This window comes from Secundilactobacillus muriivasis, from assembly GCF_054785195.1.
The window spans coordinates 1-57,671 of record NZ_BAABMI010000034.1; the positions used below are offsets into that span (position 1 = coordinate 1).

The 57,671-nt window shown below is 46.3% G+C and carries 51 protein-coding genes; 46 read left to right on the plus strand and 5 right to left on the minus strand.

What is annotated here, in order from left to right:
• The first annotated feature begins 337 nt into the window (after positions 1-337).
• The 20 genes from mnmA (at position 338) to ACYVR3_RS09045 (ending at position 25,704) form a co-directional block, all read left to right on the plus strand.
• Positions 338-1,462, plus strand: coding sequence for a tRNA 2-thiouridine(34) synthase MnmA (mnmA, locus tag ACYVR3_RS08950; protein ID WP_054736668.1), 1,125 nt, complete (start codon positions 338-340; stop codon positions 1,460-1,462).
• Between the two features lie 136 nt (positions 1,463-1,598).
• The gene (locus ACYVR3_RS08955) at positions 1,599-2,279 is read left to right on the plus strand and encodes a histidine phosphatase family protein (RefSeq protein WP_461243974.1); all 681 of its coding nucleotides are present in this window, start codon (positions 1,599-1,601) and stop codon (positions 2,277-2,279) included.
• Positions 2,280-2,293: 14 nt separating this feature from the next.
• Positions 2,294-3,016 carry a tetratricopeptide repeat protein gene (locus ACYVR3_RS08960; RefSeq protein ID WP_461243975.1) on the plus strand — a complete coding sequence of 241 codons (723 nt, stop codon included), beginning with the start codon at positions 2,294-2,296 and terminating at the stop codon, positions 3,014-3,016.
• Between the two features lie 23 nt (positions 3,017-3,039).
• On the plus strand, positions 3,040-5,616 hold the full coding sequence (gene recD2 / locus ACYVR3_RS08965; protein ID WP_461243976.1) for an SF1B family DNA helicase RecD2: 2,577 nt from the start codon (positions 3,040-3,042) through the stop codon (positions 5,614-5,616).
• 170 nt (positions 5,617-5,786) lie between these two features.
• On the plus strand, positions 5,787-6,773 hold the full coding sequence (locus ACYVR3_RS08970; RefSeq protein ID WP_054736675.1) for a ribose-phosphate diphosphokinase: 987 nt from the start codon (positions 5,787-5,789) through the stop codon (positions 6,771-6,773).
• 155 nt (positions 6,774-6,928) lie between these two features.
• Positions 6,929-8,395, plus strand: a complete 1,467-nt coding sequence (locus ACYVR3_RS08975; RefSeq protein WP_461243977.1) for an amidase — start codon at positions 6,929-6,931, stop codon at positions 8,393-8,395.
• Positions 8,388-10,034, plus strand: coding sequence for a peptide ABC transporter substrate-binding protein (locus tag ACYVR3_RS08980; protein ID WP_461243978.1), 1,647 nt, complete (start codon positions 8,388-8,390; stop codon positions 10,032-10,034). Before ACYVR3_RS08975 ends, ACYVR3_RS08980 begins: the two co-directional genes overlap by 8 nt.
• Before the next feature lie 672 nt (positions 10,035-10,706).
• Positions 10,707-11,612 (plus strand): N-acetylmuramic acid 6-phosphate etherase, encoded by a 906-nt coding sequence (gene murQ, locus ACYVR3_RS08985; protein WP_461243979.1) that lies wholly within the window; start codon positions 10,707-10,709, stop codon positions 11,610-11,612.
• Positions 11,613-11,817: 205 nt separating this feature from the next.
• Positions 11,818-12,813, plus strand: a complete 996-nt coding sequence (locus ACYVR3_RS08990; RefSeq protein ID WP_054736682.1) for an aldo/keto reductase — start codon at positions 11,818-11,820, stop codon at positions 12,811-12,813.
• Between the two features lie 297 nt (positions 12,814-13,110).
• On the plus strand, positions 13,111-14,130 hold the full coding sequence (gene rbsR / locus ACYVR3_RS08995; protein ID WP_461243980.1) for a ribose utilization transcriptional repressor RbsR: 1,020 nt from the start codon (positions 13,111-13,113) through the stop codon (positions 14,128-14,130).
• Positions 14,131-14,860: 730 nt separating this feature from the next.
• Positions 14,861-16,096, plus strand: a complete 1,236-nt coding sequence (gene arcA, locus ACYVR3_RS09000) for an arginine deiminase (protein ID WP_054736688.1) — start codon at positions 14,861-14,863, stop codon at positions 16,094-16,096.
• 21 nt (positions 16,097-16,117) lie between these two features.
• Positions 16,118-17,146: an ornithine carbamoyltransferase gene (gene argF / locus ACYVR3_RS09005; protein ID WP_461243981.1), complete on the plus strand. Its 1,029-nt coding sequence runs from the start codon at positions 16,118-16,120 to the stop codon at positions 17,144-17,146.
• A gap of 175 nt (positions 17,147-17,321) precedes the next feature.
• Positions 17,322-18,320: a carbamate kinase gene (gene arcC / locus ACYVR3_RS09010; RefSeq protein WP_461243982.1), complete on the plus strand. Its 999-nt coding sequence runs from the start codon at positions 17,322-17,324 to the stop codon at positions 18,318-18,320.
• A 181-nt stretch (positions 18,321-18,501) separates the two neighbouring features.
• Positions 18,502-19,203, plus strand: coding sequence for a Crp/Fnr family transcriptional regulator (locus tag ACYVR3_RS09015; RefSeq protein ID WP_461243983.1), 702 nt, complete (start codon positions 18,502-18,504; stop codon positions 19,201-19,203).
• A gap of 97 nt (positions 19,204-19,300) precedes the next feature.
• The gene (locus ACYVR3_RS09020) at positions 19,301-20,386 is read left to right on the plus strand and encodes a mandelate racemase/muconate lactonizing enzyme family protein (RefSeq protein ID WP_054736696.1); all 1,086 of its coding nucleotides are present in this window, start codon (positions 19,301-19,303) and stop codon (positions 20,384-20,386) included.
• 14 nt (positions 20,387-20,400) lie between these two features.
• Complete coding sequence (locus tag ACYVR3_RS09025; RefSeq protein WP_461243984.1) at positions 20,401-21,291, plus strand: C40 family peptidase; 891 nt, start codon at positions 20,401-20,403, stop codon at positions 21,289-21,291.
• A complete protein-coding gene (locus ACYVR3_RS09030) occupies positions 21,288-22,034 on the plus strand; it encodes a serine hydrolase (RefSeq protein WP_461243985.1) in 747 nt (248 codons plus the stop codon). Before ACYVR3_RS09025 ends, ACYVR3_RS09030 begins: the two co-directional genes overlap by 4 nt.
• A gap of 90 nt (positions 22,035-22,124) precedes the next feature.
• Positions 22,125-23,177: a DUF1002 domain-containing protein gene (locus ACYVR3_RS09035; RefSeq protein WP_054736703.1), complete on the plus strand. Its 1,053-nt coding sequence runs from the start codon at positions 22,125-22,127 to the stop codon at positions 23,175-23,177.
• A gap of 1,180 nt (positions 23,178-24,357) precedes the next feature.
• On the plus strand, positions 24,358-25,359 hold the full coding sequence (locus ACYVR3_RS09040; RefSeq protein ID WP_461243986.1) for a C40 family peptidase: 1,002 nt from the start codon (positions 24,358-24,360) through the stop codon (positions 25,357-25,359).
• 138 nt (positions 25,360-25,497) lie between these two features.
• The gene (locus tag ACYVR3_RS09045) at positions 25,498-25,704 is read left to right on the plus strand and encodes a hypothetical protein (protein WP_054736102.1); all 207 of its coding nucleotides are present in this window, start codon (positions 25,498-25,500) and stop codon (positions 25,702-25,704) included.
• Between the two features lie 109 nt (positions 25,705-25,813).
• Here ACYVR3_RS09045 and ACYVR3_RS09050 read toward each other — a convergent pair whose 3' ends face one another.
• The 3 genes from ACYVR3_RS09050 to ACYVR3_RS09060 form a co-directional block, all read right to left on the minus strand.
• Positions 25,814-26,773, minus strand: coding sequence for a diacylglycerol/lipid kinase family protein (locus tag ACYVR3_RS09050; RefSeq protein ID WP_461243987.1), 960 nt, complete (start codon positions 26,771-26,773; stop codon positions 25,814-25,816).
• Between the two features lie 126 nt (positions 26,774-26,899).
• Positions 26,900-28,576 carry a ribonuclease J1 gene (rnjA, locus tag ACYVR3_RS09055; RefSeq protein ID WP_057151648.1) on the minus strand — a complete coding sequence of 559 codons (1,677 nt, stop codon included), beginning with the start codon at positions 28,574-28,576 and terminating at the stop codon, positions 26,900-26,902.
• A complete protein-coding gene (locus ACYVR3_RS09060) occupies positions 28,573-28,791 on the minus strand; it encodes a DNA-directed RNA polymerase subunit epsilon (protein WP_054736100.1) in 219 nt (72 codons plus the stop codon). The genes rnjA and ACYVR3_RS09060 overlap by 4 nt, the downstream gene beginning before the upstream one ends.
• A gap of 298 nt (positions 28,792-29,089) precedes the next feature.
• Here ACYVR3_RS09060 and ACYVR3_RS09065 point away from each other — a divergent pair, with 298 nt between their 5' ends.
• Positions 29,090-29,599 (plus strand): hypothetical protein, encoded by a 510-nt coding sequence (locus tag ACYVR3_RS09065; RefSeq protein ID WP_461243988.1) that lies wholly within the window; start codon positions 29,090-29,092, stop codon positions 29,597-29,599.
• 103 nt (positions 29,600-29,702) lie between these two features.
• On the opposite strand, the gene def is transcribed toward ACYVR3_RS09065, so the two are convergent.
• Entirely contained in the window at positions 29,703-30,263 is a 561-nt protein-coding gene (gene def / locus ACYVR3_RS09070) for a peptide deformylase (protein ID WP_054736095.1), read from the minus strand.
• Positions 30,264-30,555: 292 nt separating this feature from the next.
• Between def and pdhA the strand changes: the two genes are divergently transcribed.
• The 17 genes from pdhA (at position 30,556) to holA (ending at position 47,898) form a co-directional block, all read left to right on the plus strand.
• Complete coding sequence (pdhA, locus tag ACYVR3_RS09075; RefSeq protein WP_461243989.1) at positions 30,556-31,671, plus strand: pyruvate dehydrogenase (acetyl-transferring) E1 component subunit alpha; 1,116 nt, start codon at positions 30,556-30,558, stop codon at positions 31,669-31,671.
• 2 nt (positions 31,672-31,673) lie between these two features.
• On the plus strand, positions 31,674-32,651 hold the full coding sequence (locus tag ACYVR3_RS09080; RefSeq protein WP_461243990.1) for an alpha-ketoacid dehydrogenase subunit beta: 978 nt from the start codon (positions 31,674-31,676) through the stop codon (positions 32,649-32,651).
• A 33-nt stretch (positions 32,652-32,684) separates the two neighbouring features.
• Entirely contained in the window at positions 32,685-33,995 is a 1,311-nt protein-coding gene (locus ACYVR3_RS09085) for a 2-oxo acid dehydrogenase subunit E2 (RefSeq protein WP_461243991.1), read from the plus strand.
• A gap of 9 nt (positions 33,996-34,004) precedes the next feature.
• Positions 34,005-35,429, plus strand: a complete 1,425-nt coding sequence (gene lpdA, locus ACYVR3_RS09090) for a dihydrolipoyl dehydrogenase (RefSeq protein ID WP_057151652.1) — start codon at positions 34,005-34,007, stop codon at positions 35,427-35,429.
• Between the two features lie 210 nt (positions 35,430-35,639).
• On the plus strand, positions 35,640-35,933 hold the full coding sequence (locus ACYVR3_RS09095) for a UPF0223 family protein (RefSeq protein ID WP_461243992.1): 294 nt from the start codon (positions 35,640-35,642) through the stop codon (positions 35,931-35,933).
• The gene (locus tag ACYVR3_RS09100; RefSeq protein ID WP_461243993.1) at positions 35,933-36,709 is read left to right on the plus strand and encodes an inositol monophosphatase family protein; all 777 of its coding nucleotides are present in this window, start codon (positions 35,933-35,935) and stop codon (positions 36,707-36,709) included. Before ACYVR3_RS09095 ends, ACYVR3_RS09100 begins: the two co-directional genes overlap by 1 nt.
• Positions 36,710-36,851: 142 nt before the next feature.
• Entirely contained in the window at positions 36,852-38,687 is a 1,836-nt protein-coding gene (gene typA / locus ACYVR3_RS09105; RefSeq protein ID WP_054736088.1) for a translational GTPase TypA, read from the plus strand.
• Positions 38,688-39,208: 521 nt separating this feature from the next.
• Positions 39,209-40,363, plus strand: coding sequence for an FtsW/RodA/SpoVE family cell cycle protein (locus tag ACYVR3_RS09110; RefSeq protein WP_461243994.1), 1,155 nt, complete (start codon positions 39,209-39,211; stop codon positions 40,361-40,363).
• Positions 40,364-40,654: a YlbG family protein gene (locus tag ACYVR3_RS09115; protein ID WP_054736086.1), complete on the plus strand. Its 291-nt coding sequence runs from the start codon at positions 40,364-40,366 to the stop codon at positions 40,652-40,654. It abuts the gene before it with no gap.
• On the plus strand, positions 40,654-41,211 hold the full coding sequence (gene rsmD, locus ACYVR3_RS09120) for a 16S rRNA (guanine(966)-N(2))-methyltransferase RsmD (protein ID WP_461243995.1): 558 nt from the start codon (positions 40,654-40,656) through the stop codon (positions 41,209-41,211). The genes ACYVR3_RS09115 and rsmD overlap by 1 nt, the downstream gene beginning before the upstream one ends.
• A gap of 6 nt (positions 41,212-41,217) precedes the next feature.
• The gene (gene coaD / locus ACYVR3_RS09125) at positions 41,218-41,688 is read left to right on the plus strand and encodes a pantetheine-phosphate adenylyltransferase (protein ID WP_054736082.1); all 471 of its coding nucleotides are present in this window, start codon (positions 41,218-41,220) and stop codon (positions 41,686-41,688) included.
• A 16-nt stretch (positions 41,689-41,704) separates the two neighbouring features.
• A complete protein-coding gene (locus ACYVR3_RS09130; protein ID WP_461243996.1) occupies positions 41,705-42,754 on the plus strand; it encodes a SepM family pheromone-processing serine protease in 1,050 nt (349 codons plus the stop codon).
• A gap of 622 nt (positions 42,755-43,376) precedes the next feature.
• A complete protein-coding gene (locus ACYVR3_RS09135) occupies positions 43,377-44,036 on the plus strand; it encodes a helix-hairpin-helix domain-containing protein (RefSeq protein ID WP_461243997.1) in 660 nt (219 codons plus the stop codon).
• A 101-nt stretch (positions 44,037-44,137) separates the two neighbouring features.
• Positions 44,138-44,620 carry a ComE operon protein 2 gene (locus ACYVR3_RS09140; protein WP_057151653.1) on the plus strand — a complete coding sequence of 161 codons (483 nt, stop codon included), beginning with the start codon at positions 44,138-44,140 and terminating at the stop codon, positions 44,618-44,620.
• Between the two features lie 112 nt (positions 44,621-44,732).
• Positions 44,733-45,785: a ComEC/Rec2 family competence protein gene (locus ACYVR3_RS09145; RefSeq protein ID WP_461243998.1), complete on the plus strand. Its 1,053-nt coding sequence runs from the start codon at positions 44,733-44,735 to the stop codon at positions 45,783-45,785.
• Positions 45,743-46,873 carry a ComEC/Rec2 family competence protein gene (locus ACYVR3_RS09150; protein ID WP_461243999.1) on the plus strand — a complete coding sequence of 377 codons (1,131 nt, stop codon included), beginning with the start codon at positions 45,743-45,745 and terminating at the stop codon, positions 46,871-46,873. The genes ACYVR3_RS09145 and ACYVR3_RS09150 overlap by 43 nt, the downstream gene beginning before the upstream one ends.
• The gene (holA, locus tag ACYVR3_RS09155) at positions 46,870-47,898 is read left to right on the plus strand and encodes a DNA polymerase III subunit delta (RefSeq protein ID WP_461244000.1); all 1,029 of its coding nucleotides are present in this window, start codon (positions 46,870-46,872) and stop codon (positions 47,896-47,898) included. The genes ACYVR3_RS09150 and holA overlap by 4 nt, the downstream gene beginning before the upstream one ends.
• Before the next feature lie 68 nt (positions 47,899-47,966).
• Here the strand turns inward: holA and rpsT are convergent, their stop codons facing one another.
• The gene (gene rpsT / locus ACYVR3_RS09160) at positions 47,967-48,230 is read right to left on the minus strand and encodes a 30S ribosomal protein S20 (RefSeq protein ID WP_054736076.1); all 264 of its coding nucleotides are present in this window, start codon (positions 48,228-48,230) and stop codon (positions 47,967-47,969) included.
• Between the two features lie 349 nt (positions 48,231-48,579).
• Here rpsT and rpsO point away from each other — a divergent pair, with 349 nt between their 5' ends.
• The 8 genes from rpsO (at position 48,580) to ACYVR3_RS09200 (ending at position 57,435) form a co-directional block, all read left to right on the plus strand.
• Positions 48,580-48,849, plus strand: a complete 270-nt coding sequence (rpsO, locus tag ACYVR3_RS09165; RefSeq protein WP_054701144.1) for a 30S ribosomal protein S15 — start codon at positions 48,580-48,582, stop codon at positions 48,847-48,849.
• A 352-nt stretch (positions 48,850-49,201) separates the two neighbouring features.
• On the plus strand, positions 49,202-50,947 hold the full coding sequence (locus tag ACYVR3_RS09170) for a ribonuclease J (protein WP_461244001.1): 1,746 nt from the start codon (positions 49,202-49,204) through the stop codon (positions 50,945-50,947).
• 84 nt (positions 50,948-51,031) lie between these two features.
• A complete protein-coding gene (locus ACYVR3_RS09175) occupies positions 51,032-51,925 on the plus strand; it encodes a hypothetical protein (RefSeq protein WP_461244002.1) in 894 nt (297 codons plus the stop codon).
• A gap of 188 nt (positions 51,926-52,113) precedes the next feature.
• Positions 52,114-53,301 (plus strand): elongation factor Tu, encoded by a 1,188-nt coding sequence (gene tuf / locus ACYVR3_RS09180; protein WP_057151655.1) that lies wholly within the window; start codon positions 52,114-52,116, stop codon positions 53,299-53,301.
• A gap of 309 nt (positions 53,302-53,610) precedes the next feature.
• On the plus strand, positions 53,611-54,930 hold the full coding sequence (tig, locus tag ACYVR3_RS09185; RefSeq protein WP_057151656.1) for a trigger factor: 1,320 nt from the start codon (positions 53,611-53,613) through the stop codon (positions 54,928-54,930).
• A gap of 202 nt (positions 54,931-55,132) precedes the next feature.
• Complete coding sequence (clpX, locus tag ACYVR3_RS09190) at positions 55,133-56,383, plus strand: ATP-dependent Clp protease ATP-binding subunit ClpX (RefSeq protein WP_054736071.1); 1,251 nt, start codon at positions 55,133-55,135, stop codon at positions 56,381-56,383.
• A gap of 153 nt (positions 56,384-56,536) precedes the next feature.
• The gene (gene yihA, locus ACYVR3_RS09195; protein ID WP_057151657.1) at positions 56,537-57,130 is read left to right on the plus strand and encodes a ribosome biogenesis GTP-binding protein YihA/YsxC; all 594 of its coding nucleotides are present in this window, start codon (positions 56,537-56,539) and stop codon (positions 57,128-57,130) included.
• Between the two features lie 5 nt (positions 57,131-57,135).
• Positions 57,136-57,435 (plus strand): nucleoside triphosphate pyrophosphohydrolase family protein, encoded by a 300-nt coding sequence (locus ACYVR3_RS09200; RefSeq protein WP_461244006.1) that lies wholly within the window; start codon positions 57,136-57,138, stop codon positions 57,433-57,435.
• Positions 57,436-57,671 lie beyond the last annotated feature (236 nt).

Below are 57,671 nucleotides of genomic sequence, written 5' to 3' on the forward strand. Positions count from 1 at the left end.
ACCACCAATCATCGGGGACGAAGTTAAGACTCGCACGGGTTTTGGCGAGGCTTAACTTCGAGGTTTGAGACCGCCCTGTGGCTCAGACCGGCCCCACAGCAGGAACCTAGCCGTTTACCGGAATCGACAGCTCACGCAAATCACTGCACTTCACAAACTAAGACCAAAGATGCTTACGCTGGACACAAACGACAGTAACCAAACACAATACACTACCGGAATAAGGTCCAATCCTTGCAAAAAGTTAGCGCCACGTGTAAACTCATAATTACTGGATTTTTACGACCTTCAACTCGTGGATTCTCCAGAATCTAAACAGAAGTGATGGTGATTTTTAATGCAAGACAACAGCCAAACGCGTGTCGTTGTCGGCATGAGCGGCGGGGTTGACTCGTCGGTTGTCGCATTACGGTTAAAGCAGCAGGGGTACGATGTCGTTGGTGTGTTCATGAAAAACTGGGACGATACTGACGAAAACGGCGTCTGCACGGCGACCGAAGATTATAAGGATGTGGCGAAAGTAGCTGCCAAAATTGGCATTCCGTACTATTCTGTCAACTTTGAAAAGGAGTACTGGGACCGTGTCTTCACGTACTTCTTGGACGAGTACAAGAAGGGCCGGACACCTAATCCTGATGTGATCTGTAACAAAGAAATTAAGTTCAAGGCGTTCTTGGACTATGCGCTGGATCTTGGGGCGGATTACATTGCCACTGGACACTACGCCCAGTTGAACCGGGATGCAGATGGTCACATGCACTTGATGCGTTCGGTTGATACCAACAAGGACCAGACTTACTTCTTGAGTCAGTTATCAACTGAGCAACTGGATCGCGTGATGTTCCCAATTGGTGACATTACAAAGCCAGAAGTTCGTCAATTGGCTGAGGAAGCCGGCTTGGCAACGGCTCACAAGAAGGATTCCGTTGGGATCTGCTTCATTGGTGAGAAGAACTTCAAAAACTTCTTGGGTCAGTACCTGCCAGCTACGCCTGGTAAGATGATGACCGTTGATGGTGATGTGAAGGGCGAGCATGCTGGCCTGATGTACTACACGATCGGTCAGCGTCGAGGTCTTGGTATCGGTGGCGATGGTGAGGATAACGAGCCATGGTTTGTTATCGGTAAGGATTTGAAAAAGAACATCTTGTACGTGGGTAAGGGGTATCACAACGAGCACCTTTACGCAACGCACTTGGAAGCTTCTGATATTCACTGGGTCAACTCAATTGACCGCGGTCAAGACTTTCACTGCACCGCTAAGTTCCGTTACCGTCAAGTTGATACGGGCGTTACCGTTCACTTGTCAGATGACGGCCAAAAGGTCACCGTTGAATTCGACGATCCCGTTCGTGCAATTACGCCCGGACAGGCCGTTGTGTTCTACGATGGCGCAGAGTGCTTAGGGAGTGCCATTATTGACGCTGCTTACAGCCGTAGTCGTCAGTTACAGTACGTATAATTATGAGAGAGACGTGTCTTCTTTAAGGAGGCACGTCTTTTTGGATTTTTAAAATGAAAGCGGTTTGTTCGCCACGCTCCGGCTTGTAACCCCTCCGAAAAGCTGTCATAATAAACGTAACGCTTTTCAGAAACCGATGAGTAGAGAGGGAGTTAACTTGAAACTATTTTTCCTACGCCATGGCAAGACCGAATGGAACCTAGAATCACGGTATCAAGGGGCCGGTGGCGATTCACCGTTACTACCACAAAGTTATGAGGAAATTAAACAGGCTGCCGTTTACTTGAAGCAGTTCCAATTTGCGCACGTTTATGCCAGTCCAATCAAACGTGCTCGGGATACAGCCCGGACTGTTTTGGCCAATTTACCAGGCCAAATACCGCTCAGTTTAGTCAGTCGCCTAGAGGAATTTCACCTTGGTAAAATGGAAGGGATGTTGTTTGAAGAAGCTCAAGCAACTTTTCCAGAGGAGTTTCATGCGTTTCGAAACGCACCGGCTGATTACCGACCAGTGACCATTGGCGGTGAAAGTTTTCAGGAATTGATCGACCGGATGACGCCGGCAATTCAAACGATTGTTCGCGCACATGATACGGCGGATCAAAATGTGTTGATCGTCAGTCACGGTGCGGCGTTAAATGCGGAAATGAACGCTTTATTGGGCACGCCATTGGCTCATTTACGCGACCGGGGTGGGTTAAGTAATACCTCAACCACGATTTTAGAGACCACCGATCACGGTGCGAGTTTTCAACTGATCGAATGGAATAAAACGGATTATTTAAAGCGCCACTTAGACGCAACGGATACTATTTAAGAGGAGTAATCAAGATGAGTGAACAAACGCCAGATCAAGCGGCATTAAAGGCGAAACGGGACGCTAAACAACGCGAATCCGAGCAATTGATGCACCGGTTGATTCAAGAAATTGATGATGATCCAAATAACTATCACACCTACTATGATCTAGCGGCGTTGTTGGTTAACTTGAAGAGTTATAGTCAAGCCGAAGAGTTAATGATGAAGGCACTGGGATTATTTGCCGACCAGAGTCGCAAAGCTAAGGATACGTTAACCTATGGCTTAGGCAACGTCTATTACGAGGCGGGCGAATATCAAAAGGCCATTGCTCAGTTTAGTCAGGTCAAGGATGACCAACTGAAGAGCGATGCTTATTTGATGTTAGCGCAAAGCTATATGGGTAATAACGATCACAAAACAGCACTGGCGTTTGCCTTAACGGCTGGCCAAAACCACCAACAAGATCCAGTGGTCAATCAACTGATTGCGGATAATTTATTGGCACTGGGTAACTTTAAAGAAGCGGCTGATTACTACGATCGCACGTTAGCGAGCGACCCTAAAAATGGCCACGCGCAATTTGACCGGGGTATTACAGCGGTAGTGCTTGGTGATGATGCAACCGACTTTTTTGAGGCCGCTAAACGGTTAGATAAAACGTACTACGACAACGGTCAGTCACGATTGGCGGACATTCAAACGCTGTTGACCAAACAAAAAACGGGCCAAACGGACAAACCGAATGCTGACTAACTTGATGTGAAGGGATGGGCACCATGGCAAGTGAAAACCTGAGTTTATTTGAATCAGATGACGCCGCTAAAGAACCGGCCGCAATTGTTGGCAAAGTCGCTGCCACTTTTTTTGAAAGTCCAGACAGTTTTTATAAAGTTTTGCTGGTTAAAGTGCAGTCGACGAACCTTGATTGGCACGGTGATGAAATCGTGGTGACCGGGAACTTTGCTGATATTACGGAGGAGATGCCGTACCGGTTCTTTGGTCAACTCGTGGATCATCCGAAGTACGGGCAGCAGTTTCAAGCCAGTAACTACCAAAATGAAGCACCGACAACTAAGGAAGGCATCGTCGCCTATCTTTCTGGTGATGATTTTCCAGGGTTGGGGAAGCGGACGGCTGAAAAAATTGTGGCTCTTTTAGGTCTGACTGCAATTGATCAGATTATGAAGGATCCGGAAGTGTTAGATCCACTGAATCTGAAGCCGGCCGTTAAAGAAACGTTGCTGGATAACTTGTCTGCCAACAACGGAATGGAACAGATCATTATCGGGTTAAACGGGTACGGCTTCGGGAGTTCGCTCGCAAGTGCGATTTACGAACGCTACAAACAAGATACCCTGCGTGTGATTCAGGAAAATCCCTATCAATTGGTCGAAGATATTAACGGCATCAGCTTTAAGCGAGCGGATCAAATCGCTGAGCAATTGGGCATCGAGGCCTTATCGCCGCAACGGTTGCAGGCCGGTATTTTACAAGAACTTGATGAGTTGGCTATGTCCGGTGGTAACACCTATACAACGGCTAAACCGCTGCTTAATGGGACGATTGAACTGCTTCAAAGTAGCCGAAACACCATGGTCAATCCGCAACTCGTGGCGGATCAGTTACTTGAACTTGGCCGGCAGCAAAAGGTTGTGGGCGATGGTGATCGGATCTTTTTGAAAAACTTATTCGATGCCGAATGGCAAATTGCGGAGCACCTTAATCGATTAGCAAATGCGGATGCACCCAAGACGTTTAGCGATGACGTGGTTCAAAAACAAACCCGAATCGTTGAACGAAATTTAGGTATCACCTATGATGAGTCGCAAGAGGCTGCGATTCTAGCGGCGATTCAATCACCGTTATTCCTTCTGACGGGGGGACCCGGAACTGGGAAAACAACGATTATTAATGGGATCGTCAATTTGTATGCCAAGTTACACGAATTATCACTCGATATCAATCAGTATAAGGACGAACCATTTCCAATCTTATTAGCAGCACCAACTGGTCGAGCAGCCAAGCGGATGAGTGAAACGACTGGTTTACCGGCCAGTACGATTCACCGCTTGCTGGGATTGACCGGGCGTGAAAACAACGATCAGGTTATGGCGAAAGATCTGGAGGGGTCATTATTGATCGTTGATGAAATGTCGATGGTCGATGTTTTCCTGTTTAAGACCCTGCTTAAATCCGTACCAGATGGCATGCAAATTGTGCTGGTGGGTGATAAGGATCAATTGCCTTCAGTTGGTCCTGGACGTGTCTTTTTTGACCTACTTGAAAGTCAACGCGTCCAAGCGATGGAGCTGAACACCATTTACCGGCAAGGGGATGATTCATCGATCATTCCACTGGCCCACGAGATTAAACTGGGGCGGTTACCAGCGGATTTTGACCAAAATCAGGCTGATCGTTCGTTCATTCAGTGTAATGCGTACCAGATGCCGTCAGTGATCGAACAGATTATTGGTAAGGCCAAGCAAAAGGGCTTTGATGCTGAGGACGTGCAGGTTTTAGCGCCGATGTATCGCGGTCCTGCTGGGATCACTAAACTGAACACGATCATTCAAGAAATTATGAATCCTAAAACCAGTGAGAAAACCAAGGAGGTCAACTTCCGTGGCGAACTATTTCGAATTGGCGACAAGGTGTTACACCTCGTTAACAGTCCGGAAAACAACGTCTTCAACGGCGATATTGGCCAAATCGTTGGGATTACCTTAGCGAAGGACAAGGGGAATAAGGAAAAGACCGATCAGCTGACGATTGCCTTTGACCAAACAGAGGTCACTTATAGTCGTCAAGATTGGAATCGCCTGACATTGGCTTACTGTACGTCGATCCATAAGGCGCAGGGGAGTCAGTTCAAGATGGTGATTTTACCCATGGTGATGCAGTATTCACGGATGTTACAGCGTAATTTACTGTATACGGCTGTAACGCGGGCGAAAACGACCCTGATTCTCTTGGGTGAACGGCGTGCATTTGAAGAAAGTGTTCGCCGACAGTCCGTTAATCGGCAGACTGCGTTGGTTGAACGCTTAACGGCAACGATGACGACACCGGCCGAAATGGTGGTCACACCAGTTGAAGACTCGGCTTCAGCGGAGCAGGTCAGTCAACAGACTGAAACAGCTGAACCGGTAGTGCCACAGCCAACCCAAGAAGCTGAATCGTCACGATCCAAACCAGAATCGGTCCAGACAACGTCGGCTGACGATGGCCAACCGGCACCTGTTCCTGACGGGGTCTTAACCCTTGCGCTGATCAACAGCGGTCAAATCGATCCGATGATTGGGATGAAGGGTATCACGCCTAAGTCATTTATGGGTGCGCCTGAATTGAATTAACGCTAACTAGTTGGTCAATCAACTGGTCACTTTCTAGTTGAACAATTGGGTTTAAATCCCCGCTAGTGCTTGCACGCTACCTTAAAAATTGCGATAATAGCCAATGAAAAAGCAACGATCGGTTAACCGATCAAAAACATTGATGAGCCACAAAACCTTGGAGGTTAACTATGCCAAATCAAACTCAAGCAAAACACCCGTTAAAGATGTTTGCACTTAATTCCAACCGACCATTAGCGGAAAAAATCGCCGCTGCTGCTGGTGTTGAATTGGGTGCAGCAACCATCAAGCATTTTAGTGATGGTGAAATTGCCATTACGGTCGATGAAAGCATCCGGGGTGCGGATGTTTTCTTGATTCAATCGGTCTCAGATCCCGTTAACACTAATTTAATGGAATTAATGATCATGGTCGACGCTGTTCGGCGGGCTAGTGCCCACTCCGTAACCGTTGTGATTCCTTACTACGGCTACTCACGGGCTGACCGGAAGGCTCGGTCACGTGAACCTATTACGGCCAAATTGATTGCCTCGATGTTACAAAAAGACGGTGTGAACCGCGTTGTCACGTTAGACTTGCATGCGGCGCAACTACAAGGTTTCTTCGATATTCCAATGGATCATTTAGAAGCAACGCCACTGTTGGCAGGTTACTTCTACGAACATGATTTACTCGAGAACCTCGTGGTTGTTTCACCTGATCATGCCGGGGTTTCGAAGGCACGTCGAATGGCCGATTTATTGCACGCACCACTTGCGATTATTGATAACCGGGACCCCAACAAGTCAACCACGGACGCTGATGCCGTGATTGGCTCAGTTGCTGGTAAGAACGCTATTTTGGTCGACGACATTATCGATACGGCTGTGCGGATCTCAATTTCAGCCCAGACCTTGAAGAATGCCGGTGCGAACGATATTTACGCGGTGGCAACTCACCCAGTATTTAGCCAAAATGCCGTGGAACATATGGCTGCGTCACCACTTAAAAAAGTGATCGTGACCGATTCAATTCAGTTACCAGACGAGAAGAACTTTGACAAAGTTGAGATTATTTCCGTCGGTGATTTGATGGGTCGCGCCATTCGTCGTATCTATACGGATCAAAGTGTCGGGACGCTTTTCTTAAACGAAGAACGGGAAAACACGAAAGCGTAGTGTGAACTAAAATTAAACAGTAGCTAGCCGAAATGTGCGGCAAACCGGATGATCCATACCCGGAAAGGGAACGGCCCCACGTGACTAGACGGTCATGTGGGGTCGTTTTGTCGTCACAAGATTGGTGAATGCTACTGACAGAGGGGATTGGTAACATGGAATCAGCATTAAAGTTAGCTGAACAAGTTCGGAACGGAACGGTGTCGGCCGTTGACCTTGCTGAGGCCGCCTATGCCCGAATTGCCGAGATGAATCCGCGGTTAAACGCGGTCACGGCAACTCGTCAAACGGAAGCGCTTGCAGAAGCGGCGGCCTTGCAGGACAAAGGACAACCGTTTTTAGGGGTGCCGATATTGATCAAGGGATTAGGTCAATCATTGGCTGGCACACCCAATACTAGTGGTTCAAAATTATTGGCTAATTCGGTGGCTTCGACCACGGACTTCTTCGTTCAACGGTTACAGCAAGCCGGCTTCATCATCCTGGGTCAAACAAACGTCCCGGAATTTGGGTTTAAAAACATCACGGATTCGCAACTTTACGGGAACGCTCATAATCCATGGAGCCGGTTCTATTCACCCGGTGGGTCTAGCGGTGGTTCCGCTGCGAGTGTTGCTAGTGGGATGGTGCCGTTAGCGGCTGCTAGTGATGGTGGTGGGTCGATTCGAATTCCAGCCAGTTGGTCGGGACTGATTGGCCTGAAGCCGACGCGTGGCCGAGTACCAGTTGGGCCTGGTGATTGGCGTTCTTGGCAAGGGGCGGCCATCAACTTTGCACTGACCCGAACGGTTAAAGATACTGCGGCGTTGTTAGATGCCATGCAGGTGGTGCAACCGGCAGCGGCGTTCCAGACGCCACTTTATTCAGCAGGTTATTTACGGATGCTAAATGAGTTGCACCCGGGATTAACGGTGGCTTACAGTACGACGTCACCCGTTGGCACTCCCGTTTCGAAGGAGGCCGTTGCGGCGGTTGAGGATGCAGTTAAGTTTTTAAGTGATCACGGTTTTAACGTCACAGAGGCTCGGCCACAAGTCGATGGCGTAGCGTTGATGAGAAGTTACTACGCGATGAACGCAGGTGAGACGGCAGCCATGCTTGATGAAATTGGTGCTGGCTTACAACGGCCGGTTGCTAAGAACGAAGTTGAACCACTCACTTGGGCACTGGCAGAAACTGGTAAACACATTAGTGCGGCCGACTACAGCAAAACGCTTGCATTATGGGACCAAACTGGCTATACTATGGCTCTGTTCCATGAACAATATGACTTGTACCTGACACCAACGACGGCCGACTCGGCACCACGGGTGGACGATCCGCTGATCAGTCCAGCTCACGCTGATCAGCTTCGTGAAATTGAACAATTGGCGCCCCGTGATCAGCAACAATTGATTTATGATCAGTGGTTGCCAGCTTTAACGCGGTCACCATTTACACAGCAGGCTAACTTAACGGGACAACCCGCAATTAGTTTGCCGACCCATGTCACGGCGGCTGGGTTACCGCTAGGGGTTCAATTAACGGCCAACAAGGGTCGAGAGGCGTTATTGTTGCAGGTGGCACGATTATTTGAACGTGAGAACCAATTTCAGATGATGGATGGGGAATATAATGGTTAAATTAGGGAAAGTATTGGCCGGCATTGGTAGCGTCGCACTTGTGATGACGTTAGCAGCCTGCGGTCAATCAAAGCAAAGCAGCTCCAACAAGCAGTTGGCGGACAAACAAGTCCTCAACTTAAGTACGACCGAAACCGTGTCAACCTTGGATTCGGCTAAAGCATCTGAATCTGTCAGTTTAACGCAACTGTACCATACTGATGAAGGGTTATACCGGTTAGGTAAGAATTCTAAATTAGAAAATGCGTTGGCGACTCACACAACCGTTTCAAAGGATGGGTTGACTTACACCTTTAAACTTCGGGATGACGATAAGTGGAACAACGGTCAGACCGTAACGGCTAAGGATTTTGTTTACGCTTGGCGCCGGGTAGTTGCACCTAAGACGGCTGCAGGCTATGCTTACCTGTTTGAGGGTGTCAAGAACTACGATGCCATTTCTAAGGGTAAGATGAGTGCCAACCAGTTAGGGGTTTCAGCACCTAACAAAACAACCTTAGTGGTGAAGTTAAGCGAACCAGTACCATACTTCAAGTTATTGTTGGCCTTCCCAACCTTCTTCCCGCAACAACAATCGGCTGTTGAAAAGTATGGAAGTCAATATGGGACGACAAGCCAAAAAACGGCCTATAACGGACCATTTAAGTCAGTTGGCTGGACTGGGACGAATAACACGTGGAAGCTTGCTAAGAACCCAAATTATTGGGATAAGCACGATGTACATTTGAACACGATCAACTTCCAAGTTGTGAAGAGCCCAAGTACTGGGTTAAACTTGTATAACCAAAAGAAACTTGACGTAACACCACTTTCTGGGACGCAGGTTGCCAACTACGCTAAAACGGCTGGTTTCCAAAAATTTGTGGGTGGCTCAACGATGTACCTTCAAATGAACCAAAAGCGGGTCAAGGCGTTGAAGAACGTGAAGGTTCGCCAAGCCTTGGCACAAGCCATCAACAAGTCAGCGTTAGCGAACAAGGTGCTTCGTGACGGCTCTACCGCACCTAAGGGCTTTGTTTCAACTAACCTGACGCAAAATCCCAAGACCAAGGCTGATTTCGCAGACGATGCCTACGTTAAATCCGGTGTGACCTATGACTTGGCCAATGCCAAAAAGCTCTGGGCTGCCGGCATGAAGCAAGTTGGTCAAAAGACGTTAACGTTAGATCTGTTGAGTGATGACACTGATCAAGCCAAGACGACGACCCAGTACCTTCAAGATCAATTGGAACGCTTACCAGGGTTGAAGGTCAACATCACAAACGTGCCATATAAGAACCGGTTAGCTCGGTCTGCCAGTGGTAAGTTTGATTTGGTCATGTCATCATGGGGGGCTGATTTTGCCGATCCAATCAACTTCTTGGCGTTAGCCCAAACTGGCAACTCAACCAACAACGGTGACTGGTCAAACGCGACGTTTGATAAGTTGATCAAGGCTTCTTCAACCACGGATGCTACGAACGCTGAAAAACGCTATGATGACTTGGTCAACGCTGAAAAAGTGTTGATGAAAGATCAAGGTGTCATTCCATTGTACCAACCAGCAACTGCCGAACTATGGCGGCCAACGGTCCACGGTTACGTGTGGAACCCAGCTGGGATGAGTCGTGGGTATAAAGAAGTTTATGTAACTAAATAAGTGATAATTTAAGCGTCACCTTGATGAAAATCGGGTGGCGCTTTTTGTTTACGCTTGTGTCCAGCGTAAGTGTTGGGTGCGATTTGAGTGTCGGCTGTTTGTCGTCGCTTCGCTCGCCAAAGCCGCACGAAAACCGGCGCTCTCAGGCCACAAAATTCGGCGCCACTTAAACTGTCATTTCTAGGGTTCCTGACATTGCAAGAACTTGTCAACCACGTGCTTTCTGGCCACCGCGCCGAATGGTGCTGCGCAAGACTGAGAGCTGCATGCAAGGCGACATCGGTAAATCCGCCAGACCTGATGTGCCTTCACCGATGTCGCCTTGCACACTGCTCTCAACCCGTCTCACTCCGCACACTTTAGCTGGACACAAACGTCAGTCAAACCTGAAAAACCCACCTTTAGTTTCATCAACCGAAATCAACTGTTAAAACGGTCACATACAAAATGGCGTAACTTTTCAATTTTTCACTGAGCTTCGGAATGCCTTTCAAATAATAAAGTTGTCAAGCTATTTTTTCAAATTTGATTGAAAAATTAACAGTCTGTCGAGTTTAAATTGAAATTTTTCTTGAAAAATGGTATACCTAAATAGGATAACATGAAAGCGATACCATTGGCTTGAGTTTATTTTCACTAAAGCTGCTGGTTGCTAATTGGAGGAACCTGACGATGAACTTTGAAGACTTATTAACTGAACAACGAAACCGACACTCAACTCACATTGATCAAGTCGATACGGCTGACATGGTTGAGATTATTAATCGGGAAGATCAGCGGGTTGGCCGCTCGGTTCAAAAACAACTTCCCCAAATTTCGCAGGCGATTACGCTAGCAACGAAACGGTTTGATGCTGGTGGTCGGTTGATCTACATCGGTGCCGGGACGTCGGGTCGACTGGGCGTACTTGATGCAACTGAACTCCGGCCAACGTATGGCTTGGAAGAATCCCAAACTTTCGGCATTATTGCGGGTGGCCCTGAGGCCATGTTTAATACCATTGAAGGTGTAGAAGATTCAGCTGAATTAGGCGAAAAAGACCTCAAGAAGGTTGAATTAAACGAGAAGGATATCGTCATCGGCATTGCCGCCAGTGGTGCAACCGCGTACACGGTTGGGGCACTTAAGTATGCTAAGAGTGTTGGGGCGTTAACGATTGCCGTTGCCTGTGTCACGGATAGTCCGCTACAAGAAAACGCAACCGTCGCAATTTGTCCAATTGTTGGTCCTGAAGTGATTACTGGTGCCACCTTAATGAAGGCCGGAACGTCGCAAAAAATGGTGCTCAACATGTTGTCTAGCGGCATCATGATTCGGTCAGGGAAGGTTTACCAAAACTTAATGATCAACGTGGTCCCAACCAACGAGAAGACCAAACGACGGGCGAAGCGAATTATTGCTGCGGCCACCCAAACGTCAACGTTGGCGGCTGAACGTGCATTGGATCGCGCAGAGAACAATGTGCCGTTGGCCATTTTGTTAATCGAAACCAAGGGAACGATTGCCGAAGCAAAGGCCTTGCTAGAGCAGGCCGGCGGTCACGTGAGTGATGCGGTTAAGTTGAGCTTACAAGCCTAACGTTAACACTGAATAAATAAAATCGACGACTTAAAATCAGGATAGCCACTGATTTTGAGTCGCCGATTTGTTTGTTGATTTGAACTGGTATACCTCAATATTGACGGTGTTTGCCTCCTTGGACTGAAAAGATGGTTGACGCTGTTCAAAATGCCTTTTAAAATTGAAAGGTACCTTAAGTAAGAGAGAAGAGGAGTTACCAATCATGTATCAGGCAGATGTTAATCGTTACGACGGTCGGATGCCGATTCGTCGGGCAGGCAATAAAGGCTTACAATTGCCAGCCGTTTCATTTGGAATGTGGCACAGCTTTGGTGAAGACGCAAATTACGCTGATAGTGAAAAGATTATTCTAAAGGCGTTTGATAGCGGCATTTTTAGCTATGACCTGGCCTATAATTATGGCCCTGGTTCTGGTGCAGCGGAGCGCATCTTTGGTGACGTTTACCGTGCGAATTTAAAGGCTCACCGTGATGAACTTGTCATCACTACCAAGGCCGGTTTTCACATGTGGCCTGGGCCATACGGTGAAATGTCTTCCCGTAAAACGCTGATCAATGCACTCGATGGCAGTTTGGAACGGATGGGACTTGATTACGTTGACGTGTTCTATAGTCATCGGTTTGACCCCAATACGGATCCAGCTGAAACTGCTGAAGCGTTGGACAGTATCGTTCGTTCTGGGAAGGCGTTGTACGTTGGTATTTCCAACTACAATGATGCGCAGACGAAGGCGATTTTGAAAACCTTTAAGGAATTACACACCCCATTTGTGGTGAACCAGCTTTCCTACAACATGCTGAACCGCGATACGGTGGAAAACGATGGGGTACTGGATACCTTGCGTGAAAATAATCTGGGGTTAGTGGCCTATGGCCCACTAGCTGAAGGGTTATTGACCAACCGCTATCTTGATGGCATTCCAGAAGATTTCCAGATTCACTGGAGTAGCACCAACGTGATGGATCAAGGCCGTGACGTTTTAGCGCACAAGTTAAATCAGTTGAACGACATGGCACAAAACCGGAACCAGACGTTGGCCCAAATGGCATTAGCTTGGTTACTGAAGGATCCAGTTGTGGTGAGCGTTGTCACTGGCGCTTCAAAGGTTAAACACTTGGAAGACAATTTGCAGGCGGTTCAAAACCTGAACTTTACGGCGGATGAGCGCGAGCGAATTGATGCAATTTTAAAGGCTTAGAAAAAGAATGAATAACGTCGGTGATCTGAAATGAAGGATCACCGACGTTATTTATAATATAATAGTAGTCATTCGCAGAAAATCGTCCAAGAATGATTACCGGATGCGCTGACGACACCGACTAAGATGGTGAATTTTTCAAAACCGGATTAAGGTTAAATTGATTGAACGGCTAAATGCGGGTACAATATCATTAATAACGGCTCGCCAATAGTTGGTTAAGCCGGATATACGAAAGCGACAAGCTAGTTGATCAAGGGGACTTAGTCGGCTAGCTTGGGCAGTGGGAGGCAACCCGTGACACAAAAAGTAACGATCAGAGATCTCGCCGAAGCAGCGGGGGTCTCTGTCACGACAGTTTCACAGATTTTAAACGGGAAGGGTGACCGTTTCAGCAGCGATACCAAAGCGCGGGTCTTGAAACTTCAAGAAAAACTCGGTTACGTGCCAGACTATAACGCACGTAATTTAATTATGCGCTCAACTCAGACGATTGGGGTGTTAGTGCCCAATTTAGCGAACCCGTTCTTCAGCATGTTTATTAAGGGGATTCAGCAGGCCTCACAAAATAATAAGTTTATTCCAATTATCTTTGATGCCAACCAGAATCAAGAATTACAAAGCATGTATCTGGAAGAACTGATTAAACGGGCGGCTAACGGCCTCATCATCGCCAGTGCAACGCTAGATGCCAATGATATCGATCGCATTCTAACCCGAAACGGCATTCCGTACCTCTTGTTTGATCAAAACGATGCTCAAATTGGGGATCGGGTGTGGGTCGATGACTATAAGGGTGGCCAAATGGTGGCAAAATACCTGCTGGCTGCTGGGCATCGCCGAATTGCCCTCTTGGTGGGTGAACAGGTCACCCAAAACATCCAGCAACGAATCGACGGTTTCAGATCCGTAATGAAGCAGTATCGCTTATCACTACCGGATGAAATGGTGGTTCAGTCACCGATGACGAAGCTGGGTGGTTATCAGGCAACCGATGAATTGCTTCGATTAAAACCGAGTGCGATTTTTGCCATCAACGATGAAATGGCGATTGGTGTTTACCGTGGTTTCCAAGAACGCGGTGTTCGGATTCCAGCCGATATTTCGATCATGGGCTACGATGATATCGACCTCGCCGATTTTATCACGCCAAAATTAACCACGATTCACCAACCGGCATTTGAAATGGGGCAGGTTGCGACTGAATTGTTGATCGAACGGATTCAAAATCCGCGGTTGATGCATCAAGATAAGCAATTACCGTTGGAACTGATTGAACGGGATAGCGTGATTGCAAAGCAGGTTGAACAGAATTAATTAATGATTTTTAAGCGCGATGTTGACTGGGCGTTAGTTAGCATCGCGCTTTTACTGTCGTTTGTGTCCAGCGTAAGTATTGGGTGCGATTTGGGTGTTGGCTGTTTGTCGTCGCTTCGCTCGTCAAAGCCGCATAAAAATCCGCGCTCTCAGGCTACAAAATTCGGCGCCACTTAAACTGTCATTTCTAGGGTTCCTGAAGTTGTAGGAACTTGTCAACCACGCGCTTTCTGGCCACCGCGCCGAATAGTGCTACACGAGGCAAAAGGCTATGTGTAACGGCCTCTAAGTCAAACTACCAAAAACCGGTAGTTTATCTTAGAGGCCGTTACACGCCGCCTTCTGACCGCCTCGCTCCGCACACTTACGCTGGACACAAGCATAAAGCAACATACAAAAACAAGTGAAAAATCGTTAATATACATAAATAAAATGTGAAATATGTGTGAATTAAATATGAACATTATACGATTAACCCATATTTAACAATGATTTGCGCTGAAATTATTATTTTAATCTAATTTTAATTCTCTAATTTTACGCATTGAAATATGAATATTTTATGACGGCCACGGTTAAAACTAGGCCTCAGCGTCATGATTCAAAGTCACACTTTCGTCACATATTAAAGTGTGACCGATTTCACATTTTGAATGTGACCAACTTCCAGATAGTGGGTTGGTGTTCGGTTTATCATAAAGTTGTTCAAAAGAGATAGGAGGGACGCACTATGAAAACCCCAATTCACGTTACATCTGAAATCGGTAAATTAGACGTTGTTATGTTGAAACGGCCTGGCGCTGAAGTTGAAAACTTTACACCTGAAATGATGCCCCGTCTTCTATTTGATGATATCCCTTACTTACCGGTCGCCCAGCAGGAGCACGATCACTTTGCGTCAACGCTGCGGGACAACGATGTTGAAGTTTTGTATTTAGAACAATTAGCTGCTGAAGCCTTAGATGCAGGTGGTGAAGCCGTTAAGGATGCCTTTTTAGTTCAAATGCTTGCAGAATCCGGCTATGCGGCTGGCATCTTACACCACGTGTTAAAAGATTACCTGCTGTCGATGACCACCCAAGAAATGGTGATTAAAATTATGGCTGGCGTTCGCAAAAACGAACTGGATTTTGTGCCACTCGACCTCGTTAGTGCGGCTGAAGAACAGGATTATCCGTTCTTCATGGATCCAATGCCAAACCTATACTTTACCCGGGATCCAGCAGCTTCAATCGGTGACGGGCTTAGTATTAATCACATGACGTTCCCAGCTCGGCAACGGGAATCACTCTTTATGGAAACCATCATTAACCACCACCCACGCTTTGCTGATCAAGGCGTGAATGTGTGGCGGGATCGGAATCAAACGACTCGAATCGAAGGTGGTGATGAGCTGGTTCTTAGTGATACCGTGATTGCTATCGGTGTTTCGGAACGGACATCTGCCAATGCAATCGAAGATATCGCGCGTAACCTGTTTGCCAAAGATAGTGGTTTTGAAAAAGTGCTGGCAATTCGAATTCCGCACAACCACGCCATGATGCATTTGGATACCGTATTTACGATGATTAACACAGATCAATTTACGGTACATCCCGGGATTTTGGGCGAGGGTGGTCAAATTGATACTTGGACGATTACGCTTGGCAATGACGGTGAACTACACCTTGAGCACGACCGTGATTTGAAACGGGTGCTCAAACAGGCGTTAAATCTAGACGACCTCGACTTAATTCCAACGGGTGGTGGCGATCCATTAATTGCGGATCGGGAACAATGGAATGACGGATCGAACACATTAGCGATTGCCCCCGGCGTGGTAGTTACCTATAATAGAAACTATGTATCAAACCAAGTTCTCCGCGAACATGGTCTCAAGGTACTGGAAGTGCTTTCCAGCGAACTATCAAGGGGTCGTGGCGGCCCACGTTGTATGAGTATGCCACTTGTTCGTGAAGACCTATAAATCGAAAAGGAGATCATTATTATGACAGACTTTAAAAATAGCGTTTTTCAAGGACGGTCACTACTGGCTGAAAAAGACTTTACAGCGGCTGAACTCGAGTACCTGGTAGACTTCGGGTTACACTTAAAGGCCCTTAAAAAAGCGGGGATTCCACACCACTACTTGGAAGGCAAAAACATTGCCCTGTTGTTTGAAAAAACGTCAACAAGAACCCGGTCAGCATTCACGACCGCTGCAATTGATTTAGGCGCTCACCCTGAATTCCTTGGGGCCAACGATATTCAACTTGGTAAGAAGGAGTCAGTTGAAGATACGGCCAAGGTTCTTGGCAGCATGTTTGATGGTATCGAGTTCCGGGGCTTTAGCCAAAAAGCGGTGGAACAATTAGCTGAATTCTCTGGCGTGCCAGTTTGGAATGGATTGACCGACGAATGGCACCCAACTCAAATGATTGCTGACTTCATGACCGTTAAGGAAAACTTTGGTCACTTGAAGGGCCTAACGTTAACGTTCATGGGCGACGGTCGGAACAACGTGGCCAACTCACTGCTTGTAACCGGTGCGATTCTTGGGGTGAACATCCACATCGTAGCGCCAAAGGAATTACACCCAGCGCCAGAAATTGAAGCGTTAGCCAACAAGTTTGCGGCTGAATCCGGCGCTCATATTTTGATCACCGATGACCTTGATGAAGGGATGAAGGGCACCAACATCATTTATACCGACGTTTGGGTATCAATGGGTGAAAGTAACTGGGAAGAACGGGTTAAGTTATTGACCCCTTACCAAGTGAACATGGCAGCGTTGAAGAAGACGGGCACCCCTGATGATCAATTGATCGTGATGCACTGCTTACCAGCCTTCCATGATACAACCACTGAATATGGTAAGGAAATTGAAGCTAAATACGGTATTACTGAAATGGAAATTACGGATGAAGTCTTCCGGAGCAAGTATGGTCGTCAGTTTGAAGAAGCTGAAAACCGGATGCACTCCATCAAAGCAATCATGGCTGCAACCTTAGGCAATTTGTTTATCCCACGCGTTTAACGCTAACGGATAGTCAACTAATGAGACTTGGTCGCGGACTGCCATTTCCGGTAATTGCGGACTAAAGTCAATCAGTGAGCCAGGTGAGCGGACAACGTCACTTGGCTCTTTGTTTAACCAAAACGACAATGATCAACGCAGATTCGATGACAATCCAGAAAGGACGCTGATTTTCATGACAAATCGTAAAATTGTGGTCGCCCTTGGTGGAAACGCCATTTTAGCACACGATGCTTCCGCCCAAGCGCAACAGCAAGCACTACTTGCGACGGCAAAATACCTAGTGGAGTTCATTAAACAGGGTGATCAACTCATTATTTCACACGGCAACGGGCCTCAAGTCGGTAACTTACTGTTACAACAAGCGGCCGGTGCAAGTGAGCAGAATCCACCGATGCCTCTGGATACAGCTGTTGCAATGACCCAGGGCAGTATCGGTTACTGGATGCAAAACGCGATGGCGGAAGTGATTGCTGAAAACGGCCTTGAAGTTGACGTTGCATCCGTGGTGACACAGGTTGAAGTCAGTGCTGATGATCCAGCCTTTAAGCACCCCACGAAACCGATTGGACCGTTTTATACGAAAGCCGCGGTCGATGAACTGAAGGTTGCCCATCCAGAACAGCAGTTTGTTGAGGATGCCGGTCGAGGTTATCGACGGGTGGTAGCGTCACCTCGCCCAATTGGCGTGAAGGAAGCTGGCGTGGTCAACCAACTGGTTAAAGCGGGAATCGTGCCAATCTCAGTTGGTGGCGGTGGTGTGCCGGTGGTTCGTGAAGGCAATCGATTAGTTGGCCGAGAAGCCGTAATCGATAAGGATTTTGCGTCGGAGAAACTGGCCGAACTCGTTGGCGCAGATCTGTTGATTATCCTAACGGCGGTAGATCACATCTTCGTTAACTTTAATCAACCAAACCAACAGCAGTTAACGCAGGTGTCGGTCAGTGACTTGAAGCGGTACATTGCCGAAGATCAATTTGCCAAGGGGAGCATGCTACCGAAGGTTGAAGCGGCAATTCAATTCGTTGAACATCGCCCAGCTGGTCAGGCAGTGGTGACGTCGTTAGAAAACATTGGTGAGTTTTTAGCAACTGGGAGTGGCACGGTCATTTCAGCAGATGTCCGTGATGCGACGCGCCCTGATGATGAACTCACGACAACGACCCATGATTGATCGTTGAATGAATTGAGCACGCTGTGGTTGGGGTTTCCCTCCGAGACTTAACCGCGGTATAATGGGGCAAGAAGTAACCCATTACAATGATGAGTACCAATGAATGAGTAAACAGGTGACGTCGTCGGGATTACCGGCGGGGTGACCTGTTTTTACGTAGCGAAAGGGCGGACAATCAATCGTGACTCAAACGCAATCAGCGACGACGTACCGGGCATTTTTAAAGCAGCAAGCAGAGTTTAGGGCCTTCGAAACACAGGAGTTTGATCAATTAACGACCCACTTACAGGTCAAACAATATGCCAAGGGGCAGATTTTATTTGATCAGGGTGACCGCCGGGACCGATTTTACTACGTGATTAAGGGCGTCATCCGACTTGAACGGGTGGATGCCAGCGGTAGTTTTAGTTTCATCAACTACGTCAAGGCACAAAAAGCGTTTCCGTACCGGGGGCTTGATTTAGATCCGGATTATCCCTACACTGCGATGGCACTAACGCCAATTACGATTGCGGTGTTCGATATGGCCGATTTTGAAACCGTTGTGGCTGAAAATAGAGCCGTCAGTCAGCAGGTGATTCGCCAAATGAGTCAGTTGATTGAACGGACCGAAACCCGGTTACAGCGAATGGTGACTTCAAGTGCTGCCAGACGCGTTCAGCAGGCGCTTTTAATTTTGGGCACCGACCTTGGTCAGCCAATCAACGAGACCGAAATCGAAATTCCGTACCCGATGACGTTGATTGAACTAGCTCATATTAGTGGGACGACCAGAGAGACTGCTGGGCAAGTCGTGAATAAGCTGGTTGCTGCTGGCACCATCAGTTATCAGCGGAAACGGTTCCGGTTTTCACCGTCAGTTTTAGGGGCGTTAACAAAATAACGGTCGATTCAAGCACGATTTTATGAATTTGGCTGAAGTTAGTCCTTATTTATGATAAATTGGTAATAAAGTAATGAGAGAAAGAGGGATGGTTCATATGTCAGCAACCATTAAATCAATTCAAGTATTTCCAATTGCGGTGCCGTTAAAGTCACCGTTTAAGACGGCGCTTCGGACGGTCACGACCGCCGAAAGCTTATTAGTGAAGGTTACCGATTCAGATGGCGTGGTTGGTTTGGGGGAAGCGGCCCCAACTGCGGCGATTACTGGTGATACTAGTGCAAGTATTCGTTACGCAATCGAGACGGTGTTAGCACCCAAGGTGATTGGGGCATCATTAGGTAATGCGGAGGCGTTGAAGCAGACGATTGAAACCGGGATCGTGGGTAATCACAGCCCCAAAGCTGCCTTGAACATTGCAGTAAATGATTTATTGGCCAAACATGCGGGCGTTTCGCTGGCCGAATATCTGGGTGGCTATCGTACCCAAGTTCGCACAGATTATACCGTTAGTGTTGGGACAACGGATGCAATGGTGAGCCACGCAACTGCGCTCGTTGCTGAAGGTTTCGATACCTTAAAAGTGAAAGTTGGCAACCAGTCACCATTTGAAGATTTAAAACAGGTCCGCGCGATTCGAGAAGCAGTTGGTCCGGATATTAAGTTACGATTGGATGCTAATCAGGGCTGGCGAGCAAAGCAGGCGGTGGTGGCGATTAACCAGATGGTTGATGACGGCTTAGACATTGAGCTCGTTGAACAACCTGTACCAGCGGACGATTTTGAAGGCATGGCCTACGTGACTGACCGGACGCCGATTCCAATTATGGCGGATGAGAGTATTTTTTCCGTCAAAGATGCGTTACGACTCTTGAAAATGGCGGGTTGTGATATTATTAATCTAAAGCTAATGAAGGCTGGTGGCATTGATAATGCACTTAAAATCAATACGCTTGCGGCCGCCTTCGGAGTACCGTGCATGGTCGGTAGCATGATCGAGTCACAAGTTTCAGTTACTGCAGCGGCTCAAATGGCAGCTGCCAAGCAAAACATCGTCTACTATGATTTAGACGCTGCAATGATGTTTAAGAATCAACCGACGACTGGCGGTATTACGCACCAAGGCGGACTCATTACGATTCCGGACGCCGCCGGTCTCGGCATTGAATTTGAAACCAAGTAATGGGGTGAGGGAGAATGGAAACCAGACGCGTGATCGTACCCGTTGCCACAATGTGGACTGGTACGGATAAGCCGCGGTCAATCGATGAATTGGCGTTAGCGGGCGAAACGAAGAAGTGGGTCGCTCAGATGTCTGATGAGCAGACAATCGACTTATGTGATGCTAAGCGCTTGGAGACTCAGGCAACGTTTAATGATGAGGTGATTCTTGCTCACGTAGAAGGGTCGTGGGCTCAGGTTTATTTAACGAGCCAGCAAGACGATTCGGATCCACGAGGGTACAAGGGGTGGTTACCGTTAAAGTTATTATCAACGACAACGGTTGATTATCCAGCAACCACTTCTCGACTTCGGATTGCTGTGCCGTTCACCACGTTGTATGATGCGGAAAAGCAACCGATTTTTGAAATTACGATGGGCACCGAACTTAGTGAAATTGCCGTTGATGGCGACTGGATCAAGGTTGCAACGCCCCTTGGTGATGGCTATATCGAAAAAACGAGTATCATCGTTACTGCAAAGGGTGAAAATAACGGTGCCAAGATGGTTGATATGGCGCAACAATTTATGGGCCTTCGATATCTCTGGGCTGGTATATCACCATACGGATTCGACTGTTCTGGCTTTATGTATACGTTACATCGGGTACTGGGGTTTGATATTCCCCGAGACGCTGATGATCAACGGTTAGGTGGTCAGCCAGTTGCACCTGAAGATCTGATGCCAGGCGATTTACTATTCTTTGCTTATGAACATGGTAAAGGTTATGTACACCACGTGGGGATGTACTATGGTGACGGGCGGATGATTCAGTCCCGCACACCAGGCAAATCTGTCGATATTGCGAAGTTAACGGAGATGCGGTACGCACCCGAGTATGTTGCTGCTCGGAGGTATTGGCGATGAGCTTAGCTGATCGGCTGACGACGTTAGTGGCGCCGTATGAGTCGTTGGTTGCCGGTTGTGTTTGGCAGGGTGAGCAGTGCATCTGGGCGACTCGTGAACAGGTAAGCTATCCAGCGGCCTCGACCATTAAGCTGGCGATTTTGGCGACGCTGTTAGACCAACAACCAGATCTTGATCAACCCATTTCAATGACACTTTCACCAAAAGTGGGTGGTGCGGGTGTGTTACAACTTCTGCATGCCACAACGATGCCGTTACGCGATGTGATGGCACTCATGATTTCGGTTTCGGACAATTACGCGACCAATTTATTGATTGAATTGGTCACGATGCCGGCGGTGAATCAGTGGTTGGCTGTGCATCACTTTCAACAGACGCAGCTGAATCGGTTATTAATGGATGGTACTGCGGCTGCCGCTGGCCATGAAAATCAGATCTCAGCGGCGGATGCGGTGGGGATTTTGCGGTACCTGTTACGTGAACATCCTGTTGTACTGCCGTGGTTGTTAAACCAGCAGTTTCGTTATAAGTTACCAGCTAGTTTTGATGAAACCACTTCGACGATTCAAGTGGCAAATAAAACGGGTGAGGGACCATTGATTGACCACGATGTTGCTCGATTTAAGACGGCATCTGGGCAGTTTGACGTTGCGATTTTAACGCAGGGGTTTGAACACCGACAAGATGCGTTAACGTTGCTGTCGTCAATTGGCGCTGAACTGGCGACTGCGTTACAGAATTAATATAGTTTTGTTAAGAAGACTACCGGAAACGGCGGTCTTTTTTAGAACGTGCTACACTAGGCATAACCTAAAGTGAAATGAGGAATAAGAATGAAAACGACGGTTCGCACTGGCCTGATTTGCGGGGCACTATTACTCTTACTAGGGACTGGCGTACCACAACTTGTTCATGCCGATACGGCAACTGCTGATACTACGACGACTAGCACCACTGCAAACAGTGATGTTAACAGCGATAGCAGTAGCGATGACAGTGGTAGTGCAGTCCAAACCAAAGCTCTCTCGAAGCCGTACGTTGCCTATGGCGCCGGCTTAGCTTCAGAGGATAAGGACGCCGTTGCGAAAGCACTGGGGGTTCAGTCCAATTATCAAAGTTTAACGGTAACCGGATCGGACTATGCGACATATATCAATTCTGCGGGCACAACGGATGCTAGCATGATCAGCTCCGTTTCACTGGCACCGGCTGATCCGGGTTCCGGCGTGAAGGTCAATATTGCGCAATATAACGGCGCGGATAACATTACACAGGTGACGTCGCAACAGTATGCCATGGTTGCAACAATGGCGGGGGTTAAAGACGTGATCATTACCGTGACAGCTGATAAGGCGGTTTCCGGTGAATCGGCCTTAACGGGCGTTTATAAGGCGCTGGCTGCGGATGGCTTAACTTTGAACCAGCAAAACACTCAAGCCGCCAATAGCGTGCTGGAAGCAACCCAACCAGCGATCAACCAAAATTCAAGCGATAAAAAATACCCGGGGAAGTTAATGTCCGCCGTGGGTGATGTGTCGTCAGACTTGGCTAAAAAGCGTCAAGATGATAACCAGTATGCGACAAAGGCCGAAATTAAGCAGATGCTGGACGAGGCCTTAGCCAAACAAGGTATTCAATCGCAGACGTCAACAACCGTTATCAACCAACTAGTCGTTGCCCTGAGCGCGGTCCAAAAGGCGCCGGTCTCATCAACGTCGAGTTATGTTGATAACGCCAAGCAAGTTGCCAACAACTTAAAGAACTCAGTCGGTGATAGCATGGCTAAAATCAAAGACTTTGCCAGCTCCGCTGATACTAGCGGCATCATGGGCTTCTTGAACCGAATCTGGCAAGCAATCGTTAACTTCTTTACGAATTTGTTTTAACAATTAATATAGTAGTGAACCGATTGGCTGAATGAGCTGATCGGTTTTTTTGTGTTTATTTACGTTTGTGTCCAGCGTAAGCATCCTTCTGTTTAGTTTGTGAAGTATGGTGATTTGCTTGAACTGTCGATTCCGGTAGTCAACTAGGTTCCTGCTGTGGGGCCGGCCTGAGCCAAAAGGCGGTCTCAGCCCTCGAATTGAAGCCTCGCCAAAAATCGTGCGAGTCTTCAATTCGTCCCCGATAATCGGCGGTTGTTGAAAGTTCGTCAACAACCACCAATTATCGCGACACAGCATCCACCTAGTTGACTACCTGCATCTCACATTGCGCAATTCGGCGCTATTGCAGAGCATCTCAAGTGTTTAACTGCACGTTTGACTACGAAATTACAACGATTTGTTTTGCCAAATGTGACACGCAATAGTATGCGTACAATCGTTGACTTATTGCGGTTACTGTACATTGACCACAATCGTTTCTGCAGTTGTTGAAGTACCAGCTAACGGTTTCGTCACGCGGTTCCGTCAACTTCAGAATGTGACAGCCAGATGTTCTGTTATCGACAGCGCACCATGTAGCGGGAGGCGGAGGCGCGCGAGGCTCAGCAGTGTCGGTATGACTTAAGCAGTCGTAGTCCGTGGGGTTCGGGCTGCGAGTGCTTTAGTCATACGCGGGTCCGGAGAGATCCGGCATGGGCGTTTTTTGCCCATTCCTAGCTCGTAGGCCCGCCACTGCGTTCCAGCCTCGCATAGCGCCGGAGCTTCCCGCGGCATCCTCCCACAATTCAAAACCAGAATCACTTCACAAACTAAACATGCTTACGCTGGACATAAACGTAAGCACAAATAGAAGCACAAATGGAAGCACTAAAACCCTACAGAAATGAAACAATACTAGATAGAATGTTTGATATTAGAATAGAATTGTGGAATGTTGATTCTGTCACAAACTTGTAACGTGACCGTAACGTTGACATAAATGTGGGAGCTAAAGCCCGGTACATTAGGATTTGCATTTAGAAAACGGTAACAAATGCCATGAAAAATCCATCGTATCGCAAGGGATTCTTAAGCTTTTTGGGGAAAAATTTAGAAAATGTGTTAAGATAAATTTGTAATTCTATAAAAGCGCCATCACCGAACGCTGAAAAACGCGATAAAACAGGAGGGGTGATCCGATTTGGGAAAACAACACACATCTGTAAAAGTCATCACGGCTGGTATGATTGGGGCCGCTGGCTTCATGTTAGCCGGGCCTGTGCAATCTGCAAGTGCTAAGACGGTTACAGTAAAATCGGGGGATACCGTCTGGCAACTTGCCACCAAGTACGGCGTCTCTATGAGCCAATTAGAGAAGAGTAACCACCTTAAGAACGGGGTTATTTATGCAGGTCAAAAGTTAGTCTTATCAAGTAGTAAGGCAACGACCACTAACACAACAACGACGACAACTAAAACCACGACAAAAAAGGCGAACGCAGCTGCTGCATCTGTTAGCAGCTTATCGTCAACATCAACTGCAACCGCATCTACATACACCGTAAAATCTGGAGATACACTCTGGAAGGTTAGCAAAAAATACGGCGTGACGATCGCTCAATTAAAGCAATGGAACGGCTTGAAGAGCGACATGATTGCTGTTGGTCAAAAATTAGCTGTTAAGAAGGCTGCTGCAACGAGCACCGCATCTTCTTCAGCAACAGCAACAACCACGCCTAAGGCAACGAAATCAGCAACCACAACAAAGAAAACAACAACTAAAGCCGCAACAGCTTCAACAACTACCAAGGCAACGACTACTAAAGCGGACGCCGCCGCAACGACTTCCGTTGCTAGTTATGCGGTTAGTTTGGTTTCGAAGAACATCCCTTACGTTTGGGGCGGTGCGTCGTTAAAGGGCATGGACTGCTCAGGATTGACGCAGTACGTCTACGCACACACGACTGGTGTTAGCCTGCCACATAACACTGTTGCACAAGAAAAGATGGTGTCAAAGCACTCTGTTAGCTCAGCAGTCCCAGGCGACCTGTTGTTCTGGGGTGCCAGTGGTGCGACTTACCACGTGGGCATCTACATTGGTAACAACGAGTACGTCAATGCACCAGTTCCTGGCGAAAACGTCCAAATTGCGACGATCAGTAAGTATTTCGCACCAAGCTTTGCCGGAACGGTCAACGGATAATAATAGTTAGAGATTAATAAGAAGCTTTACGAAAAACTTAGTTCACAATTTGGGGTATTGGTGTTATAGTCATTTTTGTTTTTTAAATTATTAAAAAATTACTTAATTAATTATGCTGAGATAAAGGGGTGTAATCCGATGAGTAATCGACTAGAAATTCTCACTGAATACCGATTAGCGAATCATCAACTTGACGAACTGAAGTTAACTGAATGCAAACAGGTGCAACCCACCGACCAAACGGTGACGATTGAACCTAAGTATGGGCGCGCGATGAAGGATCTTTCCGACAAGTGTGCTAACTTGAATATGATTTTAGAGGCCATGGCGGCGTCTGAAGACTAAGAGCTTTCCGAAAATGGAGGCTCTTTTTGTTTCGCCAAAATAATCAATTCAATAAACACCCCCGTAGATACCAAGGTAGGTATCCGCGGGGGTGTGTGATTAGTGTAGTTTAAATGGTTGGATCAATCCAAAAAGGATAAGTGGTTGATTCGAAGTAGGTATCCCAGTAACGACCACCCAGCTCTTCACCATCGGTTTGACCGTATTCGATTGCCGGAACGACGAGGTGCAGTTTTGGCTCATGATAGTGATGAACCGCTTTAAGCTTCAAGTGTTTACCAAGTAAAATCATAAAGCCGATATAAATCAATTGTGGGAGGTGCTTTTTTTCAATCACAATTAAATCTAAAGCGGGTTCGCTGATTGAAGCAGACGGCACAACCTTGAGACCGTTCCCGAAGTAGGGGTGGTTGGCAATTGTTACCAGATAAGCTTTAGGGTACATATCCCGGTGACGGCCAACGTGAACGGTCATTGGAAATGCAGTTTGGTTGTAGCACACGCCAATAATTGCTGCGAGAATTCGGAGTTTATTGAGGTGTAGGCGACTGAGGATCGATTTCGTCTTCGTGCTATTAGCACTATTAACCACGGCTGCATCGAAACCGATACCCACGTTGTTTGTGAACGCACCGGTAGTTTGTTTACTGGTGTCGATATAGGTCCCGATGGTAACGGTGTTCCTAGCCGTACAGTTTATAATTTGATTTAGAGCAGCGCGCCAATTAGTGGCCATGTTCAAACCCTTGGCAAAATTATTATTGAGACCAACGGGCAGACAAGCAATTGGTATCGGGGTGTTAAGGTGAGCGGAAATCAATCCGTTCAAGGTTTCGTGAAGCGTGCCATCACCACCAATTGCGAGAACCACAGAATTGGTCAACTGCTGGCCTGAGGCTTGTTTGGCAAATTGGCGTGCTAATTCGGACGCGTGGCCTGGATATTGCGTTCGCGTCAACTGATAGGATAACTGGCGTTGATTTAAAACCGCCTTAATTTCCGGCCAAAGACCCTTTGCACGACCGTTTCCAGCCGTTTCATTTAAGATAATGTAAAAACTCACTGACACCTTAACACCCATCCTCTCGAAAATCATACTCGTACATTATAACGGACTTTTTTCGTTTGGGCTAGATTGAAGAATTGAAAGTTAAAAAAAGATTACGCAATTCGACTTGAATTGCGTAATCTAGGGTTAATCCATAATTAACATTGGTAAAATCATTGGGTGACGTTCAGTTTTCTCGTAAAGGAAATTCTGAAGGTCATCAATGATGGCGTTTCGAATTGAAGCTTCGTTTGCTTTCTTGGAACGCATTGCCCGACGAATCGTTGAGAAGACCAACCGACGGCCTTCGTTTAACAATTCACCTGATTCACGCATGTAAACAAAACCACGTGAAAGGAGGTCTGGGCCAGCCTGGATAATTTTATCCTTTAAGTTGATCGTTGCGACAACGACAACGAGACCTTCTTCAGAAAGTAATTGGCGATCACGGAGAACAACGTTGCCGATATCGCCGATACCACTGCCGTCAATGTAAACATCGCCAGCGGTAAAGTGACCTGCGATTCGAGCAGAGTCCTTAGTTAAGGCCAAGACGTCACCGTTTTCCATAATAAAACTATGGTCAAGTGGGACGCCACATTGCTCAGCTAATTCGGTATGGATCTTTAACATCCGGTATTCACCGTGAATTGGCATGAAATACTTCGGTTTCATCAACCGCAGCATCAGTTTTTGTTCTTCTTGGCCACCGTGACCAGAAGTATGGATGTTATTGACCTTACCATGAATGACGTTGGCACCTGCTTCTTCCAATTCGTTGATGACGTGGTTAACACTCACAGTGTTCCCAGGAATTGGGTTACTTGAGAAAATAACCGTATCATCGGGTTGAATTGAAATTTGACGGTGGGTACCGTTAGCGATTCGTGATAGCGCAGCCATCGGTTCACCCTGAGAACCCGTACAAAGGATCATGACCTTGTTGGCAGGGAGTGAACGAAGATCGTTGGCGTCAACCAACGCTTCATCAGGGATGTTGAGGTAGCCGAGTTCACGACCGTTAACGATAGCGGCTTCCATGCTTCGACCAAAGACGGCAATCTTACGACCGTGAGCCAAGGCTGTTTCACAGGCGGTTTCGATTCGGGAGATGTTTGAGGCGAAGGTGGCAAAAATAATCCGGCCTTCAACTTGATCAAAAATCTTTCGAATTGATTTGCCGACCCATTTTTCAGACTTCGTCCAGATGGGACGTTCGGCATTGGTACTGTCGGCCATCAGACAAAGGACGCCTTCTTCACCAAGCCGAGCCATCCGTTGTAGGTTAGGCGGCTGGTTAGTAACTGGTGTCAGATCGAACTTAAAGTCCCCAGTCTGGACAATAACGCCAGATGGGGTGTGCACTGCGATCCCTAAGGTATCTGGAATCGAGTGGGTGGTTCTAAAGAACGAAACGCTAGTCTTACGGAACTTAAGGACGGTGTCCTCGTTGATTTCGTGCAGTTCGGTTGTCCGTAACAGACCGTGTTCATCCAATTTGTTTTTAATGAGGGCAAGCGCTAGTGGCCCGGCATAAATTGGCACATTAAGATCCTTTAAAAGGTAAGGAACCCCACCGATGTGGTCTTCGTGACCGTGGGTGATGACAAGTGCCTTGATTTTTTGCTGGTTGGCAACGAGGTAGTGGTAATCAGGAATCACATAATCGATTCCAAGTAACTCGTCTTCGGGGAACTTGATGCCGGCATCAATGAGGATGATTTCATCCTGAAATTGAATCCCGTAAGTGTTTTTCCCGATTTCACCAAGACCACCAACGCCAAAAATTGCAGTTTCGTTATTTTTGACGTTTAGTTTTTTCATTGATTAAACTCCGTCAATTCGTAATTTGGATCTTGTTGTTCGTATTCAAGGAACTTGCCCTCTAGTGGTTCGATGAATTCGATGTTGTGCTTGGTATTAGCAGCGACCAAAGCGCGTGCGTCAACTTCCGTTTCAGCATCGATGTAAAGGGACTTCGTGTCCTCACGCTTAGGGTTGCGAATCTGGTCTTCTTGATAGTAAACTTTAAAAATCATAGTGACAGGTAAACTTCCTTTCTATAAATACCGTTAAAATCAACGGGTTGATTAAGGGAGCCTAATCAACCTTTTCTTTGTAACCGAACGTCTTGTTGAGATCAACAACAGTTGCTTATATACTATCATATTGGGAAATGAATGTATAGTGAGGACGCTAGGTGACCTTTAATGACAACACCAGTGATTTCACAACTAAAATAACTGACTGGTAGCGCTTAGAAACTAAGCGGATTTTGATATCACTCGGGTCAAAGAATGTGCTACTATAAAATGAGAAAGTGGGGTGGTCAAGATGATGGGACGAACACTAACGATTGTGATCGCAATCATTGTTGCGGTGGTGTTGTACCTGTTGATTCATCGATTAATTGTTAGCCGGGCGACTAAGACTGCCCAACTGGCGGCTTTAGACCAAACGAAGGTGGCACTACTGGCTGCGTTACAACGGTTGGCAGATGAGCGATTTATCACCGATCCCGCAACGTTATTATCGGCCTCGGTAATCCCCGATGGCTGGGGGCGTGGTGTGATGGCTTTCGAATTTATTCTCCGAATGGATGATGTTACGGATGAACAACTACCGCTTGTTCGTCAACGATTAAACCACTTGCTGGCGGAATTTTGTCAGGACGAACACGTTGAATCGGCGGTAGCAGACGGACAATCCGCTTTTCTAGTGACCGACGCTTGGCGCCACACGATTCGAGTTCATCTGGGGGTTGCCTATCTCGTCAACGAAGCGACGATTGAGTACATTCAAGATTTGCGGCGGATGGATGCTTCTCAAATCAATCAAACAGAATAGTTTAGTTAGTTATAGAAGAAAGTGCAAAAAACACGGCAACGGTTATCTCAAATTTGAGGATAACCGTTGCCGTGTTTTTTGTTGAGTAGTTAAGTAATTAGCGTTATTCGAACAGCACCGTGTCATCACTGACTTCAAATGGATGCTCGTGATCAATATGGTCGTAGAACAAGACGCCGTGTAAGTGATCGATCTCGTGTTGGCATACAATTGCTGGATAGTGCTTCAACCGAATCTTGTGGGTTTCACCCGTTGTGTCTTGGTAACGGAGGGTAATGCGGTCATGACGTGGTACGAATCCTGGGACGTCTTTGTCAACTGACAAACAACCTTCGCCTTCCGTCAAAGCCCCGGCTTGGACGGAGTGACTAATAATGACGGGATTAATGATCACGTCGGTAAATGGTGATTTGCCACCATCTTCAGGCGCGGGTACGAGAACGGCGGCCATCATTTTGGAAACGCCAACTTGAGGCGCTGCTAAACCGACGCCAGCACGAAGACCGTACTTTTCGCATTGTTCAGGATCTTGGCTAACCACCAAGTATTCCATCATATCATCTGCCAACTTTTGATCTTCTTCAGAAAGCGGAAAACTGACCTGTGCTGCTTCTTGACGAAGAACTGGATCGCCATCTCTGACGATATCTTTCATTAAAATCAAGACCATTACCTCCGATGTATAAACAAGTACTTAATTAATTAATCTTATCATATCTTCTTTGGAATATGAAATCAAAAAAATGTGATTAAAAACACAAACATTTTTTCAGAAAACGCAATCCCTTGACTGAAAGGCAACTTGGCGAATTTTGCGATATAAAAGTAATGAAAGGGCTTGCATGATTTGTGAAAGCGTGTTAATTTAAGAGTGTAGTTGAGAAAGCAAACGGTTTCAAAAGGACGGCTGACGTCCTGAAACTGAATGCATACAAACGGAAAGGAAAGTGTTAGTTATGGCGAAGAAAACTGGGCATGTGATTGATTTAGCGTCAATTAAAGCCAAGATGAGCGATCCTTATAAGAAAACATTCCAAATTGTGAATGAAAAAGGTGAGATCGTCAATCAAGAACTTTTCGATACTTTTTCAGATGATCAATTAGTTGATTTTATGGAAAAGATGGTTTGGGAACGTGCCTTGCATGAACAAACAATGAACTTCTCTCGTCAAGGTCGGTTAGGCTTCTACGCCCCAACCTTTGGTGAGGAAGCTAGTGAAATGGGTTCAATTGCTGCTTTCAAGGAGCAAGACTTCCTATTCCCAGCCTACCGTGACTTACCACAATTAATTCAACACGGTGCATCCGTTGCCCAAGGCTTCTTATGGTCAAAGGGTAACGCGGTTGGTGATGATTACGGCGACCAACGCAACTGGTTCCCACAAATCATCATTGGTGCGCAATACGTTGAAATGGCCGGTGCCGCTTTAGGTATCAAGAAGAACGGTGAAGAAGATACGGTTGCCTTTGTTTACACTGGTGATGGTGGTACTTCACAGGGTGACTTCTATGAAGGTGTTAACTTTGCATCATCATTCCAAGCTCCCGCAGTCTTCATGGTTCAAAACAACGGCTGGGCAATTTCAGTACCACGTTACAAGCAAACTGCTGCTGAAACCTTGGCTCAAAAGGGTGTTGCTTCAGGTGTTCCAGGTATCCAAGTTGATGGGATGGACGTATTGGCTGTCTACATTGCAACTAAGGAAGCTCGTGAATTCGCTGCTGCCGGCAACGGTCCTGCATTAGTTGAAACTTTAACTTATCGTTTCGGTGCTCACTCAAGTGCCGGCGATGATCCTAGTCGTTACCGGACTAAGGAAGAAGAAAAACCTTGGTTCGATGCCGATCCATTGATTCGGATGAGAAAGATCTTGACCGACAAGGGATTATGGTCACAAGAAAAAGAAGACAAGCTTGTTGATGAATACAAGACCAGCTTCAAGGATGCAATGAAGGAAGCTGAAAATACACCAACGCAATCAGTTGTTGATATGTTGAAGACCACGTTCGAAGAACCAACTCCACAAATCAAAGCTGACATTGCAAGATTCGAAGCAAAGGAGTCGAAGTAACCATGGCTAAATTAACTTACATTAAAGCAATCACAGATGGTTTAGATGTCGTTTTAGGCGAAGATCCAAAAACGTTGATCTTTGGTGAAGACGTTGGTAAAAACGGTGGTGTGTTCCGGACTACCGAAGGCTTACAAGACAAGTACGGCGAAGACCGTGTCTTTGATACCCCGTTAGCTGAATCAGGGATCTTAGGTTTATCAATTGGGTTAGCTGCAACTGGCTGGCGTCCAATTCCTGAAATCCAATTCATGGGCTTTACTTTCGAAGCTGTTGACTCAATTGGTGGTCAAATGGCACGTAACCGTTTCCGTTTCAGCGGCAAACGCGCAATGCCAATCACTGTTCGGACCCCATTTGGTGGTGGTACTCATACTGCCGAAATGCACGCCGACAACTTGGAAAACTACTTCGTAGGGACTCCAGGTTTGCGGGTTGTTACACCAGCTAACCCATATGATGCAAAGGGCATGATCATTTCAGCCGTTGAAAACAACGACCCAGTGCTCTTTATGGAAAACTTGAAGTTATATCGTTCAATGAAGGACGAAATTCCTGAAGGCAAGTACACTGTTCCCCTAGACACCGCTAAGGTTGTTCGTGAGGGTACTGACATCACATTGGTTGCTTACAGTGCTGAAGTCAACGAATCACTTAAGGTTGCTGACAAGTTAGCTAAGGAAAACATTTCTGCTGAAGTGATCGACTTACGCTCATTATCACCAATCGACACTGACACCATCTTCAAGTCAGTTGAAAAGACTCACAAGGTAGTTGTCATTCAAGAAGCTCAAAAGATGGCTGGCGTTGGCGCCCAAGTTGCTTCAGAAATTGCTGAACACGCAATTATGAACCTTGATGCCCCAATCGGCCGGGTTGCTGCTCCTGATACTGTTTACCCTTGGGCCCAAGTTGAAAACGACTGGCTTCCAAACGCTGACGATATCGAAGAAAAAGCACGCGAAATTTTGAACTACTAAACACACTTTGTGATATAGAAAGGAAGTTTTCCCATGGCTTTTGCATTCAAACTCCCTGAGCTTGGTGAAGGGATGGCCGAAGGTGAAATTGCATCATGGCTTGTTAAAGAAGGGGACGCTGTTAAGGAAGACGACGTTTTAGTCGAAATCCAAAACGACAAGTCCGTTTCAGAATTGCCATCACCTGTGGCTGGGACTATTAAGAAAATCGTTAAACAAGAAGGCGAAACTGCCGAAATCGGTGACACATTAGTTGAAATCGATGACGGTTCACCTGACACACCAGAAGATGATGCACCAGCTGAAGAAGCAGCACCAGCCGCTGAAGCACCTGCTGAAGCTGCACCCGCAGCACCAGCACCAGCCGCTCCTGCAGCCGCACCAGCTGCCGCAACCGGTGTTCCTGCTCAATCAGATCCTAACAAGTTAGTTTTGGCAATGCCATCTGTTCGTCAATATGCACGTGACAAGGGCGTTGACATCACTGCTGTTACCCCAACTGGGAAGCATGGCCAAATCGTTAAGGCTGACATTGACAACTTTAACGGCGCCGCTGCACCAGCTGCCGCAGCCGCTGCTCCTGCAGCCGCAGCCGCACCAGCCGCAGCTCCAATCAAGCCATACGTTTCTGACGAACCAGAACTTGAAACCCGTGAACCAATGTCAATGGTTCGTAAGGTTATTGCTAAGGCAATGCGGACTTCTAAGGATATCTCACCACACGTTACTTCATTCCAAGATGTTGAAGTATCAGCTTTGATGGCTAACCGTAAGAAGTACAAGCAAGCTGCTGCTGACAAAGAGATCCATTTGACCTTCTTGCCATACATCGTTAAGGCAATGGTTGCTGTTTTGAAGGAATTCCCAGAATTCAACGCTTCAATTGACAGCGCTTCCGAAGAAATTGTTTACAAGCACTACTTCAACGTTGGTATCGCAACGGATACCCCTCACGGCTTGTATGTACCAAACATCAAGAACGCTGATTCTAAAGGCTTGTTTGAAATTGCCAAGGAAATTACCGATAACACCCAAGCTGCTTACGACAACAAGTTGAGTGCTAAGGCAATGTCTGGTGGTTCAATCACTATCAGTAACGTTGGTTCAATTGGTGGTGGCTTCTTCACTCCAGTTATCAACCAACCAGAAGTTGCTATCTTAGGTGTTGGTAAGATTGCTAAGGAACCTTACGTCAACGAAGATGGCGAAATCGAAGTTGGCAACATGTTGAAGTTATCATTGAGTTACGATCACCGTTTGATCGATGGTGCCTTAGCTCAACGTGCTTTGAACAAGTTGAACGACTTGCTTCATGATCCACAATTGTTATTAATGGAAGGATGAGACCCGCATATGTCAGATGTTGAAAAACGCGATACTGTCATTATTGGTGCCGGCCCTGGTGGGTACGTTGCCGCAATCCGCGCAGCCGAATTAGGCCAAAGCGTGACAGTAATTGAAAAATCAGATACTTTAGGCGGTGTTTGCCTAAACGTAGGTTGTGTGCCTTCAAAGGCGTTGATCAATGCTGGTCATCGTTTCCAAGACGCTAAGGACGCCTCAACCTTCGGCATCACCACCCAAGCCCCATCAATCGACTTCTCCAAGACGCAAGCTTGGAAAGACGAAAAGGTGGTTGCTCGGATGACGAGTGGTGTCAAGATGTTGCTCAAGAAGCACAAAGTTGATGTCATCCAAGGTGAAGCCGTACTTGATTCAGACACTAAGTTACGTGTCGTTTCAACTGGTCCAAAGCAATTTATGAGTGCTGATGATGGTTTGACCATCGAATTCAAGAACTTAATCATTGCTACTGGTAGTCGTCCAATCGAAATCCCTGGCTTTAAGTTCAGCGGTCGGGTCCTTGACTCAACTGGTGGTTTGAACTTACCAGCTATTCCTAAGGAATTTGTTGTTATCGGTGGTGGTTACGTTGGGACTGAATTGGCTGGCGCATACGCTAACCTCGGTTCACACGTTACCATTCTTGAAGGTACGAATTCCATCTTGCCAAACTTTGACAAGGATATGGTTAAGGTTGTCTTGAGCCAGATGAAGAAGAAGGGCATTGACGTTATTACTAACGCCATGGCCAAGAAGTCTGAACAAGATGATAAGAGTGTTACTGTCACTTATGAAGTTGACGGTAAAGCTTCAACCATTACAGCGGATTACGTCATGGTCACTGTTGGCCGTCGCGCTAACACTGATGACATTGGTCTTGAAATGACCAGTGTTAAGACTGGCGATCACGGTTTGATCGAAGTTGACTCACAAGGTCGTACTTCTGTACCAAACATCTTCGCTATCGGCGATATCGTTGCTGGTCCTGCATTGGCTCACAAGGCATTCTTCGAAGCTAAGACTGCTGCTGGTGCCATTGCTGGCAAGAACACCGCTAACGACTGGGTTGGCGTTCCGGCTGTCTGCTTTGCAGACCCAGAATTGGCAACTGTTGGTTTGACTCAGAGTGAAGCCAAGGACAAGGGCTTAGATGTTACAACAGCTAAGTTCCCATTCGCCGGTAACGCTCGGGCCGTATCATTGGATCAACCAGATGGCTTCGTTCGTTTGGTAACGACCAAGGATACTAATGCGGTTGTTGGTGCTCAAGTTGTTGGACCTGGTGCATCTGATTTGATTGCTGAATTGAGCTTAGCAGTTAACAGCGGCATGAACGCTGAAGACATTGCTTTGACCATTCACCCACACCCAACGTTGAGTGAACCAATCCAAGAAGCAGCTGATGTTGCTATTGGATTCCCAACTCACATCTAAACCTGTATATGGTTAATGTCAAAAAGGTTCAGGACGGTTGTCCTGAGCCTTTTTGTGGTGTCCGCAGAGGGGATACAAGAGGCGCAAAATTACTATTGCTGTGATTGCCAGTTATTTGAGTGGCTACAATGCTAGGGCTATCTCTGAAGCCGAAACCGCGGTATAATCGACTGCAGAAGTATGGTGAGGTTAAGAACAGGAGAATTTAGGATGAAAAACTATTCGTATCCACTGGCTGATGATTGGACGACCGACGAAATCGTGGTTGTAACGACGCTGTATCAACGTTTAGAGGATGCCTATGAATTAAATCAAGGTGTTTCTAAGCAAGCATTGCTGGCAGCTTATCAAGCATTTAAAGAAGTTGTGCCATCGAAGTCGCAGGAAAAACAACTTGGCCGACAATTCGAGACGTTAACTGGATACAGTCTGTACCGAACGATGAAGGCCGCCCGAGAAACGACCCGTAAGTCAGTTAAAATGGTGTTAGGAGGATCACATTAATGGATCAAGGACAGTTGCAAGAAATTGATCAAACGGTGAAAGGCTGGTTGAGAGACTCTAGAAAATTTGTATTAACTAAAATGGCGGAGAAGCTCAACGTTGCTGAGAAATCTAGTCGCAAAGATCTTGTAACCAACGTTGATAAGGCTAATGAACAATTTTTAATTGAACGAATCCGACAATTTTCACCTAATAGTCAAATCCTTGGTGAAGAAGGCTTTGGCGATAAAATTACTGAAACGTCAGGCTGGGTCTGGGTGGTTGATCCGATTGATGGTACGATGAACTTTGTGAAGCAGCAAGATCACTTTGCGACGATGATTGCCCTCTATATTGATGGTCAGGGCGTTCTAGGCTACATTAATGACATTATGAACGATGACCTTTATTCAGGCGGGCCACAACTAGGGGTTTTTAAAAATGAAGAACGGCTACCCAACCCAACTAACTTAGGGTTAGCGGATGGCTTGATCGGTATCAGTGGCCCGCTGATCTTACGCAATCAATTTAATATGCAAATTGTCGCTGAAAAAAGTGCGGGCGTTCGGGCTTATGGTTCAGCGGGAATTGAAATCAGTCACATTTTATCCGGAAAATTAAACGGCTACATTTCCTATTTAAAGCCTTGGGACTTTGGCGCCGGGAAAATTTTAGCAGAAACTCTCGGTCTGTCGGTGACAACAGTTGACGGGAAGCCACTTGGTATGCTATCATCAGACTTCGTAATGGTAGCAACGGAAAAAGCACAACGAGACATTCTGCCAATCGTCGGTTAAAACGTCGGACTGTGACATGCGCGTCACAGTTTTTTTATGGCGTTAAGTCAAGGTGTAGGGTGTTGCCAATTGCGCTACACGCTTGACCGTTAAATCGACCGTTTAATTAAGAGTTACGTTTTACGAAAGGAAGAACAACATTTTGAAAACCAGAGATGACATTCGCAACATCGCAATTATTGCCCACGTTGACCACGGTAAGACTACCTTGGTTAATGAATTACTTAAACAATCAGATACATTAGATGAACACGTGGAAATTGCCGACCGGGCACTTGATTCTAATGATATCGAAAAAGAACGTGGGATTACGATTCTTTCGAAGAACACCGCTGTGCGTTATGGCGACAAGCAAATCAACATTTTGGATACCCCAGGACACGCTGACTTCGGTGGTGAAGTTGAACGGATCATGCGAATGGTTGATGGTGTGCTGTTGGTTGTGGATGCCTATGAAGGGACCATGCCACAAACTCGGTTCGTTTTGAAGAAGGCTTTGGATCAACATTTAACCCCAATCGTGGTTATCAACAAAGTTGACCGTCCTGGCTCACGCCCTTCAGAAGTCGTTGACGAAGTTTTGGACCTGTTCATTGAATTAGGTGCTGACGAAGATCAATTGGACTTCCCAGTGGTTTACGCTTCTGCTATGAACGGGACTTCAAGCTTTGATCCTGATTTAGCAACCCAAGAACACACGATGAAGCCAGTCTTTGACACCATCGTTGACCACATTCCAGCCCCAATCGATAACTCTGACGAACCACTTCAATTCCAAGTGGCAATGTTAGATTACAACGATTTCGTTGGCCGGGTTGGTATTGGCCGAATCTTCCGTGGGAAGGTTAAGGTTGGTGACAACGTTACAGTTATGAAGTTAGACGGTTCAACTAAGAACTTCCGGGTAACGAAGTTATTTGGGTTCTTCGGCTTGAAGCGTTTGGAAATCAACGAAGCCAAAGCCGGTGACTTGATTGCCGTTTCTGGGATGGAAGACATCAACGTTGGTGAAACGGTTACGGCACAAGATACGCAAGAAGCATTACCAATCTTACGGATCGATGAACCAACCCTTCAAATGACTTTCCGGACCAACAACTCACCTTTTGCTGGTCAAGACGGTAAGTTTGTGACGAGTCGCCAATTGGAAGACCGTTTACGGACTGAATTGGAAACTGACGTGTCGTTACGAGTTGATGACACCGACGAACCAGGGGCCTGGACTGTTTCAGGTCGTGGGGAATTGCATTTGTCAATTCTGATTGAAACTTTGCGTCGTGAAGGCTTTGAATTACAAGTATCACGGCCAGAAGTTATCTACCGCGACGTTGATGGTCAACAATGCGAACCTTACGAAGAAGTTCAAATTGACACGCCTGACGAATACACTGGTAGTGTGATCGACAGTTTGTCACAACGTAAGGGTGAAATGCAAAACATGGAAACGACGGATAACGGTCAAACTCGCTTGACGTTCTTAGCGCCATCACGTGGGTTGATTGGTTACTCAACTGAATTCATGTCAATGACCCGTGGTTACGGGATCATGAACCACACCTTTGAAAAGTACGCCCCAGTTATCCGTAACTGGAACCCAGGTCGTTCAAAGGGGACTTTGGTCTCAATGAACGCTGGTAAGGCAACCACTTACGCCATGATGGGTATCGAAAGTCGTGGTCGGTTATTGATCGATCCAGGTACTGACGTGTACGAAGGGATGATCGTTGGTGAAAACAGCCGTGAGAACGATATTACGGTTAACGTTACCAAGGGTAAGAACTTGACCAACGTCCGGGCTGCCGGTTCAGATGATATGGCACGGATCAAGACGCCAACTCACTTCTCATTGGAAGAATCATTGGAATTCTTGAACAGCGATGAATACTGTGAAGTTACGCCAGACCACGTTCGTTTACGGAAGCAAATTCTGGATTCAAACGCACGTGAAAAGGCTGCTAAGAAGCGTCGTCATAACTAATTAAAAAATTAATGCGATCATGCTTTGATTGAGGAGGCATCATGACATCCATTTTGGGTGTTGTGGTGCCTTTTTGCTGTCGCTTGTGTCCAGCGTAAGTGTTGGGTGCGATTTGGGTGTCGGCTGTTTGTCGTCGCTTCGCTCGCCAAAGCCGCATGAAAAAAGGCGCTCTCAGGCTACAAAATTCGGCGCCACTTAAACTGTTATTTCCAGGGTTCCTGAAGCTGTAAGAACTTGTCAACCACGCGCTTTCTGGCCACCACGCCGAATGGTGCTGCGCGAGACTGAGAGCTGCATGCAAGGCGACATCGGTAAACCCGCCAGGCCCGGGCGCCTTCACCGATGTCGCCTTGCACACTGCTCTCAACCCGTCTCGCTCCGCACACTTACGCTGGACACAAACGATAACGAATTTCAGTTACATTTTTGTAAGGTTTTAGCCCACCAAACCCGCAACTGCATAGGTTATGCTATAATCTAAAGAGTTTACTTGAGAATTTTTTGGAATGGCGTGGAATGAAATGAAAAGGTTAAGAAAATTAGATTACTTAATTATTGTGCCGTACTTAATGCTCTGTGCGATTGGCATCGTGATGGTGTACTCGGCTAGTGCGAATGTTGCCATTCAAAACGGCTCGTCACCAACTGCTTACCTGATTAAGCAAGTGATGTGGGTGATAGTTGGAATGGGTTTGACCGGGTTTGTCACCGCAATGAATTTTCAAAAATGGCAAACGAAGGTCGTTATAATTGGTGGCTTTGGGGTCTTCTTGCTGTTTTTTATTTACCTATTAGCAAAGGGTAAGACAGTTAATGGAGCTGCGGGGTGGATTTCATTTGGTCCAATAAATTTGCAACCTGCCGAGTTTGTTAAATTTTATTTGATTATTCTGGTTGCTCATGCGTTGGCTAGCCCTAAGCGAGAGTCGGAGTTACTGGGTGGTCATTGGTGGTGGACGATGCGTGGGCCACTAATTATAAGCGCAATTCTCACTGGGTTGGTTTTTATACAGCCCGATATGGGGAGTGCGTCGATTATTACCGCAATTATTTATATGATGTGTCTCGCAAGTGGCATCTCGGTTAAACGAGGTTGGAAAATTATCGGCGCCACCTTTGCCGGCATCGTGTTTGTTGCATTTCCAATTGCACTGAAGTTATCTGAAAGTGGCATTGTTAAATCCTATAAACTTGCACGACTGGTTGCCTTTGTCGATCCGTTCGGACATGCGAAGGATACCGGCCAGCAATTGGTGAATTCCTACTACGCTTTAAGTAACGGTGGTTTATTTGGAGTTGGCCTTGGCAATTCGATTCAAAAACGGGGGTATTTACCAGAACCCAACACCGACTTTATCATGGCGATTACTGGTGAAGAGTTAGGCTTGTTCGCTGTTATCGGGATTTTACTATTGCTGGGCCTAATCGTCTGGCGGACAATCAAAATTGGGATGCATGCGGATAACGTTTTCGATACGCTAGTTTGTTACGGCGTCGCAACCTACTATGCGGTGCAGGCGTCAATCAACGTCGGTGGGGTAGTCGGGTTCTTACCGATTACCGGGGTGACCTTCCCGTTTATTAGCTACGGTGGATCAAGTATGTTATCCCTGACGCTTTGTTTGGGGCTGGTTTTAAATGTGAGCGCTCGAGAACGTGGAAAGAAGGAGAAATAGATGTTAGCCATTCAAGAACGAACGAATTTGATCGTGTACGTGTCTAGTTTGCGACAAGTCCGTCAATTAAAGCGATATGGGCATCTTGAATATGTCTCTAAGCGAATGCGTTACGCGACACTGTACGTGAACGCTGAAGATGCACAATCAACGATTGAACGATTAAAACAATTACGGTTTGTGAAACGGGTGATTGAGTCACCCAAGCAATCATTATTAGCGTTGTTGGGCCTTTCGGGGAATCCAACGACTAAAACGGATCAAGTTAAATTTGAGGAGGATGAAGATTAATGCGCGTTGTTGCGGGTGAGTACGGTGGCCGGAAACTCCGGGCCGTTCCGGGAATGAAAACCCGGCCTACTACGGATAAAGTGAAGGAGGCTGTCTTCAATATTATCGGCCCCTATTTTGATGGTGGGAACAGTTTGGATCTGTTTGCGGGATCCGGCGGTCTCAGTATCGAAGGGGTATCACGGGGAATTGCGCACGCGGTTTTGATCGATCGACAAGGCGCTGCTATTAAGACAATCAAGCAAAACATTGAAGTGACTAAGGAACCGGATAAGTTTACGGTCCTCAAACGCGATGCCCAGCAAGCAGTTAAAACCCTCAGTCAACAAGGGCAACAGTTTAATCTGATTTACTTTGATCCGCCATACAAGGAACAAAAAATCGTTGCTGAAATTGAATTATTGATGCAGTTAGACTTATTGGCAACGGATTGTCGCATCATGTGTGAAACGAATCAGGAGGCAGCCTTGCCTGATACAATTGGTGACTGCCAAGTTCTGGAACGTAAATCCTATGGCATTACCCAAATTACGATTTATCAATATCAAGGAGTGTGAGTTGTTATGACAATTGCGGTTTATCCCGGTAGTTTTGACCCGCTCACGTTGGGCCACCTAGATATTATTGAACGTGCTAGCCGATTATTTGATAAATTGATCGTCACCGTTGGGATCAACACGAATAAGAAGGCCCTGTTTACCACGGAACGGCGGGTTGAGTTGATCAAGCGCAGCGTCGCTCATTTACCAAACGTTTCGGTGCAGGCTGAAGGTGGTCTGACGGTTAAATTTGTTGAATCAGTTGGCGCATCGGTGATTGTTCGCGGTATTCGAGATACGAAAGATTTTGAATATGAATCAGCGACAGCTAGTATGAACAAACATCTCAATGAACAAATTGAAACGGTCTTCTTAATGACCGCACCAAAATACGCCTTTATTTCGTCAACCCTTTTAAAGGAAGTCATGCACTTTGGTGGCGATATTGATTCGTTGGTACCGCAAGCGGTGGCTGAGGCGTTAAGAGAAGACTGAAGGTTGGTTTAATTAGATGAAGAAAATATTGAAACAGCGTTGGGTCCGGTACGGCGTTTCGATTGTTGCCGCAATCGTGATCTTGATTGGCTTTTTTTGGCCAATGTCGGCCTACATTGAGTCGCCCGGCTCAGCGGATGATTTAAAATCGTTCGTGACGATTCCAGGGCATGCGGATAAGCAAAAGGGGAAGTTTATGATCACATCGGTGCAATTAGCTCAGGCGCGACCGTTCACCTATGCGTTGGCGAAGCTGTCGCCGTATAGCTCGATTGAAAGCGAAGCCAGTATCACCGGTGGCCAAAGTAATGACACGTACATGCAGATGCAGAATTTCTACATGCAAAGCGCCATTGATGAAGCCAAAGCGGTTGCTGTTAAAGCTGCTCATAAAAAGGTGACTAAAAAATACCTGGGCATTTACGTGATGCAGATTCAGTCCAATTCGCAGTTTAAAGGTAAACTTAAAGTTGGTGACACCATTACAAAAGTGAATGGGCATCACTTTGAAAGTGCCTACGGGTTTCAAAAATACATCCGTAACCAAAAAGTGGGGACGACGCTAAGAGTTCAATACCAGCGGCATGGTAAATTTAAGGTCGTAGCGGCACCGTTGATCAAACTATCTTCCGGACAACCAGGGATCGGGATTATTTTGACTGATAACGTTAAGGTGACGACTTCGCCTAAGGTCAAGGTTGATCCTGGTCAAATTGGCGGGCCGTCAGGTGGCCTGATGTTTAGTCTTCAAATTTACAGCCAGTTGACTGGAAAAAACATCCGTCACGGGCGTAAAATTGCGGGGACGGGAACCATCAACCCAGATGGATCAGTCGGCGAAATCGGTGGGATCGATAAAAAAATCGTTGCTGCTAAAAAGGCGGGCGCAACGATCTTCTTTGCACCGTACGTTAAGCCAACGAAGGCGATTCTTCAGTTGGAAGAAGGTCATGTCACTAATTATCAATTGGCCAAACGAACAGCTAAAAAAGTTGCCCCGAATATGAAAGTCGTGCCAGTGACGAGCTTTAAGCAGGCACTTCGTTATTTGGAAACCCATCAATAATAGGTTAGTGAATCAATAGAAGTTGGCATCGCGTAAGGCGATTACCGGCTTCTTTTTTTGTTGTATAAAGAATTATAAATTTTCAAGTGGGATGATTGCCTAGGAATCGACAATTATGCTCTTTATACTTTGGCATGTTTCAGTGATAGGTACTGTTGTTTGTGTCCAGTGTGAGTGTTAGGTGCGATTTGGCTGTCGGCTGTTTGTCGTCGCTTCGCTCGCCAAAGCCGCGCGAAAACCGGCGCTCTCAGGCTACAAAATTCGGCGCCGCTTAAACTGTTATTTGTAGGGTCCTGAAGTTATAGAAACTGGTTAACCACGCACTTTCTGGCCACCACGTCGAATGGCCAGATAGGCTTCCAGACTTCGTCGGGTCGTGCTGCGCGAGACTGAGAGCGTAATGTAAGTGCACTTCGATAAAACCGCCAGACCCGGGCACTTTCACCGAAGTACCCTTACATTACGCTCTCAAACCGTCTCGCTCCGCACACTATCGCTGGACACAAACGACAGTAAAAAAATCCGAGCGTCGTTCCCCAGCTTTTCTGCTAATCGTAAAGTTGTTTGAAGCAAACGAATAATGGTTCGCGTAGTTAGGGGGTGACAGAAAGGAGGGGAAACGTTGGAAAGGTTAAAGGAGCTGTTGGAGAATACGAGTCGCGAAATCTGGATCATTATTGGTCTGGTCCTTGCATTAATTGGGGCCGCCTTTTTGCTATTACGACAACCACAACCGGTTAACGATGCCACCATGATGGCTGAAACGGTGATGGCTTCGTCGCAGTCAATGCAGATGACCGAGAATGGTCAGACCGCAACGACCAGCGCGACTGCGACAATGTACGTGGACGTTAAGGGCGCTGTTGAACAGCCAGGACTTAAAAAAGTTGACCAAACCATGCGCGTAATCGATGCGGTTCAGCTTGCCGGTGGTTTTGCGGGGAACGCTGATGAAAAGCAGGTTAATTTAGCGCAACGGTTAGTTGATCAACAAGTCGTGTACATTCCAAAACGGGGTGAAAAGGTCGATGCCGCGATGAATCAAGCTGGGGCACCGGCTAGTTCGGGTGCAACCGGGACCAGTCAGGCACCTCAGGTTAACTTAAATACCGCGGATGTTACTGAGTTGCAACAATTAGACGGCGTTGGTGAAAAAAAGGCGGCGAAAATTATCGAGTATCGAGAAGCCCACGGGCAGTTCCAATCGATTGAAGAGTTGAAGGAAGTCAGTGGCTTTGGCGACAAAACGCTGGAACGACTTCGACCGCAACTCGCAGTTTGAAAGAGCGTGTACGCGTCATAATCAATGGTGACTTAGCAACCCATATTTAGATGATATTTGGTATACTAGTGGGGACTATCAAATTGGAGGCCTTGAGCATAATGACGAAGAAGAGAATTCCATGGGATCAGTACTTTATGATGCAATCAGTCTTGTTAGCAAGTCGGAGTACGTGTAATCGTTTGTCCGTTGGGGCAACGATCGTTCGTGATCGGCGAATTATTGCGGGCGGCTATAATGGTTCCGTGTCAGGCGATGTTCACTGTATCGATGAGGGGTGTTACCTCGTTGATGGCCATTGCCTTCGGACGATTCACGCAGAAATGAATGCTATTTTGCAGTGTGCTAAGTTTGGCGAGCCAACGGATGGTGCTGAAATTTACGTCACTGATTTTCCGTGCTTACAGTGTACTAAGATGCTACTTCAAGCGGGAATTAAAAAGATTTATTATCTGCGGAACTACCATAATGATCCCTACGCAATGTCACTGATTGAAAAGAAACACGTGACGCTCACTCACGTTGAGTTGGACGCTGAAGCAATTGAACGCGCCTCAGTCGATGCCTATCTAGCTGGACATTAATCGACATATCATTTGGCTCGCCATATTGGCGGGCAGTTTAAGCGGCGTCTTTTTTGGCATTACTTGGTTAGCCGGTGGTTTGACGGTGCTATGGTTACTGAGGCTGATGTGTTTGCGACAACCTATAACGTTATTGTTAGCTGGCATGGTTTTAGTTGGGTTTGGTGGCTGGTTTTATCATCAGCAACAACTCATGGCTACGGGTCACTTACCGACCACAACCCGAACGCAATTGATGGTCCAAGTACAACCGGATGATGTTCGAATTGGACCTGACAGTGTTCAACTACGAGGTAAATTGCCATCTGGCTACTGGATCGAAGGTCGTTTTTATGCAGATAACAGCCAACTTGAGGCATATCGTCTGCGACAAACAAGTCAAATGATGTTAACGGGAGACGTGGACCGGTATGCGCCGGCAACCAACGTCAATGAATTTGATTTTGGCGTGTATCAGGCGCATCGGTGGACGTTTAATCAGATCAAAATTATTCAGTTACAACAACTAACACCGGTGCAAGCCCGTAATCCGTGGACGATTTGGGTTAATGGGTGTCATGCGTTGCGTTACTGGCTGATTGAACGAACGAAGTCGTTACCTGAGACGTTGCGATTGTATGTTCAAGGGTTGTTTTTAGGCTATCGTGCGGATGGCTTTTATGAACGGCTGGCAGCGGTTAAAGACCTTGGCTTGATCCATTTATTTAGTATCTCGGGCTTTCACGTTATTTGGTTGGTGGCGCTCATTGAATGGGGAATGGCCCTGTTACGACTACCGCAAGGACTTCGGGTCATTGGCCTTTGTTTAATTTTGCCGAGTTACGTGATTATCGCTGGGGGCGGTCCGGGCGTTATTCGGGCGGTTTTGGTGGTGTTGATTGGCATATTGGCCAAATTGGGACGGGTTTCGCTAAGCCGGTTAACGGTTTGGGGACTCAGTTTACTCATTGGCCTAGCGATAAGTCCAGCGATGTTGACCGAATTAGGGGGTCAACTGAGTTACGGACTAGCGTTTAGTTTAATCTTTTTGAATCAGCGGTCACTCCTATTTCAAACGTTGATGCTGAATTTAATTAGTTTGCCGACCATTTTATACCACATCTATCAATGGCACGTCTTGTCGTGGTCGTTAATTTATTACTATTACCGTTGTTTAGCTGGTTAGTTTTTCCCGTTGTGTTTGGCTTAATGTGGCTCGGGCCGAGCTGGCCAGTTGCGGCGGGGATGGGTGAACGGGGGCTACAAGGGCTCACGTTCAGTTTAGATTGGGTTGCTCAGTTGTCCGGAATGGTAGTGACGGGGCAACCAACGGCGTTGATGACGACCGGTCTTTGTGTGTTGACGTTTATGATTTTAGCTACACAAACGGCGCGGATTCGGCGTTGGTTATTCGGGCTGTTGATTATTAGTTACGCTGGTTTAATGTTTTGGCGCCAGCATCCCCTAGATGGTGAAGTGACCTTTTTTGATATTGGTCAGGGGGATAGTTTTTTGATTCGAGAACCTGGTAACCGACAAGTGATCATGATCGACACGGGTGGCAAGGTCACGTTTGGGTCACATCGTCCCACTGGCAGAAGTACCGCCGAACGGGTAAGCATTAATTACCTTAAAAGTCTGGGGATTACGCGGATTGATCATTTACTGTTGTCCCATCAAGATGCCGACCACACCGGCGATGTTGATGATGTACTAGCAGCGCTAGTTGTTAAACGGCTTTACGTGCCACTGGGGATGACCAGCAATGAGCGGTTCATGAAGCGCGTTCAACCAGCTTTAATGAAGCACCGAACGCAAGTCATTGAAGTTCAGGCTGGTCAATCAATTGAAGGCACGCAATTGCAGGTGGTTCACCCATTTAAAGCCGGTGAGGGCACCAATGAAGATTCGATGGTGTTATTCGCCAACTATGGTCAGTTAAGCTGGTTATTCACGGGTGACCTTGATCAGGCAGGCGAACGACAAATTGCCGCCCATTTTCCACAACTAACGGTAGACGTGTTAAAATTAGGACACCATGGCAGTAAAACGTCATCGGATCCAACGGTTGTGGCAAAGTGGCAACCCAAAATTGGGATTATTTCGGCTGGCCGGGAAAATCGGTACGGTCATCCTAATCAAGAGACATTGGCGACGCTTGCCAAACAGCAAGTGCCGTACTTTAGTACGCAACAAAATGGCATGGTGACGTACCGGTTTCGGGCTCACGCGCCAGGTTATTGGCAGACGTTTTTGAAAGGGGCATTTTCGTGACATTTGAAACAACCATGGCAGCACTTGGAAAACAACAAGCGCAACCGGTATACGTGATTACCGGTGATCAGCCCTACTTGAGTCAGCAACTTCGGGCAGCGTTTTTAGCGCTTATTCCAGAAGCTGAGCAAACCATGAATTATGCAAGTTATGATATGGAAACCACCCCGGTGGCACAGGCGTTAGATGACGCCATGTCCGCACCGTTCTTTGGGGACAAGCGATTGGTGTTCGTTGACCGCGCGTATTTTTTAACGACTGAAACGCATCGGGGAAGTAAAATTGAACACGATATGGCGAGTTTAACGTCGTACCTTGAACATCCAGAACCAACAACGATTCTCGTCTTTTTTGCGACGAGTGGCAAATTGGATAGTCGCAAAAAAGTGGTGAAGTTGCTTAAAAAGCAGGCGGAAGTGGTGTCGCTTGAAGCAATCGGCGAACATCAGATTCGCGAGTTGATCGAGGCACGGGTTCGTGAGGCGGATATGCAGATCGAACCACAGGCCGTTAACGCGTTGTTACAACGAACGGGATCTGATTTATCACTCATCATGAGTGAATTGCCGAAACTTACGTTAGCGTGTTTTGATGCTAAGGTGATCACGGCGCCAATCGTGTTAGAACTCGTCACAAAATCGTTAGATCAAAACGTTTTTGATTTGGTCAATGATGTGATGGGCCGTCGAATCGAAGCGGCTCTGAATCTGTACCGGCAGTTGATTTTGACGAAAGAAGAACCGTTGAAAATCAACGCGGTCTTAATCGGACAGTTTCGGTTGTTGATTCAAACCAAGATTCTTGCCAAAAATGGCTATAGTCAGGGGAGTATTGCCCAGACGTTAAAAGTGCATCCATATCGGGTAAAGTTAGCAATGCAGAGCAGTCGGTCCTTGAAGTTGGCCCATTTAAGACAGGCGTACCTTGGTCTTGCCCAAATTGAACGCGCGCTTAAATCGTCTACGCAAGACCCGATGATTTTATTTGAATTGTTTATGTTAAAATACCTCGATCAAGTTGCTTAACGAAAAAACAACAAAAAAAGGACCGCCAAACGGCGGTCCTTTTTTTGTTGTTCAAAAGTTAAGTTTAATTATGCGTTGGCTTTAGCTAAACGAGCGGCCATCCGTGACTTGTCGCGGGAAGCTTTGTTAGCTTTGATTAAACCTTTTGAAGCAGCGCTGTCAACGGCGCTAGAAGCAGCTTTGTATAAATCAGCTGCGTTGTCGTCCTTAGCGATTACGGCCTTTTCAAACTTCTTAACGGCTGTACGCATGCTGCTGAGTTGTGCTGAGTTACGTTCGTTAGCTTTAACGTTCGTCTTTGCACGTTCAATTGCAGATTTGATAATTGGCATGATTTCACCTCCACACTAAAAAGAGCCGGCTGGCTACCTTAATTATTCAACGAATGCCATTATACCGAACTTAGCGTGTGAATGCAATAGGGGTTTTAGAATCTACGCGGTTTACCGGTAGTAATCGGTAAACCTAGCCACGAGAAAATCAGGTGAAGTTAAGAAATTGGGCTCAATTCCGGTCAATGGCAATTAAAACGGCAGTTAACGGGAATCTCACTTGTATTTATCAGGTGACTCGTGTAGAATGAGTATCGTTCTTAAAGTGCCCTTACTTAGTTCTCCGCGATCTCACTCACGGCTACTCAGTAACGGGTGGACAACTATTATGATAAGGTGGGAATTTACCATGGCTATTAGTCAAGAAAAGAAAAACGAAATCATGAAGCAGTTTGCTCGTCACGAAGGCGACACTGGTTCTGCTGAAGTTCAAATCGCTGTTTTAACTGCAGACATTAACGAATTGAACAACCACATGAAGGCTCACAAGAAGGACTTCCATTCACAACGTGGTTTGATGAAGAAGATCGGTCACCGTCGTAACTTGTTAGCTTACCTTCGTAAGTCTGACGTTCAACGTTACCGTGAACTGATCAAGGCTTTGGGTCTTCGTCGTTAATCAAGATCTTTTCAAAGGAACTTCCCGTACTGGGAGGTTCCTTTTTCTATACATAAATTTGAGTGAACGTAACTGGTGGCGTTTGAAAAAATATACCAAAACGTTAGCGCAGACCGACGCAATCTCAGTGAACAACCGGCTTGAAGGTAATCCGTAAATATCGTGATCGATTAGGTATAAAATCAGCCGGCTAGTAGTTTTTATACTGAAACCGGTCAAAGTGTGATAAACTGTAAGCAGTTTAAAGACGTGCCTAAATCACTGGAATTTAGGGAAAAAGCGGGGACTAGTCGTTTTGAAATGACTCGCAGAAACGGATTGACCCGTTGAATCAAAACAGTTGAGGTGAATTATGGAAGAATCACAAGTTAAAATTATGCCGTTGGGCGGGGTCCGCGAAAACGGTAAAAATATGTACATTGTCGACATTAATAACAGTATTTATGTCTTAGATTGTGGGCTACAATACCCAGAAAATGAACTGCTCGGAATTGATATTGTCATTCCGGATTACGCTTATTTGCGTGAAAATCAGGACCGCATCGTTGGGGTCTTTTTAACCCACGGTCACGCTGACGCCATTGGTGCATTACCATACTTCTTATCGGAGTTCCGGGTACCGGTCTTTGGCTCTGAAATGACTATTGAATTGGCAAAGCTGAACTGTCAATCTGATCCAAATGCAAAGGACTTTGACGACTTTCACGTTGTGGATGCTCGGACCGAAATTGACTTTGGTGACGTGACGGTCTCGTTCTTTAAGACGACGCACTCAATTCCTGAATCAATGGGGATCGTGTTGGCATCAAATGCCGGGAGTGTTGTCTACACTGGTGATTTTAAGTTTGATCAAACAGCAGCCCCTGGCTATCAAACGGATTACGCGCGGTTAGCCGAAATTGGCAAAAACGGCGTGTTAGCCTTATTGAGCGACTCAGCGAATGCTGAAAATCCAAACGAAACGGCAAGCGAACGTGATATTGCGGACGACGTGCTTGAAACGTTTAACTACCACAATGGCCGAATTATCGTTGCCAGTGTTGGATCAAACATTTTGCGGTTACAACAAGTGTTTGATTCAGCGGCTAAGACGGGTCGGAAGGTTTATTTGACGGGCCAAGATATCGAAAAAATCGTGGATACGGCAATGCGGTTGCATAAACTAGTGTTGCCAGAAGACGATTTGCTGGTGACGCAAGAACAGTTAGCCAAATTAGCGCCGGAACAAACCGTTATTGTGCAGACTGGTCGTATGGGTGAACCAATCAAGGCACTTCAACGGATGGCAAACCAACAAGAAAAGGGACTAGGAATTGAACCTGGTGACCTTGTCTTTATCACGACCACGCCATCACATGCCATGGAAACAACGGTTGCCAAAACACGCGATATGATTTACCGGGCCGGTGCAGAAGTTAAGGCGATTTCTGACGAACTTAACTCTTCGGGACACGCTAGCAAGAACGACTTACAACTGATGATCAACTTGTTGAAGCCAAAGTATTTGATTCCCATTCAGGGTGAATATCGTTTGCTATCGGCCCATGCAAAGGCAGCTGAAGAGGTGGGGTTAACGTCTGACCGCATTTTCTTGACTGCAAAGGGTGACCAACTGGTTTATGATAAGCATGAGATGGTTTTGAGTGGTAGTGTCGAAGTGGGTAACACCATGATCGATGGTATCGGGGTCGGCGACATTGGTAACATTGTTTTGCGTGACCGTAAAGTGCTATCAGAAGACGGCATCTTTGTGGCGGTTATTACGATCGACCACAAAAAGAAGCAGATTATTGCGGAACCTAAGATCACCTCACGTGGCTTTGTTTACGTTAAGGCGAATAAGAACCTGATGCATGAAAGTGCAGAGATCATTAAAACCACAGTTCAGGCTAACTTGGATAACAAGGAATTTGACTGGACGCATCTGAAACAAGATGTTCGTGAAAAGTTGAATCACTACTTGTTTGAACAAACACGTCGACACCCAGTTATCTTACCCGTAATCATGGAAGTTGACCCACGGCGGCATAAGCCAAAGAGCAAGCATAAGAAAAACAATCAACCGGCCAAAGCAGCAACTGATGAAACTGCTGAATAAGGTCTAACCCAAAGCACTATTTTGAAGCTGAAAGTTGGCTTCGAATAGTGCTTTTGAGTACCAAGAAGAAAGAGGAGTGATTGGGTGACAGATCGGACGTTACAACAGGCCAACGCAGCGTTTAAACAGCATCAATGGCACACTGCCGCAACGCTGTATGAACAATTTTATGAGCAAGAAAAAAGTCCTAAAATTAATCATTTATTAGTGAGAAGCTTATTTGAGGACCAGCAGTACGTCGTTGCAAAATCGGTAATGGCGGATGATTGGAATAGTTACCTAGTGGATACGGATCATTTTGAATTAATGGTGCAAGTTCTTTTAAAGAATCGACAATTACTGATGGTTCACATCTTAATGGCGACAACTGGGGTAACTTCTTCTAAAATTGATGCGTTGCTAGCACAGGCAGAGACGGTGTGTCGCCAAAGTACGCATTTTCAAGCGGATTATCAGGCGTTTTACCAATTAAGTGCTCATGGATTGCAGCAACAACGACAGGCTTTTGAGGCAGGCAAACAATTGCCGCTAACGGAGTGGTTGACTGCGGCCAAGGCATTGCTAACGGATCCCTTCGTTAAACCGGTGATTCGAGTCAGTTTGTTGCAGTTGATGCAACAGTTGAAGCTCTCAGAGACGGTAAAGTTCCGTTGGTTAGACGACCAAGACTATCAACTTGTTCCGTCGACGTTACAACCCTTTGAAAAACTACCGATCGTTCAAAAATTAAATCAGCAACTTCAAGCTGAAATTGCGCAAAACGACCCAATTACGCAACAACTTTATCAAGAATCGCTTCAGTTACAATTAACGTTGCTTTATCCATTTATTGAGCGTGCAATTTCTAGTCCAACTGAATGGATCACCCGGTTAATTCACGGTGATACCAACGTTAGTCGGGAACCGGCTGCTCAATTTTCGGTGGCTTGGTGGCAACAAAAGTTGGCGCTGATCATGGCGGAAATGACCGGTGCATAAAAAACTTTTAACCAAAAACCGTTTTTATGGTTTACAAACGATAACCTAATCTATATAATGTTTAAGGATTCTTCTTGAGGGATTCTCGATTTACCTTTTCGAGAAGAAGTAGTATAATTAACATCAAAGGGTTGCTGATGAATTACTAATCAGCATAATCTTTGTGAAAAATACAGGAGGTTTCATTAATGGCAAAGGAAACATACGAAAGAACTAAGCCCCATGTAAACATTGGTACTATTGGCCATATCGACCATGGGAAGACTACTTTGACTGCAGCAATTACTAAGGTATTAGCCGCTAAGGGTTTGGCTAAGGCTGAAGACTATGCTGACATTGATAAGGCACCTGAGGAACGTGAACGTGGTATCACGATCAACACTGCCCACGTTGAATACGAAACTGAAAAGCGTCACTACGCACATATTGACGCCCCAGGACATGCTGATTACATCAAGAACATGATCACTGGTGCCGCTCAAATGGACGGTGCTATCTTAGTGGTTGCCGCTACTGATGGTCCTATGCCTCAAACGCGTGAACACATCTTGTTGGCTCGCCAAGTGGGTGTTGAATACCTGATCGTCTTCTTGAACAAGACCGACTTAGTTGATGATGATGAATTGATCGACTTGGTTGAAATGGAAGTTCGTGAATTACTTTCAGAATACGATTACCCTGGAGATGACATTCCTGTTATCCGCGGTTCTGCTCTTAAAGCCCTTGAAGGCGACGAAGAACAAGAAAAGGTTATCTTACACTTGATGGACGTTGTTGATGAATACATCCCAACGCCAGTTCGTGATAACGACAAGCCTTTCTTGATGCCTGTTGAAGACGTATTTACGATCACTGGTCGTGGTACTGTTGCTTCAGGTCGTATCGACCGTGGGACTGTTAAGGTCGGCGACGAAGTTGAAATCGTTGGTCTTAAGGAAGAAGTTCTTAAGAGTACTGTTACTGGTTTGGAAATGTTCCGTAAGACTTTGGAATTTGGTGAAGCCGGCGATAACGTTGGTGTCTTGCTTCGTGGTGTTAACCGTGAACAAGTTGTTCGTGGCCAAGTTCTTGCAAAGCCAGGTTCGATCCAAACGCACACTAAGTTCAAGGGTGAAGTTTATATCCTTTCTAAAGAAGAAGGTGGCCGTCATACGCCATTCTTCTCAAACTACCGTCCACAATTCTACTTCCACACCACTGATATCACTGGTGTTATCGAATTGCCTGATGGCGTAGAAATGGTTATGCCTGGCGATAACGTCACTTTCGAAGTTGACTTGATCGCACCAGCTGCCATTGAAAAGGGTACTAAGTTTACTGTTCGTGAAGGTGGCCACACTGTTGGTGCCGGTGTTGTTTCAGAAATCATGGACTAATACCTACCTAAACTGAACAAGAAAAGTCCGAGAAGGTTGCCTTTTCGGGCTTTTTTCTTTGAATCAGGTTTAATGTTAGGTGGTTAAGATGGCCGAAGATTGGCTCTTGTGATTTAAACCGTCACGATTGAATTGACGTGAGCTTAAAAATCGGCCAATGAACGCCGCTGATTGCTGAAAACCTGTGTATTTTATCGATATCTAGGGGGGAATAATGTTTACTTTTCGCCCCCCATACGGTAAACTGAAAGCTGTACGCAATTTGAATATGATCGTATTCGAAGAGATTTTTAATTCGGAGGGAATATAATGTCTGCAAAATGGGAAAAAAAGGAAACCAACAAAGGTGAATTAACCTTTGAAATTGGTGCCGATGAAATCAAAAAAGGCTTAGACCAAGCATTCGCACGGACTAAGAAGAACTTGGCTGTGCCTGGTTTCCGTAAGGGTAAGGTGCCACGTCAAATCTTCAACCAAATGTACGGTGAAGAAGCCCTTTATCAAGATGCTTTAAACATCGTCTTACCAGATGTTTACGAAGCAGCTATCGAAGAAGCTGGTATCGAACCAGTTGATCAACCAGAAATCAACGTTGAATCAATGGAAAAGGGTCAACCTTGGGTATTGAAGGCCGTTGTTACGGTTAAGCCAGACGTTAAGCTTGGCGACTACAAGGGCTTGAGCGTTACTAAGCAAAACACCCGTGTCTACCAAAAGGACATTGATGCTGAATTGGAACGTCGTCGTCAACAACAAGCCGAATTAGTGCTTAAAGAAGACGAAGCCGCTGCTAAGGGCGACACTGTCACCATTGACTTTGATGGTTACGTTGACGGTAAGCAATTCGACGGTGGGAAAGCTGATAACTACTCACTCGAACTTGGCTCAAACTCATTCATCCCTGGCTTTGAAGACCAATTAGTTGGCCACAAGGCTGGTGAAGATGTTGATGTTAAGGTTACCTTCCCAGAAGATTACCAAGCCGAAGACTTACAAGGTAAGGACGCAACCTTCAAGACCACGATCCACGAAGTTAAGCAAAAGGAATTACCTGAACTTGACGACGAATTTGCTAAGGACATCGACGAAGAAGTTGATAGCCTTGACGAATTGAAAGCTAAGATCAAGGATGAATTGAAGGAACAAAAGACCACTGCTGCCCACGATGCAATTGAAGATGAAGCTATCCGCGAAGCCGTAGATAACGCTGAAATTGCTGAAGTACCTGCTGCAATGATCGAAGAAGACATTCACCGTCAAATGGACCAATACTTAGCTAACATGCAACAACAAGGTATCGATCCTAAGATGTACTTCCAATTGACTGGTACGACTGAAGACGACTTGCACAAGCAATTCGCTGCTGATGCTGAACGTCGCGTTAAGACTAACTTGGTCTTAGAAGCCATCGTTGAAGCTGAAAACATCGAACCATCTGAAGACGAAATCAGTGCCGAAGTTAAGGATTTAGCTGGCCAATACGGTATGGAAGAAAGCGCCGTTCGTTCTGCTTTATCTGAAGATATGTTGAAGCATGATATCGCAGTTAAGAAGGCGGTTGACGAAATCACCGACTCAGCTAAGCAAGACAAGAAAAAAGACGACGACGAAAAAGACGACGAAAAGTAATCTAATTCGTTAACGCGACTAAAAGGCCCTGGAGATGAGGTTATCTGATTCTTTCACGGGCCTTTTGTTGCATATTGGCTTGAGTTAACCGGTCATCGTTGGAAGTTCAAATTACTTCTCACGGTGCAAGAACTATGGTATAGTAGCACTTGCGTTGTAGAAATGATACAATGCGGTTAACTTAAAAAGGGGTGACTGTTAATTGTTCGAAAATACTGATGTAAATGGCCCCGTAAACTGTTCTTTTTGTGGTAAGTCACAGGATCAAGTGAAGAAAATTGTCGCTGGCCCTGGGGTTTATATCTGTAATGAATGTATTGATTTATGCAAAGAAATTATTGATGAAGAGTTTAGTGAAGAGAGTGCCCAAACGGTATTCGATGTACCTACACCACAACAAATTGTCGATTCATTGAACCAATACGTCATTGGCCAAACCGAAGCTAAGAAGACGCTGTCGGTTGCGGTTTACAACCATTACAAGCGGGTTAACGAAATGGCAACTAGCCAAGAAGATGGCCCAGAACTACAAAAGAGTAACATTACGATGATTGGCCCAACTGGGTCTGGGAAGACGTATCTCGCCCAAACTCTGGCAAAAATTTTGAACGTGCCATTCGCAATCGCGGATGCCACGACGTTAACTGAAGCTGGTTACGTTGGTGAAGACGTTGAAAACATCTTGCTGAAGTTACTTCAAAATGCCGATTACGATGTTGAACGTGCCGAAAAGGGCATTATCTACATCGATGAAATTGATAAAATTGCTAAAAAAGCTGAAAACGTATCGATTACCCGAGATGTTTCTGGTGAAGGGGTTCAACAAGCCCTTTTGAAGATCTTGGAAGGTACCACTGCTAACGTTCCGCCTCAGGGTGGTCGCAAGCACCCGCAACAAGAATTTATTCAAATTGATACGACGAACATTTTGTTCATTGTTGGTGGGGCCTTTGATGGTATCGAAACAATCGTTAAGAACCGTCTCGGTGACAAGACGATTGGCTTTGGAACCGATTCAACACATCAACCAGTCGACGAGACGGAAAGCTTGATGCAACGAGTTGTGCCAGAAGATATGCTCGAATTCGGGTTAATTCCGGAATTCATCGGTCGTCTGCCAATTCTAACGGCCTTAGAGAAGCTTTCTGAAAGTGATTTGGTTCGGATTTTAACTGAACCAAAGAATGCCTTAGTTAAACAGTATCAGAAGTTAATTTCACTAGATGGCGTTGAGTTAGACTTTGAAGACGAAGCACTCAGTGAAATGGCGAAATTAGCCCTGAAACGTAACACTGGTGCCCGTGGATTACGCTCGATCATTGAAGATGTTATGCGCGACATTATGTTTGACTTACCAAGTCGTGACGACGTCGAAAAGGTCATTGTGACCGGTGAGACGGTTCGTGATCATGAAGAACCAGCCTTGATCTTAAAGGATCAAAAGGCGTCCTAATTTAATCACGGTGTGTGCGAATTGGCTGCTGAGATCAACAACCAGTTCCGGCCGTATCAAAAGCACCTAATGGGCAATTTGAGCCATTCGGTGCTTTTGTGTGTTATACACCCGGCTGATTATCGTTGACCCAAACCTTGAGGAGGAATATAAATGGAAGTCCATGAAGTTGAATTAGTCATGAGTGCGGTAGATCCGAAGCAGTATCCCACTACCGGGCAACCCGAAATTGCGCTGGTAGGGCGCTCGAACGTTGGTAAGTCATCACTAACTAACGTGTTGATCAATCGAAATAGTTATGCGCGGACGTCGAGTCAACCAGGGAAAACCCAAACGTTGAATTTTTACCACGTTGAGTCTCAGTTGTACTTTGTCGACGTACCTGGTTATGGCTATGCGAAGGTCTCAAAAGCAGAGCGTGAAAAATGGGGTCAAATGATCGAGACCTACCTCACAAGTCGCGAAACACTTCGTGGCGTCATTTCATTAGTGGATGGGCGGCATGCGCCAACCAAAGACGACCAGCAAATGTATACGTGGTTAAGCTACTATGACATTCCCGTACTGGTTGTTGCCACTAAAATGGATAAGATTCCGAAGGCTAAGTGGAACAAGCAACTAAGTTTAGTTAAGAAAACGCTCGATATGAAAAAGAGTGATGGGCTACTCGCCTTCTCTGCGCAAACCAAAGCAGGTAAGGAACAAGTTTGGGATTGGATCGAATCTCACGCATTTGGAGGTAAGTAGTGGTCATGGAATTTAACGAGTATCAAAAATCGGCGAAACGAACACTCTTTGGTAGCGAGCAGGTGTTGACAAACTGTGCCCTTGGCTTATCTAGCGAAACGGGGCAGGTCGTTGACCTTGTCAAAAGATATACCTTTCAAGGCGCTGATTTAGACCGTGAGACGCTGACCAAAGAAATGGGTGACGTTTTATGGTACCTCTCTCAAGTCGCCGAATGGGCCAATATTCCGTTTGATGAAGTCGCCCAGAAAAATATTGATCGACTAAATGAACGGTATGCAGCAACGAATCCAGAACAGAAATAATGCGGTAGCGCTTGTGACTAATGTGTTAGTTATGAGCGCTATTTTACTGTCTTACTGCCGATTGTGTCTGGGTGCGATTTGGGTGTTGGCTGTTTGTCGTCGCTTCGCTCGCCAAAGCCGCACGAGAACCGGCGCTCTCAGATTACAAAATTCGGCGCCACTTAAACTGTTATTTCCAGGGTTCCTGAAGTTGCAAAAACTTGTCAACCACGCGCTTTCTGGCCACCACGCCGAAT

Excerpts from the sequence above, each read along its gene's own strand:
- mnmA (WP_054736668.1), top strand. The coding sequence starts at position 338 with ATGCAAGACAACAGCCAAACGCGTGTCGTTGTCGGCATGAGCGGCGGG.
- ACYVR3_RS08955 (WP_461243974.1), top strand. The coding sequence starts at position 1,599 with ATGAGTAGAGAGGGAGTTAACTTGAAACTATTTTTCCTACGCCATGGC.
- ACYVR3_RS08960 (WP_461243975.1), top strand. The coding sequence starts at position 2,294 with ATGAGTGAACAAACGCCAGATCAAGCGGCATTAAAGGCGAAACGGGAC.
- recD2 (WP_461243976.1), top strand. The coding sequence starts at position 3,040 with ATGGCAAGTGAAAACCTGAGTTTATTTGAATCAGATGACGCCGCTAAA.
- ACYVR3_RS08970 (WP_054736675.1), top strand. The coding sequence starts at position 5,787 with ATGCCAAATCAAACTCAAGCAAAACACCCGTTAAAGATGTTTGCACTT.
- ACYVR3_RS08975 (WP_461243977.1), top strand. The coding sequence starts at position 6,929 with ATGGAATCAGCATTAAAGTTAGCTGAACAAGTTCGGAACGGAACGGTG.
- ACYVR3_RS08980 (WP_461243978.1), top strand. The coding sequence starts at position 8,388 with ATGGTTAAATTAGGGAAAGTATTGGCCGGCATTGGTAGCGTCGCACTT.
- murQ (WP_461243979.1), top strand. The coding sequence starts at position 10,707 with ATGAACTTTGAAGACTTATTAACTGAACAACGAAACCGACACTCAACT.
- ACYVR3_RS08990 (WP_054736682.1), top strand. The coding sequence starts at position 11,818 with ATGTATCAGGCAGATGTTAATCGTTACGACGGTCGGATGCCGATTCGT.
- arcA (WP_054736688.1), top strand. The coding sequence starts at position 14,861 with ATGAAAACCCCAATTCACGTTACATCTGAAATCGGTAAATTAGACGTT.
- argF (WP_461243981.1), top strand. The coding sequence starts at position 16,118 with ATGACAGACTTTAAAAATAGCGTTTTTCAAGGACGGTCACTACTGGCT.
- arcC (WP_461243982.1), top strand. The coding sequence starts at position 17,322 with ATGACAAATCGTAAAATTGTGGTCGCCCTTGGTGGAAACGCCATTTTA.
- ACYVR3_RS09020 (WP_054736696.1), top strand. The coding sequence starts at position 19,301 with ATGTCAGCAACCATTAAATCAATTCAAGTATTTCCAATTGCGGTGCCG.
- ACYVR3_RS09025 (WP_461243984.1), top strand. The coding sequence starts at position 20,401 with ATGGAAACCAGACGCGTGATCGTACCCGTTGCCACAATGTGGACTGGT.
- ACYVR3_RS09030 (WP_461243985.1), top strand. The coding sequence starts at position 21,288 with ATGAGCTTAGCTGATCGGCTGACGACGTTAGTGGCGCCGTATGAGTCG.
- ACYVR3_RS09035 (WP_054736703.1), top strand. The coding sequence starts at position 22,125 with ATGAAAACGACGGTTCGCACTGGCCTGATTTGCGGGGCACTATTACTC.
- ACYVR3_RS09045 (WP_054736102.1), top strand. The coding sequence starts at position 25,498 with ATGAGTAATCGACTAGAAATTCTCACTGAATACCGATTAGCGAATCAT.
- rnjA (WP_057151648.1), bottom strand. The coding sequence starts at position 28,576 with ATGAAAAAACTAAACGTCAAAAATAACGAAACTGCAATTTTTGGCGTT.
- ACYVR3_RS09060 (WP_054736100.1), bottom strand. The coding sequence starts at position 28,791 with ATGATTTTTAAAGTTTACTATCAAGAAGACCAGATTCGCAACCCTAAG.
- ACYVR3_RS09065 (WP_461243988.1), top strand. The coding sequence starts at position 29,090 with ATGGGACGAACACTAACGATTGTGATCGCAATCATTGTTGCGGTGGTG.
- pdhA (WP_461243989.1), top strand. The coding sequence starts at position 30,556 with ATGGCGAAGAAAACTGGGCATGTGATTGATTTAGCGTCAATTAAAGCC.
- ACYVR3_RS09080 (WP_461243990.1), top strand. The coding sequence starts at position 31,674 with ATGGCTAAATTAACTTACATTAAAGCAATCACAGATGGTTTAGATGTC.
- ACYVR3_RS09085 (WP_461243991.1), top strand. The coding sequence starts at position 32,685 with ATGGCTTTTGCATTCAAACTCCCTGAGCTTGGTGAAGGGATGGCCGAA.
- lpdA (WP_057151652.1), top strand. The coding sequence starts at position 34,005 with ATGTCAGATGTTGAAAAACGCGATACTGTCATTATTGGTGCCGGCCCT.
- ACYVR3_RS09095 (WP_461243992.1), top strand. The coding sequence starts at position 35,640 with ATGAAAAACTATTCGTATCCACTGGCTGATGATTGGACGACCGACGAA.
- ACYVR3_RS09100 (WP_461243993.1), top strand. The coding sequence starts at position 35,933 with ATGGATCAAGGACAGTTGCAAGAAATTGATCAAACGGTGAAAGGCTGG.
- ACYVR3_RS09110 (WP_461243994.1), top strand. The coding sequence starts at position 39,209 with ATGAAAAGGTTAAGAAAATTAGATTACTTAATTATTGTGCCGTACTTA.
- ACYVR3_RS09115 (WP_054736086.1), top strand. The coding sequence starts at position 40,364 with ATGTTAGCCATTCAAGAACGAACGAATTTGATCGTGTACGTGTCTAGT.
- rsmD (WP_461243995.1), top strand. The coding sequence starts at position 40,654 with ATGCGCGTTGTTGCGGGTGAGTACGGTGGCCGGAAACTCCGGGCCGTT.
- coaD (WP_054736082.1), top strand. The coding sequence starts at position 41,218 with ATGACAATTGCGGTTTATCCCGGTAGTTTTGACCCGCTCACGTTGGGC.
- ACYVR3_RS09130 (WP_461243996.1), top strand. The coding sequence starts at position 41,705 with ATGAAGAAAATATTGAAACAGCGTTGGGTCCGGTACGGCGTTTCGATT.
- ACYVR3_RS09140 (WP_057151653.1), top strand. The coding sequence starts at position 44,138 with ATGACGAAGAAGAGAATTCCATGGGATCAGTACTTTATGATGCAATCA.
- rpsT (WP_054736076.1), bottom strand. The coding sequence starts at position 48,230 with ATGCCAATTATCAAATCTGCAATTGAACGTGCAAAGACGAACGTTAAA.
- rpsO (WP_054701144.1), top strand. The coding sequence starts at position 48,580 with ATGGCTATTAGTCAAGAAAAGAAAAACGAAATCATGAAGCAGTTTGCT.
- ACYVR3_RS09170 (WP_461244001.1), top strand. The coding sequence starts at position 49,202 with ATGGAAGAATCACAAGTTAAAATTATGCCGTTGGGCGGGGTCCGCGAA.
- tuf (WP_057151655.1), top strand. The coding sequence starts at position 52,114 with ATGGCAAAGGAAACATACGAAAGAACTAAGCCCCATGTAAACATTGGT.
- tig (WP_057151656.1), top strand. The coding sequence starts at position 53,611 with ATGTCTGCAAAATGGGAAAAAAAGGAAACCAACAAAGGTGAATTAACC.
- yihA (WP_057151657.1), top strand. The coding sequence starts at position 56,537 with ATGGAAGTCCATGAAGTTGAATTAGTCATGAGTGCGGTAGATCCGAAG.
- ACYVR3_RS09200 (WP_461244006.1), top strand. The coding sequence starts at position 57,136 with ATGGAATTTAACGAGTATCAAAAATCGGCGAAACGAACACTCTTTGGT.